The following is a 46974-nucleotide window of genomic DNA, read 5'->3' as shown; positions in this document are numbered from 1 at the left end:
ACCGAGCGCGGCGTGGCCGAGATCGCCCGCGGCGAGCTCCCCGGCGCGCTCTGGACCGCCTGAGACATTCGACGTCCTGCGCACACCCGCGCCCCCGCGTGAGCAGCCGGCACCGCCTCCGACTCACGCCGGGAGACACCCCGAAAAGCATGCCGGGAAACGAGAAGGCCGGGCCGGGCGACTCTCGTCGCCCGGCCCGGCCCCCGGTCCCGTCGGCTCAGTCGTGCCCGTCCGCGTGGCCGTTCGCCTCCGTGCGGCTGTTCGCCCCCGCGCGGTTGCTCCGCTCCGCGCGGCTGCGCGCCTCCGCGCGGTCGTACCTGTCCGTGCCGTGGCTCAGCCCGGGAGCATGTCCTCGGCCTCGAGTTCGTCCTCGTCCTCGTCGTCCTCTTCGTCGACTTCCTCGTCGATGACGTCGTCGCGGTAGAGGACGAGCTCGGCGTCCACGTCGGAGAAGGGGTCGTCGTGCCAGCCGACGACGCCTTCGGGGTCGGCGGCCACGACCCACATCGTGGAATCGCCGGGCTGCAGGCCGAGCTCCTCGGCGCGGTAGGCGATCTCGTCGGCGTCGTAGGAGTCGAAGATCTCGAGCAGCGCGCTGCGGGTGGTCGTGGTCTCCGGGTCCACGCCCTCGGCCGCGGTGCGGGCGGCGGCGGTGAGGGCGTCGGAGTCGGCCACGAGGTAGTCGCGGCGGATGAAGACGGACAGGGCCTCGATCTCGTCGGGTCCGGCGTAGTCGGGTTCCGGCTCGGTCATCACCTCGAACGGGGTGACCTCGTCGTGCACGGCGTAGAGCAGCTCGTCGTACTCCTCGGCCGCCGCCGCGAGGGCGTCGAAGGCCTCGAGCACGGCCGGGTCGAGCTCGTCCACCCGGGCCTCCACCGCCCGCAGGTGCGCGTCGATGGCGGACTTCAGGGCCTCCGCGGCCTGCCGGACCTCGGCGGGGGTGGCTGTTGCGGTGGCACCGGCGGGCACCGTCGGGATCGACGGCTGGGTGACGGACGACGACGTCTCAGGCATGGAACGACGGTATCCGAACGGCGTGCCTATTGGCACCTCGAATGGCGTGCGGGTATCGGGCGATGCCGGCGGGGACCGCGGGCGCGAGCGGGCGGGTGTGCCGGGTTCCGGACGCGGCGGGCCGCCGGGGCGCCTTACGACCTGCAACAGCCGGTGCCGGACGCCGGGGGCGGACCCCGGTCGCTCGGCCGTCGAAACGGCCGATTACCCTGCTGGTCGGAAAGAGTTTCAGTCGGCCCCGCCCCGAGGAAGTCCCCCATGACCGAGACGCCCGAGGTCCCGCACGTCGCCTTCGGCAGCCGTCCGCTGCTGCTCAAGGTGTACGTCGTGCTGGCCTGGATCACCGGAACCGCGATCACGATCCTGGAGCTCGTCGCCCTGCCGCTGAAGTGGTGGGCGAACTCGCCGGCGCTCGGCAACGGGCTCGGCGTGGTGCACGGCATGGGCCTGTACCCGCTGTACGTGGTCGTCTGCCTGGTCGTCGCGTTCGGCTACCGGGTCTCCATCCCACACATGGCCGTGATGGCGCTGGCCGGGCTACTGCCCTTCGCGTCGCCGCTGGTCGCGCACTGGACGCTCAAGCACATCGACGCGCGCGAGGCGGAGAAGGCGGCCAAGGCCGCCGCGAAGGCCGACCGGGCCGCCCGGAAGAAGGCCGCCCGGCAGCAGCAGCCGGCGGCCGCCGACTCCGAGGCGCTGCCCTCCGCGTGACCCCGGTGGGATAGGCATATCGGACAGGGCGGATACTGGCAGTCGTGTCGAGTTCCGAGGCAACAGCGGTCCAGCCGGCGGCGGACTCCGCGCAGGACGCGGGGGACGCGCCGGACGTGCTGCTCGCCCCCGCGCTGACGCCCGAGGACCTGCGCAGGCCGCGGTGGGTGGCGGCGCACGCCGGGATCCTCGTGCTGATGATCGCCTTCGCGCTGCTCGGCCGCTGGCAGTGGGATGTCGGCCACAAGGTCGCCCCGCTCACGGCCGCCGAGCTCAGGAGCTGGCACACGGCCGAGCCCGTCGACTCCGTCATCACCCCGGCTAGCGGTCTCAACGGCACGCAGGTCGGGCAGGAGGTCGAGGCCGCCGGGACCTACGACTCGGCCCGGCAGCTGCTCGTCCCCGGCCGGGTGCTGAACGGCCACACCGGCTACTACGTGATCGCGCCGCTGGTCACGGGCTCGGGTCAGGCGGTGCTCGTCAACCGAGGCTTCATCGCGGCGACGGGGTCGGCCGAGCCGGAGATCCCCGCGGCGCCGAGCGGCCGGGTCACGGTCACCGGGTGGGCCGCCGAGCCGGAGTCGACCACCGGAGAGGTCAACGACAACGGCATCTCCGAGTCGCAGACGACCGGGACGGCGACCGAGCCGAACGAGATCCAGTACATCTCGACCGCCGAGCTGGTGAACCAGTGGCCGTACCACCTCGACGAGGGCTACGTGACGGCGATGGACGCCGCCTCGCTCTCCGGCGGGCTGACGGCCGTCCCCCAGCCGCTGCCGCAGCACGGCACCACCTGGGACGCGCTGAACATCATGTACGCGTTCCAGTGGTGGCTGTTCATCGTCATCCTCGGCTCCTGGTACGTCATCCACCTGCGGCGGGAGCTGCGTCCCGTGCCGGTGGAGCCGGCGGACGACGACGAGGACGATTTCGACGACGAGGACTAGGCGGGGCTACGCGGTGAGCAGCCTGCCGAAGCGGCGGGCCGCGATCGCCAGCCCGGCCAGCGCCATCAGGGCCAGGTAGAGGGCGCGCAGCAGCAGGCTGGGTCCGACGGCCCCTAGCATCAGCCCTCGAACGATCTCGATGCCCTGGTAGAGCGGCGTGATCTCCACGAACAGCTGCAGCCCGCGCGGGTAGACGCCGAGCGGGAAGAACGTGGTGGAGAACAGGAACATCGGCATCATCAGCAGGTTGACGACCTCGAAGTCCTGCCAGGACTTCATGTACGTCGCGATCGCCATGCCGAGGCCGGCGAAGCCGAGGCCGATCAGCAGCGCGGCCGGGATCGCGAGCACCGCCCACGGGGACGCGAGCACGCCGAAGAACGAGGCCACGATCGTGAAGGCGACGGCGTAGAAGCCGCCGCGCATCAGGCACCAGGTCAGCTCGCCGAGCGCGATGTCCGGCGGGGTCAGCGGCGTGGCCAGCACGGCGTCGTAGACCTTGCCGTACTTGAGCCGGAAGAAGATGCCGAAGGTCGCGTCGTACATGGCGCCGTTCATCGCGGCGGTGGCCAGCAGGGCGGGGGCCACGAAGTGCACGTAGGTGACCGGGGCGCCGCCCGGGCCGGTGACGTTCGGGATCAGCTGCCCGAGACCGACGCCGAGCGAGAGCAGGTAGAAGACCGGCTCCAGGGCGCCGGTGAGGAACATCAGCCACATGCGGCGGTAGGAGACGATGTTGCGCTCCACCAGGCGCAGCGAGCGGCGGGTCCCGAAGGTTCCCGGCAGCCGGGGCGCCACCCGGGGCTGCAGCGCGTAGGAGGTCATGGGGTTCGGCTCCCGGGCTGGAGGTCGAAGGCGATGAGCGAGGTCATGGGTTCGGCACCGGTCCCTGTCAGCGGTGGAGGTAGAGGCGACGGCTGAAGTTGCGGCGGGCCAGCGCCACTCCCCCGGCCAGCGCGACGAGCAGGTAGCCGATGTGGATCGCCGCGGAGGTCGCGGTCACCGTGCCGAGGGTCAGCTCGCGGCAGAGCTCCACGCCGTGCCACAGCGGGGTGATGAAGGCGATCGGGTGCATCCACTCGGGCAGCTGCTGCCAGGGGAAGAACGTGCCGGAGAACAGGAACAGCGGCGTCATGACGAAGCGGAAGACGACCGTCAGCGGCTGGTCGCTGTCGAGCGTGATGGAGAAGGCCATCATCGGGAACAGGAACACCGCGCCGGTCAGCAGCGCCACCGGCAGCGCGAGCACGGACCAGGGCGAGTGCGTCGTGCCGAAGCCGACCATGGCGCAGAAGAAGACCGTGGACATGCCCGCGGTCCGCGCCAAACCCTGCATCGCCGTGCCGAACATGATGTCCTGCGGGCGCTGCGGGGTGTTGACGGCGGCCCAGTAGTTCCCGGCCCATTTCACGCTGCCGAGCACGGTGAAGGAGCCCTCGAATATGCCGTTCTGCATCGCCATCGCGGCCAGCACGCCCGGCGCGATGAAGGACAGGTAGGTGACGCCATCCGGCAGTCCGTGCGTGATCAGCGTGCCGATGCCGACGCCCATCGCGGTCAGGTACATGACCGGGCCGAGGATCGCGGACAGCACCGTGCCGCGCCAGGTGCGGTAGAAGAACGTGTACCAGTACAGGAACTGGCGCCAGCTCAGAACGAGCCCGCCGGGCACGCGGCGGGAGCGCTCCGTCGCCTCCGCCGACGCGGCGGCGCTGATGGTCTCGGTGCTCACGTCAGTCCACCAGCGTCCGGCCGGTCAGGTGCAGGAAGACGTCCTCCAGCGTGGAGCGGCGGACGAGCGCGGTGACCGGCTCCAGGCCGCGGCGGTGCGCCTCGGTCAGCGCCGCCTCGCCGTCGTCGGCGTAGACCAGGACCCGGTCCGGCAGCGGTTCGAGCCGCTCGCCGATGCCCGCGAGCTTCTCCGCGGCCTGCTCCTGCTCGCCGAGCGGGAAGCGCAGCTCCAGCACCTCCCGGGTGGCGTAGCGCTCGATCAGCTCGCGCGGCGCGCCCTCCGCGGCTATCCGGCCCTTGTCCATCACCACGAGGCGGTCGCACAGCTGCTCCGCCTCGTCCATGTAGTGGGTGGTCAGGATCAGCGTGGTGCCCTGCTGCTTGAGCCGGTAGAGCCGGTCCCAGACCACGTGCCTGGCCTGCGGGTCGAGGCCGGTGGTCGGCTCGTCGAGGATGAGGATCTCCGGGTCGTTGATCAGCGCGCGGGCGATGGTCAGCCGCCGCTTCATGCCGCCGGAGAGCGGCTCGACCTTGTCCTCGGCCCGGTCGGTGAGCTGGACGAAGTCCAGCAGCCGGGCGGCGCGCTCGCGGATCACGGCGCGCGGCAGGCCGAAGTAGCGGCCGTACACGTGCATGTTGTCGCGCACGCGCATCTCGACGTCGAGCGTGTCCTCCTGCGGGACGACGCCCAGGCGGGCCCTGATCCGCGGGCCCTGGGTGTTCGGATCGAGCCCGAACAGGCTCAGATGGCCGCCGCCGACCGGGGAGACGCACCCGATCATGCGCATGGTGGTGGACTTGCCGGCGCCGTTCGGGCCGAGGAAGCCGAACACCTCGCCGCGCCGGACCTCGAAATCGATGCCGGCGACCGCGGTGAAGGCTTCGCCATGCTTCTTGGGGAACGTCTTGACCAGGCCGTGGGCCCGGATGAGCACATCCGGTGCGGAGGGGGATGACGACACCCCTCCGAGGTTACCCGGCACGTGCGACACTCATCGACAGGTTATTCTTGAGCTGCGGTTTAGCCGGACTTCCTCAGATCGGCTTCGCCCGCCGCCGTTAGCTTGCCAGCTCATCGCAAGAGAGATGGACTAGAGGCTCATGCTCCTTACCGAGCGGATTCCCACCTCAGATCCCGTGCCCGCGACGGAGGACGTTCAACCTGTTGACCGGGTCGACGTGACCGTCGTTCTCCCCTGCTACAACGAGCAGGACCACGTCCTGCTGGAGATAGCGCGGATCAACGAGGCCCTCGACGCGAGTGAGTTCAGCTACGAGCTGCTCGTGATCGACGACGCGTCGACCGACAACACCCTCGAGGTGCTGCGGAAGGCGCAGGAGAGCTACCCCCGCATGCGGCTCGAGCCGTTCCAGCGCAACGGCGGCACCGGCACCGCGCGACGCATTGGCACGCAGATCGCGTCCGGCGACATCGTCGTGTGGACCGACGCCGACATGAGCTACCCGAACGAGCGCATCCCCGAGATGGTGCGGATCCTCAAGGAGAACCCGCGCGTCGACCAGGTCGTCGGCGCCCGGACCACCGAAGAGGGCACGCACAAGATCCTGCGGGTTCCGGCCAAGTGGGTCATCCGGAAGATCGCCGAGCGGCTGATCAACCAGAAGATCCCGGACCTGAACTCGGGCATGCGGGCGATGCGCCGCGAGGTCGCCAAGCCGTACCTGCGGCTGCTGCCTCCCGGTTTCTCGTGCGTCACCACGATCACCATGGCCTTCCTGGCGAACCAGCACGACATCTACTACATGCCCATCGACTACTCGAAGCGGGCCGGCAAGTCGAAGTTCAGGTTCGTCAAGGACGCCTACCGCTACATCCTCCAGGTGCTGCGGATGGTGATGTACTTCAACCCGATCAAGGTCCTGCTGCCCCCGGCGCTGTGGCTGATCGGGATCGGCGTGGTCAAGGGCATCTACGATCTGGCCGCCCACCCCTTCAAGATCGCCGAGAACACGATCCTGTTGTTCCTCAGCGGCCTGATCATCGCGTCACTGGCGCTGCTCGCGGACCTCATCGTCCGCTCGCGCGGCGACAACTGACGCTCGCGCACAGCGGCACCAAGGAAGCGGCCCCAGGGTTCTCCCCGGAGCCGCTTTCCTTCATCCGCCGCCTCACGCCTCCTGGCGCCGGCGCCTGCGCCGCGGCCACCACCACTCGCCGACGACCGCGCCGATCAGGATCACGGCCGTGGCGCCGCTGACGGCCAGCCCGAGGCGGGCGTGCGGCGGCGAGTAGGTCAGCGTCACGACGTGCTTGCCCGCCGGGACCTCCACGGCCACGACGCCCTGATCCGCGGCCCGCAGAGTGGCGCTCCGGCCATCCACGGTCACCTTCCAGCCGACCTGGTCAGCGTCCGCGACGACGAGGTAGCCGGAGCCCTTCGCGTCCACGGTTGTGCTGACCTGGTCGTTGCCGTCCTCGGTCACGTCCACGCTCGCCGAGGCGCCGCTCGCGGCCGGTCCGTCGGCTGAGAGGACGACCTCGTCGGCACCGACGCTGCCCGAGGAGAGCAGGCTGATGCGCTGCGCCTGGTCCTTGACGACCGTCGACGTCGAGGCCCAGCGAATTCGCGGCTGCGCGTTGAGCCGCTGGTAGATCGCCGAGTCGTCGACGCGCACGAGTTCGAGTCCGTCGTTCTGCCCGGCCACGGCGGTGAGCGCGGGCGAACCGGCGTCCGCCTGCACTTCGATCGGCTTGCTGCCGTGCCACGTCAGCGTCGCCGTGTACGTCGTGCCGGCCGCCTGCGTGTCGGCCGCGACCGGGACCGTGAACAGCGAGCCCGACGTCATCGTCGCCTGGAGGGTGTTCGCGAGGCGGCTGGTGTGCGCGACGGCGGCGCCGGAAGCATTGCGCACCACGACATCCAGCGAGTCGGCCTTCGTCGGCGAGACGGTGCCGACCGGCGTCACGCCGACCGCGCGCAGCCGGCCGGTGACCGGGACGCTGACCGTGACCGACTGGCCGGGCTTGAGCTCGTACGTGCTGCCGTCGGTCTTGGCGTCGACCTGCTTGCCCAGCACCGCGTCGCCGAGCGAGCTCACCCAGTACTTCGCGGCGAGCTGATCGAGGATCGGGCTCGTCGCCGTCTCCTCGCTCTGCGGGAAGTCGATGTACGTCTCGTACTGGATCTGGCCGCCGGGGACGGCGTCGATCATCGCGCCGAAGTTCTGGTTGATGAAGTTGTGGCCGTTGACCGCGCGCAGCGGATAGGCGCTGTTCGTCGCGAAGACCATGCCGGTCGACGTGGAAGCGTAGCGGTCCGCGCCGAGGTTGGCATCGAGGTACGCGTGCGTGTCCGTGACCGGGTAGAACGTACTGACTGACGAGCGCGGGAAGAACTCGGAGGCGAAGACAGCACTCTGCCAGGCCAGCAGCAGCGGCAGCGCCGCCGCGGCCGTGAACCGGAGGCCGCGGGTGAGCCCGCCGAGGTCGGGCGCCGCTCTCCGGTCGCGGCCCGCGTGCCAGAGCACGACGACGCACAGGATCGCCGCCACCGTGAACGCCGCGGCATAGCCGAGCTGGTGCTTGTAAAGGCTGAGCGCGGCGGACTTGCCGATCGCGTTCGCTCCCGCATGCTTCGCGTCGGAGTAGCCGGTGTAGAGCACGCCGACGAAGATGCCGACGGTGACCAGGCAGACGAGGCCGGGCCAGAGCATGCGGAAGCGGTGCACGCTCACGGGCTGCTCGGCGGCGTCCGCGGTCTCGCGCTGACGCGTCAGCACGTCGTATCCGATCGCGACGAGCACGGCGAGCAGGAAGCCGAGGATGCTGCGGGAGCGGCCGATGAAGTTCTGACCGAAGATCTCGCGGATGACCGGCGTCTTCTGCAGCAGAGCGAGCGGCGGGCCGCCGACGTAGATCAGGTAGAGCCAGACCGCGCTCGTGGCGGTGAAGAAGCTCCAGACCGAGCGCGGCAGCAGCCGCCGGGCACGCCAGGGAAGGGCCGTGGCGACGAGGATCAGGACCAGCGCCGCCGCGCCGATGTAGTCGATGCTCTCGATCGCGTTCGGCGACATGTAGAAGTAATCCGACTCCGTGTTGCCGGTGCCGAGGGCCCACGGCGCGATCAGAGTCAGCAGCGTCGTCGGATCGAGGTGCTGGTTGGAGGTCTGGCTGCGGCCGATGATGACCCAGGTCTTCATGAATCCGGCGAAGGGCAGCAGCTGGAACGCCACCAGGCCGACGCCGCCGACCAGGCCGCCGACGTAGCCGAGCGCGGTCAGCAGCAGCCGGCGCAGGTTCTCGCGGTGCATCACGATCAGCCGCACGAGCACGTAGACGCTCGCCGTGGCGCCCGCGTAGCCGGTGACCGCCGGGAATCCGCCGAGCAGCATCGAGGCGATCGGGATCGAGATCAGGACCGCGTCGCGCACCCGCCGCGTCTGCAGGAACCGTTCGACGGTCCAGAACAGCGCCGGGATGAACGCGGCGGTCCGGCTCTGCGGGAAGTCGACCCACATGACCATGAAGCCGCTGCCGACGAACGCGAGGCCGCCGATCATCCCGGCGACCTTGGACAGTCCCAGCCGTCTGAGGAACAGGAACGAGCCGGCCGCGCCGCAGATGACGATCAGCAGCTCGGTGTAGGCCGGACCCATCCATGTCGGCAGCACGTAGTACGGCAGCGTGAGCGGCGAGAGCAGCGCGTCGTTCGGCACCGAGCCGAGCGCGCCGCCGCCGTCGTTGTTCGGGTCCCAGCCCGCGAACTCGCCGTTCTCCAGCGCCTTCTTGAAGACGATCGTGCCCGGGATGGCCGAGGTGTAGGTGTCGTAGAGCAGCGCGTCGCTGCCGACGGTCTCGTTGTACCCGGCCTGCGGGTAGGGGCCGGACTGGACCATGTTGGCGGTCGCCGCGGTGGTCGCCTGGCCGATCAGCGGCGTGCCGATGCCCCAGGCCGCGAACAGCGCGATCGCGAAGGCCGCGAGCACGGTGGCCGGCCGCGGCCGCCGGAAGCGGCGCCGCCGCGTCTCCGGCGCGTTCAGCGGCGCCGCGCCCCCTGGATCGTCGGCCACTCCTATCCCCGTCCCGTTCGCGTCATGGTCTCGGGTCTCACTACTCAAGTCGTGTCCAAGGGGAGATCGCGGGTTGGAGGGCGGACATAGTAGCGCTCGCGGGTACAGCGCCGTTTCAGGATTCGAGCCGCCGCACCAGGGGTTCGACGACCGCGGAGCAGCCGAAGCGTTCGAGCACCGCGTCGTGCGCGCGCTTGCGGGCCGCGGCCAGCTCGGCACGGTCCTCGGCCAGCCGGGTGAGCGCGTCGGCGAGCGCGGTGGCGTCGCCGGGCGGGACGTAGACCGCGCCGTCGCCGAGCGCGCGGCGCTGCGGGGCGGTGTCCGAGGTGACGATCGCGCACCCGGCCGCCGCGCCCTGGAAGACCTTGTTCGGGACCACGCGCAGCGCCTTGGGGCCGGTGCCGAAGATGCCGAGGCACACGTCGTGGTCCGCGACCAGCGCGGGCAGCTCGGCCGAGTCGACCCACTCGATCCACGTGGTCGGGCAGCCGCCCTCGGCGGCCTCGCGGGTCGCCTCCAGCTCCTGGCCGTGGCCGACCATGGTGACCTCGACCGGAGCGCCCGCGAGCTTGCCCAGGGCCTCGCCGATCACCGGGGCGCCCTGCAGCGGCGTGTAGAGGCCGAAGAACGCGACGCGCAGCGGGGCGTCCTCGCCGCGGCCGGGCTTCTCCTGCGCCGGCGCGGCCGCGAACCAGTCCTCGGGCGCGCCGACCGGCACGACGACGCCGCGCGAGCGGTGCTGCTCGGGCAGGTTCGCCAGGTGCTCGTCGGTGTCCACCACGATGACGTCGGCCGACTTCAGCGCGCCGGCGTCGATCGCGGTCAGCAGCTTCGCCTTGAGGCCGCCACCCGAGAGGTTGCGGTCGCGCGCCGTGTCGCCGGCGCCGATCAGGTGGTCGAGCACGATCCTCGTGCGGCGGAAGAGCAGCCGGGCCAGCCGCACGTCGAAGTGCCCCATGTAGCCGACGACGATCGCGTCCGGGGCGGGTCCGCGGCGAGCGCCGACGGCCAGCCGGAACCAGCAGGAGGCGAGCCGCCAGCCGAGCTGCGGGAGCCGCCAGGGCTGGGCGAGGATCGCCACCCGGGACGCGGTGTCCAGGCCGAGCGGCGCGTTGCACTCGGCCACGTCGTGACCGTGCGCCCGCAGTCCCTCGGCCAGCACGCCCACGCGCGGGTGGGACTTCACGTCATAGGTGCCGAAGAACAGGATCCGCATGGCACCACACAGTAGGCCATCCTCCGCGCATCCCGGGAACAGGTCGGCGCGTTGTGGTTTTGGGGCTCGCTCAGTATTTCCGCGTATGCTCTCGCACATGCCAGAGCCTCGTATCACGGAGACGGTGGATTCGGACGCCGTCCCCGCGACCGCAGCGCGCGCCGAAGGGTCCGAGCAGGGCCGGGCCCCGGCGTGGCGCAGCCTGCTCGGGACCGTGCTGCGGGCGGTGGAGAGCCGCACGTTCAAGCTGCTGTTCGTGCTGGGCATGGTCGCGCTCGGCGTCTACTCCGTGACCAGCCAGTGGAGCGATTTCCGCAGCGGCATAGACCGGCTCGGCGTGGTCGCCGCGATCGAGGCGCTGGCCTGCGTGCTGCTCGGCCTGGCGCTCAACCTCGAGGTCTGGCGCGGGCTGCTGACCGCGGCGGGCTCGAAGCTGCCCGCCCGCGCCGCCGCGCGCATCTTCTTCATCGGGCAGCTCGGCAAGTACGTGCCCGGCTCGGTCTGGCCGGTGCTGGCGCAGATGGAGCTCGGCCGCACCTACCAGGTGCCGCGCCAGCGCTCGGCGACCACGGCGATGCTGGCGATGATGATCGGGCTCACGTCCGGGCTGCTGGCCACCCTCGTCGGCCTGCCGTTCATGGCGGGAGACTCGGCGGGACAGTACTGGTGGGTGTTCCTGTTCATCCCGCCGCTGCTCGCCTGCCTGCATCCGAAGGTGCTCAACCCGATCATCGCGCGCGGCCTGAAGGTGATGCGCAAGCCGGAGCCCGAGACGCCGCTGACCGGCCGGGTGATCTGCGTCGCGATAGCGATCAACCTGGCCGTGTGGGTCTGCAACGGCCTGCAGATCTGGGTGATGCTCGTGCGGCTCGGCGAGCACGGCCCCTCGGCGCTGCTCGCCGCGATCGGCGCGTTCGCCCTCGCCTGGTGCGCGGGCTTCCTGATCATCCTGGCCCCGGCCGGCGCCGGCGTCAGGGAGCTGATCCTGGTCGCGGAGCTCAGTCCGCTCGTCGGCGCCGGCCCCGCGCTGTCGGTGGCGCTGGTCTCCCGCGGCGTCACCATGCTCGCGGACCTGGCCGGCGCCGGGCTGGCCGCGCTGCTCGGCCGCCGCACGGCCGCCGCGGCTTCGGCCGGGGACGCCGGCTAGCGCAGGTCCGTCGTGGCGCCGTTGCCGCGGCTGCCGTTGACCAGGGCGTCGCGGATGTCGGTGAGCAGCTCGACCTCGGTCGGCGCCGCCGCGGGCTCGGCCGGCTTCGCGGGCAGGCCGCGGCGGATCCGGCCACGCTCGTTGAGCTTGTTGATCGGCAGCACGATGAAGAAGTAGACGCCGATCGCGATCAGCAGGAACGAGATCACGGCATTGATGAACGAGCCGTACATGATCTTCGAGTTGTTGACGGTCCAGACGAGCCTGCTGTAGTCCGGCTTGCCGAAGATCGCCGCGATCAGCGGCGTGATGATGTCGGTCACCAGCGCGGTGACGATCGCGCCGAACGCGGCGCCCATGACCACCGCGACCGCCAGCTCGACGACGTTACCTCGGGCGATGAACTCCTTGAAGCCCCTGAGCATGTGATTCCCCTTGTCAACCTTGGCGGATTCGATTCGCGCTGCCAACGACGGGGCCGCTGAAAGGTCACCTGGGCACACGATGTACGGTCGGAACCGTGCTTCGTTCGTACCGGTTCGCCCTCTCGGCCCGCTGGATGGCCTTCCACGCGCTGGTCTGGCTGCTGCTGATCCCGGCCTTCATCGCGCTGGGTTACTGGCAGCGGACGCTCTGGAAGGACCGGGCCGACTCCCAGGGACTGGTGTACGCGAAGCTGGACGCCAAGCCCGCGGGCATCGATGCGGTAGACCCTATCGGACATACGGTCGCGCAGAGCCAGCAATGGGTCGCGGTCACCGCGACGGGCCACTACGACACGGCGCACCAGTTCGCTGTGCGCAACCGCTCGCAGAACGAGAACGCCGGCTGGTACGTGGTCACGCCGCTGGTCCTGTCCGACGGCACCGCGATCCTGGTCAACCAGGGCTGGATCGCCGCGTCGAACAGCAACGTCTCGAGCACCGCGATGCCGACGCTGCCGCCGGTTCCCGGCGGAACGGTGACCGTGAAGGGCTACCTGCAGCCGGACGAGACGACCGCGCTGACCCGGATCACGGACGACACGAACAGCCTGCCGGCCGGTGAGATCGCGCTCATCACGACGAAGGATCTGCAGAGCCGCGTGGCGAATACGCTGCACGACGGCTCGATCCAGCTCGCGTCCTCGACCCCGGCGAACACCGCCTCGACCGCCGCGCAGGCGGTTCCCGGCCCCAGCTACGACAACACCATGTACATCGCGTACATGGTGCAGTGGTGGGTCTTCGCCGTCATCATGCCGATCACCTGGCTCAAGCTGCTGCACCGCGAGGCGCAGGAGCTGGAGCGCAAGGCCCGCGTCGGCGACGAGGACGACTGGGATGACGACGAGGATTGGGACGACGAGGAGGACGAGGACTGGGAGGAGCGCGCCGACGGGGACGACGCCGAGCCGTCCACGGCGGACGACGCCGAGCCCGTCCCCGCGGTCGCCGCTGCCGCCGCCGGAAGTGCCACCGCCGCCGCGTCCGCGGAGCCGTCCTCAGATCGCGGGCAGCCGGTCGAGTAAGTCCCCGAATTCGGGTGTCGGCAGGATGGTCAGCGTCTCCCCCGCGGCGTCCACCGGAAGCGCGCTGACCTGGTCGTCGCGCCACCAGTAGATCTGGTCGGTGAGCGCGCCCGGGGCCGTCTCGAACTGCCGGGTGGCCAGCCGCAGCAGCGCGCCGGCGGCGGTGACGGTCTCCTGCGTCTCGATCGCGTGGTACGCCACGAGATGCCGGTGCGGCAGCACGACGAGCGCGCCGTTTCCGTTGACCTCGGCCCCGTCCCGGCGCAGGTACTCGCCGAGCCAGAACACGTGCGTAGGGCAGTATGGGCCGGGACCGCTCAGCAGCGTCAGATTCGCGCCGTCGACCGCGCGCCGCTCCGTGGGCAGCACGCCCTGGTTGCGCACGTTCGCGCGGGCGGCGGCGAAGATCTCGGCGGTCGGCGCCGGCCAGTTCCCGGCCTGCTCCGCGGCCAGCAGCCGGCCGCCGCCGCGCGGACCGGTTTCGCAGAGCACGACTTCGGAAAGCCCGGGCAGCGCCGGCCGGGCGAGCGCTCCCGCCGTGGCCGCGGCGAGCTGGGTCGGCAGCAGCCGGGAGCGCAGCGGCGCGGCCCATGCGGGGACGGGCGGCGTCGCCGGAACCGAACCGTGGGCGGCCGAGCCGTTCGCGCAGAGGCCGTCCGCGGAGAAGCCGTTCGCGGGAAACCCGTTCGCGGACGCGCCCCCCGCCGCGGTCGGCGCGGCGAGCCAGCCGGCCACCGCCTGCTCCACCAGGTCGGGCCAGTCCGCCTTCGCCTCGCGCGCCATCCGCTCGCGCAGCGCGGCCACGTCGATGGTCCGTTCGGGTCTCGCCGCGCCGCTGCGGAAGACCTCCAGCCGTTCCGGCGCGACCACCCGCCAGTGCAGGCCGTGGCCGCGCAACTCGACCTCGAGCAGGCCGAGCAGCGCGGTGGCGACCGGATCGCCGAAAGGCCACGGCGAAGCGGGGGTCCCGGGGGTGGTGAACGACATGTGGCGCAGTGTAACCGTTCGGAGCGTGACCGGAACGGCGCATGGAGCGTTGTAGAGGCGTGGCAGAGTCGATCCGAATCCCGTCAGCGGCCGCGTCCCTCGCGATGCCGCCGCGTCCCCGGGCCCCGCGCGGCCCGGCCGGCCTGGCCCCCGGCTCCCCGAGCGGGATCGGCGCGCCCGCGCTCGGCGCCGGGCTGCCGAAGGTGCCCAGGCCGCGGCGCAGCCAGCCGCTGGGCGATCCGGAGATCGACGACGAGCTGTGGGCGCGGATCGAGCCGCTCATCCCGGTCAAGGTGCGCAGGCGGCGGTATCCCGGGCGGATGCCGCTGGACGACCGCGCGGTGCTGACCGGCATCCTCGTCGTGCTCGCGCGCGGCATCGGCTTCGAGCGCCTGCCGAAGGAGCTCGGCTACGGCTCCGGCATGACCTGCTGGCGCCGGCTGCGGGACTGGCAGCAGGCGGGCGTGTGGCCCGCGATCGCCCAGCTGCTGGCGAACGAGCTGCCGGACGGCCGCCGGCTCGACTTCCGCCGCGTCGCCGCGCCCACCGGGCCGACCGGCCCCGACACCCCCGTCACCCGCCGCCCGACCCCGCCGCGCGCCAAGCAGCCGTCGGCCGTCGCCGCCGAGTTCGGGATGACTCTGCTGCGATAGCGCGGCGGGGCGACTGGTTGAATGTGCGGGTGACGGATGAGATATCGGGGCCCGTGCGCACGTTCGTGGCCGTCGGGGACTCGTTCACCGAGGGCCTGGCGGACGACCCGGGCGACGGCGTGTACCGCGGCTGGGCCGACCTGGTGGCACGGCGCCTCGCGGCGATCGAGCCGGAGCTGGCGTACGCGAACCTGGCCGTGCGCGGCAAGCTGATGGGGCAGATCGCCGCCGACCAGCTCGACATCGCCGCGAACATGCGGCCCGACCTGGCCACCCTCGCGGGCGGCCTCAACGACGCGATGCGCCCCAGCTGCGACGTGGACGCCGTGTGCGCACAGCTCGAACACTGCGTGCAGGTGCTGTCGGAGGCGAGCCGCACACTGGTGATGTTCCGCGCCATCGACTTCACGAAGCGGATGCCGTCCGCCAAGCGCTTCCAGACCAAGGCCAACCAGATCAACGCGTTCATCGATCAGATGGCTGAGAAGTACGGCGCGGTCGTCGTCGACCTGCATTCGCTGCGCGCCCTCGACGACCCCCGCATGTGGGCCTCGGACCGCATCCACATGACCCACGAGGGCCACCGCCGCGTAGCCGAAGCAGTCCTGGAAGCCCTCGGCCACCAGCCCACCTTCGACTGGCGCGCGCCGCTCCCGCCCGCCCCCAAGCCGCTCCCCGGCGCGAAGACCCTCTCCGACCTGCGCTGGCTGGTCGCCTTCCTGCTCCCCTGGATCAAGCGCCGGCTGACCGGCAAGTCCTCCGGCGACGGGGCCCTGCCCAAGCGCCCCGAACTCACCCGGGTCGTCTGAGCCCGGCCCCGGACCGCCCGCTTCACCATCATCAGCGTGAAGCGGCGGTCCCTGGCCTGGCCTGGAGCAGCCGGCTGTGATCGCCTCCGCCGCTCTCCAAACGAGCATCGGCCCCGGCGATCGTCGGAAGACCCGGCCTAGCGGCCCGCGAGGGCGCGGATGCGGCGGACCTGGGCGGCTCGCTCGGCGGCGCGCTGGTCGTCGTAGTCGCGGCGGGCGGCGCCCTGGACCAGGGCCTTGGTCTCGATGAGGGCGTCGCGGTCGGCGGCGAGCAGTTCGCGGACGAAGACCTCGGCGTCCATGGCCAGGTCGTCGTTCGGGATCACCTTGTTGGCGAGGCCGACGGACTGCGCCTCGGTGGCGTCGATCCAGCGTCCGGTGGCGCAGATCTCCAGGGCGCGGGCCGGGCCGACGAGGTCGACGAGCGGCTTGGTGCCGCCGAGGTCGGGGACGAGGCCGAGGGTGATCTCGCGCATCGCGAAGCGGGCGTCCTCGGAGACTAGACGCATGTCACACGCGAGGGCGAGCTGGAAGCCGGCGCCCACCGCGTGGCCCTGCACGGCGGCGACGGTGATGAGGTCGGGCCGGCGCCACCAGGTGAAGGCCTCCTGGAAGGCCTCGATCGTCATCTCGGCGTCGGTCTGCCCGGCGGAGGCGAGGTCGAGCAGCGTCTTGGCGCCGTTCTCGCCGCCGATCAGCACCGAGCGGTCCAGGCCCGCGCAGAACGAGGGACCCTCGGCGCGCAGCAGCACGGCGCGCACGGTGCCGGGCAGGGCGCGGCCGATCTCGGCCAGGTGCCACCAGGTGCTCGGCGTCATCGCGTTGCGCCGCTCGGGCTTGTCCAGCACCACGGTCGCCAGTTCGCCGTCCAGCCGCAGCCGGACCCCTGCGCGCGCGGCCGCCGCCGCCTTGGCCTCGGGCCACGCCTCGTCTGTTGTCGCAGTGTTCGAGCCGGTCACGGCCTCGGTACCGTCCGTCCTTCAATGTCGCTCGGCCGACAAGGGCCTTGCATGCCTCGATGATCCCGCTCAGGACGATACCCCAACACCGCCGCACGCCTCACCGCGCCCGCGCCTTGCCGCTCCACCCCGCGGCGGGGCCGTGGCCGGCCGGCCGCGACCCGGAAACGAACGAGCCACCCGGCGCCGTCCTCGCGCCGGGTGGCTCCTACCGACCGTGCCGGTACCGGGGCCCGATCGCCCCGGGTGCGACCACCGGTGATACCGTGACAGGGCAGGGGTTCAGGCGGTACGCGCCTTGCCGCGCGTGGCGCCGCCACGTCCGCGCAGCGTGACGCCGGACTCGCTGAGCATCCGGTGTACGAACCCGTACGAGCGTCCGGTCTCCTGGGCCAGGGCGCGGATCGACTCTCCGGCCTCGTACTTGCTCTTCAGATCGGTCGCGAGCTGCTCTCTCGCGGTGCCGGTGACCCGGCTGCCCTTCTTCAGGGTCTCGGCCACTTGCGCCTCCTAGAGGGGGTGTGGGGTACGTCCCACCTTGCACAGGGAATGTGCGCTCTGGCCTCCCATGATCACCCCTCTCGGCCGAGTTGACCACTGGTTCGCACGGAAAACTCCAATGGTATTCCCGACGTACCCGCCGGTTTCCTGCGGGAATAGCGCGGAATATGGGGACAAAACGCCCACCCCGTTATGAGACTGTTACGGAGGGCAATCGACGTTCTGTCGGATACCGGGAACCGGCGTCCGCTCAGCGGCACACGGCGGACACGCACAGCTCCCACCGGCCACGCTAGGCGAGCGCCACCAGGTCCCGGTACCCCTCGTTCCACAGGTCCTCGACGCCGTCGGGGAGCAGGATCAGCCGCTCCGGGCCCAGCGCGTCCACCGCGCCCTCGTCGTGGGTGACGAGCACCACCGCCCCCTCGTACGTGCTGAGCGCGCCGAGGATCTCGGCGCGGCTGGCCGGGTCGAGGTTGTTCGTCGGCTCGTCCAGCAGCAGCACGTTCGCGCTGGAGACGACGAGCGTGGCCAGCGCGAGGCGGGTCTTCTCCCCGCCGGAGAGCACCGCGACCGGCTTGTCCACGTCGTCCCCGCTGAACAGGAAAGAGCCGAGGGTCTTGCGCACGTCGACCAGGTCCAGGTCCGGCGCCGCGCTGCGCATGTTCTCCAGCACGGTGCGGGTCGGGTCCAGCGTCTCGTGCTCCTGGGCGTAGTAGCCCAGCTTGAGCCCGTGGCCCGGTTCGACGTTCCCGGTGTCGGGGTCCTCGACCCCGCCGAGCAGCCGCAGCAGCGTGGTCTTGCCCGCGCCGTTCAGTCCCAGGATCACGACCTTGGAGCCGCGGTCCACGGCCAGGTCGACGTCGGTGAAGATCTCCAGCGAGCCGTACGACTTGGACAGGCCGGTGGCCATCAGCGGCGTCTTGCCGCAGGGCGCCGGCTTGGGGAAGCGCAGCTTGGCCACCTTGTCCGAGGCCCGCTCCGCCTCCAGGCCGCTGAGCAGCCGCTCGGCCCGCCGCGCCATGTTCTGCGCGGCCACGGTCTTGGTCGCCTTCGCCCGCATCTTGTCCGCCTGCGCGAACAGCGCGTCGGCCTTCTTCTCCGCGTTGGCCCGCTCCCGCTTGCGCCGGCGCTCGTCCGCCTCGCGCTGCTCCAGGTAGGCCTTCCAGCCGACGTTGTAGATGTCGATGACGCTGCGGTTGGCGTCCAGGTGGAACACCTTGTTCACGCAGGCCTCGACCAGCTTCACGTCGTGCGAGATGACGATGAAGCCGCCCTTGTAGGTCTTCAGGTAGTCGCGCAGCCAGACGATCGAGTCCGCGTCCAGGTGGTTGGTCGGCTCGTCGAGCAGCAGCACCTCGTTGTCGCCGAACAGGATCCTGGCCAGCTCGATCCGGCGGCGCTGGCCCCCGGAGAGCGTGCCCAGCGGCTGCTCGAGCACCCGGTCGGGCAGGCCGAGGCTGGAGGCGATGACGGCGGCCTCGGACTCGGCGGCGTACCCGCCGGCGGCCAGGAAGGCGGTCTCGGCGTTCGCGTAGCGGCGCATGGCCCGGTCGTGCTCCGCGGCGTTCGCGCTGCCCATGGCCTTCTCGGCGGCGCGCATCCGGTTCACGGCCTCGTCGAGGCCGCGCGCGGACAGGATCCGGTCGCGCGCGATGACCTCGAGATCGCCGGTGCGCGGGTCCTGCGGCAGGTAGCCGACCTGGCCTGACCTGGTGATGGAGCCCGCGGCGGGCTGGCCCTCGCCGGCCAGCATCTTCGTCAGCGTGGTCTTGCCCGCGCCGTTGCGCCCGACCAGGCCGATCCTGTCGCCGGGGCCGACGCGGAACGAGGCGTCCTCGAGCAGGACTCGGGCGCCGACGCGCACTTCGACGTGGGAGGCAGTGATCACCGCACCATCCTACGTGACGGGCGCGCGCGCTCGCCTACGGGTATCCGTCCACCGGCGCGGGACATGTGCATGTGCATCCACGTTTACTAGAATATTGATTCACCCTGCACAGGGAGGAGGGCACTCATGCCCGTGGTTGTGCCGAGGTTGGCCGTCCCCTTCGGGACGGATCTGCACCCGGCGACCGATACGGCGAGGGTGGAGACCGAGCGGTGGGCTCGCGACTGCGGACTGACGGTCCGTCCGGAGTTGCACGCCCGCCTGCTCGCGACCGCACCCGCGCGCCTGGCCGGGCGGGTGGCGCCGCACGCGACCCTCGACGGCCTGCTCCTGAGCGCCGCCTGGGCGGCCTGGCTGTTCCTGTTCGACGACGAGTACTGCGACGAATCGGAGATAGGCTCCGATCCCGCGGCGATAACCGAGGTCACGGTGTGGCTGCTGAGCGCGCTGGAGACCGGGGAGGCCGGCCCGGGCGACGTGTTCGGCGCGGCCCTGGCCGACCTGAGCGGGCGGCTGCGCGGGCTGACCGGGCCGGTGCAGTGGGCCAGGTTCACCCAGGCCGTCACGACCTACTTCTACGCGCTGGTCTGGGAGGCGACCTGCCGGCAGCACGGCACGCTCGCCCCCCTCGACGAATACATCCGGATGCGCCGGCACAGCGGCGCGGTGGCCACCTGCCTTGCGTTGATCGAGACCGTCAACGGCTTCGAGCTGGACGACCGCGCGTGGTACGACCCCTCGGTGCGGGCCGCGTCCGACGCCGTGGCCGACATAATCTGCTGGTCGAACGACATCGTCTCCTACCGCAAGGAGGAGCATCAGGCGGCGGACGTGCTGAGCCTGCCGACGGTGCTCGCCCACCAGCACAATATGTCCGAGCAGCAGGCGCTGGACCGCTGCGCGGTGATGCTGGAGCGGCGGATCGGCGATTACTACGCGGCGGAGCGGCCGCTGCTCGCCTCGGGCAATCCGGGGCTCATCCGGTTCGCCTCCGACCTGCGGCACTGGATCGCCGGAAACCTCGAGTGGTCCTACGAGACCCGCCGCTACCGGGTGTCGGCCCCGTAGCCGCCGTCCCGCTCAGCCGAGCGCGGTCAGCCGCAGCGGCACGGTGTCCGGGTGCAGCGTCGTGCGGGCGACGGCGCGCACCCGGGTGCCGGGCTCGGACTCGAGGCGGTAGCGGGAGAGCACCTCGCAGAGCACGCTGTAGATCTCGGTCCACGCGTAGCCCTCGCCGAGGCAGCCGCGCGGGCCCATGCCGAAGGGCAGGTAGGAGGCCGCGAGGAGTTCCGGGTCGGCGTCGATCCAGCGGTCCGGGTCGAAGCGGTCCGGGTCGGGGAACGCGATGGGATCCCGGTGCAGGCCGTAGAAATTCAGCAGGACCTGGCTGCGCGCGGGCACGAGCGTGTCGTACAACCGTACGTCGTGCAGCGGCCGGCGGCCGAGAATCCAACCCGGCGGATAGAGGCGCAGGATCTCCTTCGCGAAACGCTCGGTAAGGTCGAGCCTTCGCATGTCGGCGACGCTTGCCGCGCGGCCCTCGGTGACTTCGAGCACTTCGTCGCGGATCCGCTGTTGCAGCGCGGGATCCTCGGCGAGCAGGTGCAGCGCCCAGGCCAGGACGCCGGCGACGGTCTCGGTGCCGGCCAGCAGCAGGGTCATGATCTCGTCGTGCGCCTCGATGTCCGTGAGGCCGGCGCCCTCCTCGTCCACGGCCGCGAGCAGGATGGACAGCAGCGTCGGCCGATGCTCCGCTCCCCCGGCGGCGGCGGCGCGCTCGCGATGCCGGGCGACCATACCGTCGGCCACCGCGTGCACCGCGGCGAGCGACTGCTCGAAGCGGCGGTTCCCCGGCGTGGGCAGCTTCTCCAGGGTCCTGATCGGAAGCAGGGCCCTGCGGCCGGCGCCGGAGAGCAACTCGGGGAGCGAGGACATGACCTCGTCCGCGTCCACCCCGGAACCGGACATCGAGTGCGTGACCAGGCGCATCGCCAGCATCCGCATCTCGGCCGCCGCGTCCAGGACCGATCCCGCGGACGCGGCCGGATTCCAGCGCGCCTCCAGGTAGGCGGCGGTCTGCACGGCCATCTCGGCCGCGTACCGCTCCACGGCCGCGTGGTCGAACGCGGAGCGCAGCAGCCTCTTGTTCCTCCGGTGCGCGGCCCCGCTCGAGGTTCCCACTCCGTCGCCGATCAGGGACCTGAGGGTGTCGAACTGGAAGCCCTTGTCGTAGTCCGCCGCGTCCCGCACCAGGATCTCGCGGATCAGGCCGGGGTCGGTCACCAGGTACGCGCGCACCGGGCCGAGCCGGGCGATCGTCACCGGCCCGAGCCGGCCCGCCGAGGCGAGCAGCGACAGGGGATCGCGCAGCAGCGCCGGCGCGTGTCCGAGCACCGGCCAGGCGCCGGGCAGCGGCGTCGCGGAGGCGTCGGCCGACCCCGGCGCGGCGAAGGGGGCGGCGCCGGGCGCCGGAATCTGACGGCTCATGAGAAATTCCACGCTAGCGCGTTCGACCCGGCGCCGGTAGCAGCGCTCGGAGCGTGTCCGGGGGCGCCGTACGGCGCCCGATTTTCCACTCCCGAGACCTGTTTCTTCCCGAAAAACGACGCCGGAGGGCGACGATGCGGCTACCGTATGGCTGTCAGCGGAAAACGAGGAGGCGGTCGATGACGCCATCCGCGAGCGAACCCCGCGCGGCCGAAGGCCCGGGCGGGGTGGCCACGCTGCCCCCGAACGGCGGCGCCCGACCGGTCGGCGCTCAGCGCGAACCAGGGCACGGCAGACGGGAACGGCCCGGCGCTTCGCTAGCCCGGCCGGGCGGCAACGGAGGTTGGGACGAGCTGGGCTTCACCCCGAGCGGCTTCGACGCCGCCGCGGGCTTCTACAACTGGGTGCTGGGCAGCGGCGAGGTGATCTGCGACGAGCAGACCTACCAGCTGCACGGCCTCGAACCCGATCCCGGGCTGCGCTTCGAGGCCTTTCTCGGCCAGGTCCCCCCGGAGGACGTCGAGGACCTGCTTGCGCTGCTCGACCCGCTGCTCGCGCGGGTGGGCGACTACGTCTTCGAGTACCGCGTGCAGCTGCCGGACGAGCGCATACGCACCCTGGAGACGCGCGGCCGGATCATCGCCGACCCGGCGACCGGGGCGCCGAGCCGGATGATGGGGATCATCATCGACGTCACCGAGCGGCGCGCCGCCGAGCTCGAGGCGCTGCGCCGGGCCGCGGTCGCGGCCCGCATGCAGGAGGTGACGGCCGGGCTGGCCAGCGCGGGCTCGCTCGCCGAGCTGCGCACCGCGGTCACCTCCGCGCTGCCCGCGCTCGGCGCGGCCGGGCTGCTGGTGACGGACGCGGGCCAGCCCGCCGAGGTGATCCTGGAGGCCGGCGACCTGGGGATGGCCGCCGGCCGGGTGCGGATCGGCCCTGACGGGCCGGTGCGCACGGCCGCGGCGACCGGCGACCCGCTGTTCTTCACGGAGGCGGCGGAGCTGCGGCGCCGCTTCCCGCAGTCGGTGGAGGCGATGCGCGCGACGGGCGCGGTCTCCTCGGCGGTGATCCCGATAGGGGGAGTGCCGCGGATGCGCGGTGTCTGCATGATCGGCTTCGACGGCCCGCGCAGCTTCGACGCGTCGGAGCGGGCCTTCCTGGTGCTCGCGGCCAGCGCGATCGGCCAGGCCGTGCACCGGGCCAGGATCCACGACATCGAGCTCGCGCTGGCGATGGCGCTGCAGGGCGGCATGCTGCCGCGCGCGCTGCGGCCCGGGCCGGGCGTGGAGCTCGCGCACCGGTACGAGGCGGCGACCACCGGTATCCAGGTCGGCGGCGACTGGTTCGACTCCGTGCACTGCGTGGACGGCACGACGCTGCTGATCATCGGCGACGTCGAGGGGCACAACGTGCAGGCCGCGGGCATGATGTACCGGCTGCGCACCACACTGCTGGCCTACGCCGGGCAGAGCTCCGACGTCAGCGTGCTGATGCAGCGGGCGAACGCCTTCGTCTGCGAGGTGAACGAGGACGCGGAGAACCCGCTGTTCGCCACCTGCCTGCTCGCGCTGATCGACCCGGAGCGGCGCACGATCGCGGTCAGCCGGGCCGGGCACATCCCGCCGGTGCTCGCGATCGTGCCGGACAAGTGCGCGGTGCACCACAACGAGCCGGGCGTGCCGCTGGGCGTGCTGGAGGAGTACGACTTCCCGGTCTGGACTGTGCCCTATACGCCGGGCTCGGTGCTGATGCTGTGCACCGACGGCCTGCTGGAGAGCCTGGACAACAACCTGGACAAGGGACTCGACCGGTGCCGCGCGGTGCTCGACGGGCAGCGTGAGGAGAAGCTGGACACGGTCGCGGACGAACTGCTCGCCGCGAACCGGCCGGACGGTCCCTGGAAGGACGACGTGGCCCTGCTCGTCGCCCGGCTCGGCTGAGCGGACCTGATCGATAGCGCGTCATATCCCCGGCCCGGGCGCGACCTGCTCGGTAGGATCCGAAGTGCCGAGTCGGATCCTACCGAGGGGACATGCGATGACTGACAAGCTTTCCGGCTGCGCGGCGCTGGTGACGGGGGCGTCCAGCGGAATCGGCCAGGCCACGGCGGCCGAACTGGCCTCGCTGGGCGCGCACGTCGTGGCCGTCGCGCGGCGCAAGGACCGGCTCGACGAACTGGTGGCCGGGATCGAGGCGGCCGGCGGTTCGGCGAGCGCGATCGTCGCGGACATCACCGAGGAGTCCGCCGCGCAGGACGTCGTGGCGCAGACCGTGCAACGGCACGGCCGGCTGGACATCCTGGTCAACAACGCGGGCGTGATGCTGCTCGGCCCGAGCGCCGAGGCCAGCCTCGAGGACTGGAAGCGGATGGTCGACCTCAACGTCCTCGGCCTGCTCTACTGCACGCACGCCGCGCTGCCGCACCTGATCGAGGCCGCCGGGAACGGACCGCGCCGGGTCTCCGACCTGGTGAACGTGAGCTCGATCGGCGGCCGCTCGGTGCGGCCGGGCAGCCAGGTCTACAACCTCACGAAGTGGGGCGTCGGCGCGCTCAGCGAATCGATGCGGCAGGAGCTCGCCGCCAAGCACGTGCGCGTCTCGGTGATCGAGCCCGGCGCGACGCGCACCGAACTGCAGGAGGCGAACCGCCCGGAGATCCTGGCCCAGATCCGCGGCCGCCAGGACGGCTTCGAACTGCTCGACGCGCAGGACCTCGCGGACGCCATCGGCTACATGGTCACCCGGCCGCGCCACGTGAACGTGAACGAGATCATGGTCCGCCCCACCGAGATCGCCTGAAGGGGGAACGAGCGATGGCCACGTACTACGAGGAGATCACTCCGAAGCTGCTGAAGTTCATCGAGCGGCAGAACATGTTCTTCGTCGCGACCGCTCCGGCCGGCGACGGCCGTGTGAACGTCTCGCCGAAGGGATACGTCGACACGTTCAAGGCGCTCGACGCGCATACGTTCGCGTATCTGGAGCTGTTCGGCAGCGGCATCGAGACGAAGGCGCATCTGCGGGAGAACCCGCGGATCACGATCATGTTCTGCTCGTTCGACCGCGAGTCCAACATCGTCCGGCTGTACGGCACCGGACGCTACGTGCGCCCGGACGACCCGGAGTTCCGCGATTTCGCGCCGCACTTCAACCTGGAGCACCCGGGACTGCGCGGCTTGGTCGTGGTGGACGTCGAGAGCACCCAGTCGTCGTGCGGCTATGCGGTCCCGTACATGGAGCTCAAGGGCGAGCGGCCGGTGCTGGACACGATGCACGGCCGCAGGGCCCCGGAGGAGTGGGCGCAGCGGGTGGCCGAGGTCAACGACAAGAGCATCGACGGCCTGCCCGGCCTCGAACCCGACCACCCGCTGCCCACGGAGGTGCCGCGCACGTACGCGTAGCGCCGCCGCGGTTCAGCAGCCGCACTCCCCCTTCTCGAAGTCGTTGCCCTCGCGGACCCAGTACTCGAAGCCGCCGATCATCTCGCGGACCGGATAGCCGAGCCTGGCGAACTCGAGCGCGGCCTTCGTCGCGCCGTTGCAGCCGGGCCCCCAGCAGTAGGTGACGACGGCTGTGCCCGGCGGGATCAACTCGGCCGCGCGCCGCGCCACCTCGCGCGTGGGCAGGTGGATCGCGCCGGGGACGTGCCCCTGGTCCCAGGCCTCGCGCGAGCGCGAGTCGACGAGGACGAAGCCGGGCTCGCCGGTCTCCATGGCGACGTGCACGTCGGCGACGTCGGTCTCGTAGGCGAGCTTGGCTTCGAAGTGTTCGATGGCTGTCGTCTGCATGCGTCCAGGATCGCGAATCCGCACTGCCGCCAGAAGTGGCGGAAACGCCAGGGTTCGCTAAGATCTCGCCATGTCCACACCGCTCGACGCACCTCGCCTGGTCGCGCACCGGCCGACCGTCGCCGCGTACCTGTTCGACGGGATGTCGGCGTTCGAACTCGGGTGCGTGACCGAGGTCTTCGCGCTCCCGAGGCCCGAGCTGGACGTGCCGTGGTACGAGTTCAAGGCGTGCGCGCAGACGCAGCGACCGCTGCGTGCGCTGGGCGGATTCAGCGTGGCTGCCGAGCACGGGATGGACGAGTTCGCGGCTTCCGAGACGGTCATCGTGACCGCTGTGCCCGACGTGCGCGGCGAGATTCCGTCGGGGCTGATCACGGCCCTGCGCGCAGCGTACGAGCGCGGCGCGCGGATCGTGTCGATCTGCTCGGGTGCCTTCGCGCTGGCCGAGGCCGGGCTACTGGACGGGCTCGGCGCGACGACCCACTGGCGGTACGCGGACGTGTTCCGCCGGCGCTTCCCGAAGGTGCGGCTGGATCCGGATGTCCTTTACGTGGACGAAGGACAGGTGCTGACCGGCGCGGGCAGCGCGGCCGGGCTCGACCTGTGCCTGCACCTGATTCGCCTGGACCACGGCGCGGCGGTGGCGAACGCGGTGGCCAGGCGGCTCGTGCTGCCCCCGCACCGGGACGGCGGCCAGGCGCAGTTCATCGAGCCGGTGGTGCGCACGCGCGCCGGGGGCGACGGCATTGCCCGGTCGCTCGACTGGGCGCTGGACAATCTCGCCAGGCCGATCACGGTGGCCGAGCTCGCGCGGGTCGCGAACCTCTCCGACCGCAGCTACCTGCGGCACTTCGCCAGGGCGACCGGCACGTCCCCGCTGCGCTGGCTCGTGCATCAGCGGCTGGCGGCCGCGCGTGAGCTGCTGGAGACGGGCGACACGTCGATCGAGCAGGTCGGCGCGGCCGTCGGGTTCGCCGACCCGGCGACGTTCCGGCACCACTTCACGCGCGCCGTCGGAACCTCGCCCTCGGCCTACCGCAGGACCTTCCGCGGCTGACGGGCCGTTGCCAGGGCTCAGCTGCAGCTCGGCTCCCCGAACTCGACGCCGGCCTCCTCACCGGCCCACGACGCGACCGTGCGCAGCCGGGCCCGGCAGGAAAGGTGCTGGTTGATCGCCTCCTCGACCATCGCGGCGACCGGCACGCGCTCGTCCCGCGCGGCCAGTTCGACACGGTTCCACAGCTGACGGGGGATGCCGACGGAGACCTCGGGCTTCGTTTCCATGCCGTCCATCGTCCGCGGCGGCGCGCCGCGGCCGGGGAGACATTCCGCGCGAGCACCCGAAGGAGTGATGGCCCGGCGGGGCCCGTGCCTATTCGAGCGCTGAGAGCAGGGCCCGGAGATGGTCGGCGAGCACCGAGCGGTCGGCCGCCGGCAGGTGGCCGAGCGCCTCGCTCTGCACCTCGAGGCCGGCCGCGACCGCCTCGTCCACCACGGCCCGGCCCTTGTCGGTCAGGCACGCCTTGAGCGCGCGGCGGTCGTTCGGGTCGGGGCAGCGCGCGACCAGGCCGGCCTTCTGCAGCTTGTCCAGCCGGCCGGTCATCCCGCCGGTGGTCAGCATCAGCGACTCGGCGAGCGAGGTCGGCGAGAGCGAGAAGGGCTCGCCGGAGCGGCGCAGCGCGGCGAGCACGTCGAACTCGCCGCGGCCGATCCCGAAGCGGGCGTAGGTCTGCTCGACCCGCTCGCCCATCGCGCGGGAGAGCCGGTAGATCCGGCCGAACACGGCCATCGGCTCGGTATCCAGGTCGGGGCGCTCCTGGTGCCATTGCGCGGTGATCCGGTCGACGGCGTCGGCCGGCACGGCGCGCAGTGCGGAGTCTTCGGGGGCCATGGATCCATTATGCCAGGCAATCTCAGCGCTAAGTAGTTGCCAGCTAAGTTGCTTAGCACTAAGCTACTTGCATGCAAGCTTACCGGACGCGCATCACCGCCGCCACCGCGATCGCCCCGCTGACCTGGGGCAGTACGTATGCGGTGACCACCCAGTGGCTGCCCGCGGGCGAGCCGCTGCTCACGGCCACGGTGCGCGCTCTGCCCGCCGGGCTCCTGCTGCTCGCCGCGACGCGCAGGCTGCCGAGCGGCGGGTGGTGGTGGCGCGCGGCCGTGCTCGGAACGCTGAACATCGGCGCGTTCTTCGCGCTGCTCTTCGTCGCCGCGTACCGGCTGCCGGGCGGCATGGCGGCGGTGCTCGGCGCGATTCAGCCGCTGATCGTCGCCGGGCTGTCTGTGCCGGTCCTGCGGCAGCGGCCGAGCCGGCTGACCTTGCTGGCCGGAGCGGTGGGCGTCGGCGGCGTCGCGCTCGTCGTACTCCAGGCGGTCGTGCGGCCGGATCCGCTCGGCGTGGCCGCCGGGCTCGGCGGCGCCGCCGCGATGGCCACCGGAATAGTGCTCGGCAAGCGCTGGGGGCGCCCAGCCGGCGTGAGCGTTCTCGCGTTCACCGGCTGGCAGCTGGCCTTCGGCGGGCTGCTCCTGGCCCCGGCGGCCCTGCTGTCCGAGGGGCTGCCGAGCCACCTGACGGCGGTCAACCTCGGCGGCTACCTCTACCTGGCCGGGATCAACACCCTGCTGGCCTACTGGCTCTGGTTCCGCGGCACGGCGGCGCTCGCGCCGACCGCGCTGTCCTTCCTCAGCCTGCTGAGCCCGGTCTGCGCCGCCGTGATCGGCTGGCTGGCGCTCGGCCAGCATCTCAGCCCCCTGCAGATCCTCGGCCTGCTCCTCGCCCTCGGCGGCACCGTCCTGGGCCAGCTTCGTCCCACCACACGAAGGAAGGCGGAACCATGTCCGGAATCCTCGAAGAGGCCTATCAGCGCTTCCACGCGACCGGTCCCGAGTTCGACGGCGCCCTGAGCAACCACGGGCCCATGGCCGTCGAGGCGATGGTCCGGCACGGCCACGAGCGCGAGGTGCACGCGTGGATCGACTGGTACGGCGCGCGCCTGGACGAGCCGCCGCGCGGCCTGAACCCGGTGACCGGCGAGAACTGGCGCGAGGCGCTGGGCGATCGGAAGCGCGCGATGGACTGGATCGCCTATATGCAGCGCGAAGTGCGGCTGCGTCCGTGGCGTGACCTGCTCGCCGAGTGGTGGCCTCGGCTGCTGCCGGGCATCGTCGGCGGCGCGACGCACGGCGTGATCCGGGTCGGGCACTGCGTCCGCGCGCTCCTGGCCGAGGAGCCGTCGCAGGAGATCAGCGCAGGTCCACGGCTCGAGGAGTTCGCCCACGCGCTCGGCTACTGGGCCGCGCTGGCCAAGCCGCTGGAGGTCGCCACTCCCCCGCGCTCGGGCGACGCGGCGGCCGCGTCGGCACTGGCGGCGGTGCCGAGCGTGGCGAACCAGTCGATCAGCATCGGCTACCGGATGAGCCAGCTCGGCGAGACGCCCGGCTGGTCCGCCGCGTTCGAGGCCCTGCGCACTCCCGGGACGCCCGAGCAGGCGGCCGACCTGCTCGCGGCTGTCGCGGACGCCGCCGTGCGCGACTATCTGCGGCGCGGACAGGGCAACCCGGTCATGCTCGTGCACGCCTCGACCGCCCCGAACGCCGTGCTCCGCACCCTCCCCGCGCTGCCGAAGCGGCTGTGGATCCCCTCGCTCGACGCCGCCTGGCTGGCGACCGCCGCCGTGACCGCCGCATACCGCAACACCGAGGCGCCGGCCGCAGACGTGGCCGCCGCGATCGCGCAGACCGGGAACGCGCAGGAGACCTTCGACCGCGCCGTCCGCCACCGCGACGAGCACGCGGTGAAGTTCGCCGACGCGGCCCTCGACTCCTTCGAGCGCACCGCGGACAAGGAAGCACTCGCCGCCGCCACCCGAGCAACGCTGATGATCCAGGCAGCAGCCTAAGGATGCAACCATTCGACGAGCAGGTCCACGCCCCGGACGTGCTTGCACCTCCACCCGACGAGCGGCTCACGTCCCGACGCGGTTGCACCTCCGTTGCACGCAGGCGATCCAGTCCATTGCGCGCATCTGATCCGCCGGCACGTCAAGCAATGAGCCCCCGGCGCGGCGGGGCGGGTTCTAGCGATCCCCGCAACACCCTGGAGTTCAGGGAGTTGCGGGGATCGTGGTTTCTCAGGAGTTGAGGGCTCGGTTCTTCCAGGCGCTGGATCGTGAAGGCGGCAGCGTGTCGGCGGCGGCACGTGCGGTCGGGGTGAATCGGAACACGGCCTACGGGTGGGCTCGGAAGGCGGGTGTGCGCGGGCGTGGCAAACCCGGCGGGGATGGGCATCCGGGGCGTGCGGAGTACGACCGGCTGCGTGCCTCGGGGGTGCGGCGGCGCGATGCCGCGGTACGGGTCGGTGTCAATGAGCGCACGGCCCGGGACTGGGACAAGGGCATCCGTAAGATCGGCGACTCGCGCCTGCACCCCGACGGGCGCCGGGTGGACTACAAAACGGGTGTGACCACCCATGTTGACGGGCGGCGGGAGCCGTCGATGGCCGTGTTGGAGGCGCAGCTGCATCCGCGGTTCCTCACGCTGGCCGAGCGGGAGACCATCGCAGACCTGCACGGTCGGAACGTGTCGTTGCGGGAGATCGGCCGGCAGCTGGGCCGGCCGGCCTCGACGATCAAGCGTGAGCTGGACAAGCGGTCGGCGGACGGCGTCTACCGCCCGTATGCGGCGCAGCGGTCGTGGGCCACCGGCCGCGCCCGGCCCAAGGACGCCAAGCTCGCCGTCGACGGCCGGCTGCGCCGGTTCGTCACCGAGAAGCTCGCCGTGTGCTGGTCGCCGGAGCAGATCTGCCACGCTTTGGTGAAGGAGTTTCCCGACGACGAGGGTATGCGGGTGAGCCCTGAGACGATCTACCAGGCGATCTACGTCCAGGCCCGCGGCGGTCTGCGGCGCGAGGTCGTCGCGGCGCTGCGCACCGGCCGTACCCGCCGCAAGCCGCGCCAGCGGCCCGACCAGCGCACGCCGCGGTTCACCGACCCGATGGTGATGATCTCCGAGCGGCCCGCGCAGGTCGAGGACCGGGCCGTGCCCGGCCACTGGGAAGGCGACCTGGTCGTCGGCACCCGCAGCGAGTCGGCGATCGTGACCCTGGTCGAGCGCACCACGCGGTACGTGCTGCTCGGACACCTGCCCGGCGGCCATACCGCCGAGGAGGTCCGCGATGTGCTCGTGTCGCTGATTGGGACCCTCCCGGCGCACCTGCGCGGCTCGCTGACCTGGGACCAGGGCTGTGAGATGGCCGCCCACAAGCAGTTCTCGGTCGCCACCGACGTGCCGGTGTACTTCTGCGACCCGCACAGCCCCTGGCAGCGCGGCTCGAACGAGAACACCAACGGGCTGCTGCGCCAGTACTTCCCCAAGGGCACCGACCTGTCCGTCCACGGTCCCGAAGACCTCGAACACGTCGCCCAGGAACTCAACGGCAGACCACGCAAAACGCTCGGCTGGGATACCCCAGCCGAGCGCCTGCGTGATCTACTGAAGGCCACATAGACCATCAGGTGTTGCGAGGACCCCTGGATTCCGCCCGGCGCCGGGGGCTCATTTCGTGAGTATCGATCAAGGCAGCCCGGAGAACCCGCTCACCCACCGAGGCGGCACGGGTAGCTCTTTTTGTCAGCCTCCGGCGCATCAGCGGCCGGGGCTCATTTCGTTAGCTTCTCAGACGTTGAAGCCGAGGGCTCGTAACTGATCGCGGCCGTCGTCGGTGATCTTGTCCGGCCCCCACGGCGGCATCCAGACCCAGTTCACCCGGAAGTCGCTGACCAGGCTCGAGGTCGCGGTGCGGATCTGGTCCTCGATCACGTCCTGCAGCGGGCACGCGGCCGAGGTCAGCGTCATGTCGATGATCGCCACGTTCGACTCGTCCACGGTCAGGCCGTAGATCAGGCCGAGGTCGACCACGTTGATGCCGAGCTCGGGGTCCACGACGTCGCGCAGCGCCTCCTCGACATCGTCCAGCGCGGCCACGCCGCCGGTTGTCTGCTCGCTCACTGTTCCGTCTCCTTCGTCGTGGTCGCGAGCGCCTGGGCCGCGGCGTCCTTGAACGCCATCCAGGACAGCAGCGCGCACTTCACCCGCGCCGGGAACTTCGAGACGCCGGCGAACGCCACGGCGTCCTCCAGCACGTCCTCGTCGCCCTCGGCCTCGCCCTTGGACTGCATCAGCTCCAGGAAGGCGTCGCCCACCTTCAGCGCCTCGGCGACGCTCTTGCCGATCACCAGGTCGGACATCACCGAGGCCGAGGCCTGGGAGATCGAGCAGCCGGCCGACTCGTAGGACACATCCCGGACCAGGGCGTCCTCGCCGCGCTGCGGGTCGGTCAGGTGCACCCGCAGGGTGACCTCGTCGCCGCAGGTCGGATTGATGTGGTGCACCTCGGCGCCGTAGGCGTCGCGCAGACCCTTGTGGTGCGGGTTGCGGTAGTGGTCCAGGATGATCTCCTGGTACATGGAGTCCAACTTCATGGTCGATCTCCCCTCTCGCTCGTCCCTCAGGCCCCGAAGAAGCGCTTGACATACTCGAGGCCCTCGACGAGTGCGTCGATCTCCGCCTTCGTCGTGTACACCGAGAAAGACGCTCGCGTCGTCGCCGGAATTCCGTAGCGCACGCAGACCGGCCGGGCGCAGTGCTGGCCGACGCGCACGGCGATGCCCTGCTCGTCGAGCACCTGGCCCACGTCGTGCGGGTGGATCTCGCCGAGACCGGCCACTTCCAGCGTGAAGGAGATGGCGGCGCCGTGCGCCTCAGGTGTCTGCGGGCCGATGATGCGCAGGCCCTCGACCGACTGAAGGCGCTCCAGCGCGTAGCTCACGATCTCGTGCTCGTGCTCGGCGACGTTCGCCATGCCGAGCGCGGTCAGGTAGTCCACGGCCGCGCCGAGGCCCACGGCCTCGGCGATCGGCATCGTGCCGGCCTCGTACTTGTGCGGGATCGGCGCGTAGGTCGAGCCCTCCATGTCGACCGTGCCGACCATCTCGCCGCCGCCGAGGAAGGGCGGCAGCTCGTTGAGCAGCTCCGCGCGCCCCCAGAGCACGCCGATGCCGGTCGGGCCGAGCATCTTGTGGCCGGTGAAGGCGACGAAGTCGGCGCCGAGCGCCTGCACGTCCAGCGGGATGTGCGGGGCGGACTGCGAGGCGTCCACGACGACGATCGCGCCGACGTCGTGCGCCCGGCGGACGATGACGTCCAGCGGGTTGAGCGTGCCGAGGATGTTCGACACGTGCACGACCGCGACGACCTTGGTGTTCTCGTTGATCAGCTCGTCGAGGTCGGACAGGTCGAGCCGTCCGTCGTCGGTGAGCTTGAGCCAGGCCAGCTCGGCGCCGGAGCGCTGCGTGGTGAGCTGCCAGGGCACGATGTTGGAGTGGTGCTCCATCTGCGTGATCACGACGCGGTCGCCCGGGCCGAGGCCGTAGGGCTCGCCGGCCCAGCCGAGCACGCTGGCGACCAGGTTGAGCGCCTCCGAGGAGTTCTTGGTGAAGATCACCTCGTTGCGGTCCGGCGCGTTGATGAAGGCGGCGACCTTGTCCCGCGCGCCCTCGTAGAGCGCGGTGGCCTCCTCGGCCAGCGCGTGCACGCCGCGGTGCACGTTCGAGTGGTGCAGCGCGTAGTAGTCGCTCATCGCGTCGATGACCTGGCGCGGCTTCTGCGAGGAGGCGGCCGAGTCCAGGTAGACCAGCGCCTTGCCGTCGCCGACCTTGCGCTCGAGGATCGGGAAGTCCTTGCGGATCAGCTCCACATCCAACGACATGTCAGGCTACTTCCTTGATTCCGGTGTACTTCTCGTAGCCCTCGTCCTCCAGCACCTGCGCGAGCTCGGCGCCGCCCGACTCGACGATCCGCCCGGCGGCGAACACGTGCACGAAGTCCGGCTGGATGTACTTCAGAATCCGGGTGTAGTGGGTGATCAGCAGGGTGCCGACCTCGCCGGTCGCGCGGACCCGGTTGACGCCCTCGGACACGACGCGCAGCGCGTCCACGTCGAGGCCGGAGTCGGTCTCGTCGAGCAGCGCGATCTTCGGCTTGAGCAGTTCGAGCTGCAGGATCTCGTGGCGCTTCTTCTCACCGCCGGAGAAGCCCTCGTTGACCGAGCGCTCGGCGAAGGCCGGGTCCATCTGCAGCTGCGTCATGGCGGCGTTGACCTCCTTGACCCAGGTGCGCAGCTTCGGGGCCTCGCCGCGGATCGCGGTGGCGCTGGTGCGCAGGAAGTTGGCCACGGACACGCCGGGCACCTCGACCGGGTACTGCATCGCCAGGAACAGGCCGGCCCGGGCGCGCTCGTCGACGGTCATCGAGAGCACGTCCTCGCCGTCCAGCAGCACCTGGCCGCTGGTCACCGTGTACTTCGGGTGGCCGGCGATCGAGTAGGCGAGGGTGGACTTGCCGGAGCCGTTCGGGCCCATGATGGCGTGCGTCTCACCCTGCCGGACCGTCAGGTCGACGCCCTTGAGGATCTCCTTCTGGGCGCCCTCGGCGTCCACGGAGACGTGCAGGTCGCGGATTTCCAGAGTTGCCATCACAGCTCCACATTCGTGGCGACGTAGATGACATCGCCTTCGATCTTGGTCGGGTATACGGGGACGGGGTCGACGGCCGGCAGGCAGGACGGCTTTCCGGTGGTCAGGTTGAAGGTCGAGCCGTGCAGCCAGCACTCGATCTCGCCGTCGACGATCTCTCCCTCGGAGAGCGGGACCTCGGCGTGCGAGCAGGTGTCGAACAGCGCGTGGACCCTGTCGTCGGAGGTGCGCACGACCATGACCGCGACGTCGCCCACCTCGCAGCGCTCCGGCCGGTCCGGCTCGAAGTCCGCGACGCTGCCGACGGCCTCCCACTCGGGCTCGACGTGACGGCTCATCGGTCCAGCTCCTGCGCAAGCTCCTGCTCGACCTTCGCCATCAGCTGCTCTTCGAGCTCCGGGATGCCGATCTGCCGCACCACGTCGGCGAAGAAGCCGCGCACGACCAGGCGGCGCGCCTCGGCCTCCGGGATGCCGCGGGCCTGGAGGTAGAACAGCTGCTCGTCGTCGAAGCGGCCGGTCGCCGAGGCGTGCCCGGCGCCGACGATCTCGCCCGTCTCGATCTCCAGGTTCGGCACCGAGTCGGCGCGGGCGCCGTCGGTCAGCAGCAGGTTGCGGTTGAGCTCGTAGGTGTCGGTGGCCTCGGCGGCCGCGCGGATCAGCACGTCGCCGACCCAGACGGTGTGCGCGTCGGCGCCCTGCAGCGCGCCCTTGTAGGTCACGTGCGAACGGCAGTTGGTCACCGAGTGGTCCACGAACAGCCGGTGCTCGAGGTGCTGGCCGTCGTCCGCGAAGTAGAGGCCGAGCAGCTCGGCGTCGCCGCCGGGCGCGGTGTAGCGCACGTTCGGGGTGATCCGGACCAGGTCGCCGCCGAAGGTGACGTTCACCGACTTCACGGTGGCGTCCCGGCCGACGAGGATGTTCTGCTGCGCCAGGTGCACCGCGTCGCGGTCCCAGTCCTGCACGGAGACGAACGTGACCTTCGCGCTGTCGCCGACGATCAGGTCCACGTTCGCCGAGCGCGCGCCGGTGCCCTTGTGGTCGAGCACGATGACGGCCTCGGCGAACGGCTTCACGTCGAACACGACGTGCGCGTACGCGGTGCCGCCCTCGGCGTTGACCTCGAGGCGCACCGGCTCGGTGAGCACGGCCTCCTTCGTCACGGTGACGACGGTGACGTCCTTGACGGCGGCGAAGGCCAGCGCCGCGGTGCGGTCGATGGGGGCGCCCGCCTTGCGCACCCGGGGATCGTCCTGGCCGACCAGCACGGCCGTGGCGCCCTCGGGCAGGTGCAGCGCGATCTTGTCGCTGCCGTCCGCCGGCGCGCCGCCGTCCCCGTCGGCCTCATGCAGCTTCGCCAGCCGCTTGAGCGGGGTGAAGCGCCAGTCCTCCTCGCGCCCGGTGAGCGGCGCGAAGTCGGCCGGGTCGTAGGAGGTGGGCCGCTCGCCGCGGGAGGCGAGCACCTCGGAGTGGGTGCGCCCGGTGCCGGGACCGGCCAGCGGCGCTCCGCTGCCCGGCTGCGCGACGGACACGGCCGCCGCGGTGCTCGAGCCCTTGGTCTGCTCAGGCTGTGACGACATCAGTGATCTTTCTGACGGGAGGACGGGTGAGGGGGCGTGCGGCGGGTCAGCCGACCGCGCCCTCCATCTGCAGCTCGATCAGCCGGTTGAGTTCGAGCGCGTACTCCATCGGCAGCTCCTTGGCGATCGGCTCGACGAAGCCGCGCACGATCATCGCCATGGCCTCGTCCTCGGTGAGCCCGCGGCTCATCAGGTAGAACAGCTGGTCCTCGGAGACCTTGGAGACGGTGGCCTCGTGGCCCATGGTCACGTCGTCCTCGCGCACGTCCACGTACGGGTAGGTGTCCGACCGGGAGATCGTGTCCACCAGCAGCGCGTCGCACTTCACGTTCGACTTCGACTTGTGCGCGCCGTCCTGGATCTGCACCAGGCCGCGGTAGGAGGTGCGGCCGCCGCCGCGCGCCACCGACTTGGAGATGATCGTCGAGGAGGTGTTCGGCGCGGCGTGCACCATCTTGGAGCCCGCGTCCTGGTGCTGGCCGGGGCCGGCGAACGCGATCGAGAGCGTCTCGCCCTTGGCGTGCTCGCCGAGCAGCCAGACCGCCGGGTACTTCATGGTGACCTTGGAGCCGAGGTTGCCGTCGATCCACTCCATGGTCGCGCCCTCGTGCGCCGCGGCGCGCTTGGTGACCAGGTTGTAGACGTTGTTCGACCAGTTCTGGATCGTGGTGTAGCGGGCGCGGGCGCCCTTCTTCACGATGATCTCGACGACGGCCGAGTGCAGCGAGTCCGAGCTGTAGATCGGCGCGGTGCAGCCCTCGAGGTAGTGCACGTACGAGCCCTCGTCCGCGATGATCAGCGTCCGCTCGAACTGGCCCATGTTCTCGGTGTTGATCCGGAAGTAGGCCTGCAGCGGGATCTCCACGTGCACGCCCTTCGGCACGTAGATGAACGAGCCGCCGGACCACACCGCCGAGTTGAGCGCGGCGAACTTGTTGTCGCCGGACGGGATGACGCTGGCGAAGTGCTCGCGGAACAGGTCCTCGTGCTCCTTCAGCGCGGTGTCGGTGTCCAGGAAGATCACGCCCTGGCGCTCGAGGTCCTCGTTGATGGAGTGGTAGACGGTCTCCGACTCGTACTGGGCCGCGACGCCGGCCAGCAGCCGCTGCTTCTCGGCCTCCGGGATGCCCAGCTTGTCGTAGGTGTTCTTGATGTCGACGGGCAGGTCGTCCCAGGAGGTGACCTGCTTGTCGGTGGCGCGCACGAAGTACTTGATGTTGTCGAAGTCGATGCCCGACAGGTCCGCGCCCCAGTTCGGCATGGGCTTGCGCTCGAACAGCCGCAGCGCCTTGAGCCGGAAGTCGAGCATCCACTGCGGCTCGTTCTTGAGCGCGGAGATCTCCCGGACCACGTCCTCGTTCAGGCCGCGCTTCGCGGTGGCTCCGGCGACGTCCGGGTCGGCCCAGCCGAACTCGTAGTTGCCGAGGCCGGCGAGCTCGTCGTGAGTGGTGGTCATGCTGAAGCATCTCCTTCTGACTGGATCGGCTCCGGGCTTTGCGCACGCTGGCGCGCGACGGCGGCCGTCGGGATGAACGTGGTGCAGACGCCGTCGCCGTGCGCGATCGTGGCCAGGCGTTGGACATGGGTGCCGAGCAGCTCGGCGAAGACCTGCGTCTCCACCTCGCACAGCTGCGGGAACTGCTCGGCGACGTGCTGGACGGGGCAGTGGTGCTGGCACAGCTGCTCGCCGGGGAGGTTCTCGGCCTCCCGGGTGGAGGCGGCATAGCCGTCGGCGGTCAGCGCCTCGGCCAGCAGCCGGGGGCGCTGGTCGGGGTCGGCCTCGGCGAGCACGCCCTGGTAGCGAGCGGCGAGGTCGGCGAAGCGGCGCCGGGCGAAGGCCGCGACCGCCTGCTCGCCGCCCGTCTCGGCGATGAACCGCAGCGCGTCGACGGCCAGCACGTCGTAGTCGTGGTGGAAGACGGCGCGGCCCTGGTCGGTGAGCGCGAAGACCTTGGCGGGGCGGCCGCGGTGGCGCTGGCCGTACACCCGCTGCTCGCGGGCCTCCACGAGTCCCTCGGCGAGGAGAGCGTCGAGGTGCCTGCGGACACCCGCCGCGGTCAGGCCTAGACTGATGCCCAGCTCCGCCGCGGTGCGCGGTCCTTCGGACAGGATGGAACGGGCCACCCGGTTACGGGTCGCCTGCCTCTCCTCCTGCTCCTCGAGCGCCGCCACGTTTTTCACAACACCAGTGTGCGCTTATTCATTTCCGGGCTGCAACTAAGGGTGGCCTAAGTGCTGCCCCGGGTGCCGGGCCGCACGGATTCCCCACGTAAACTCGGCGCCATGCAGCAGACCGAAGCCGCCGTGGAGATCTCCGGCCTGGTCAAGCGGTACGGAGACAAGACCGCGGTCCAGGGCCTGGACCTCGTGGTCGAACGCGGCGGGCTCACCGCGGTGCTCGGGCCCAACGGCGCGGGCAAGACCTCCACGATCGAGGTGTGTGAGGGATATCGCAGGCCGGACGGCGGCCGGGTGCGCGTGCTGGGCCTGGACCCGATCGCCGACGCGCCGAAGCTGCGCCCCCGGATCGGCGTGATGCTCCAGTCGGGCGGCGTCTACCAGGCCGTTCGAGCGATGGAGATGCTCCGGCACGTCGCGAGCCTCTACGCGAACCCGCTGAACGCGGACGAGCTGGCCGAACGGCTCGGGCTCGACTCCTGCGGCCGGACCCCGTACCGGCGGCTGTCCGGCGGCCAGCAGCAGCGGCTCTCGCTCGCTCTCGCCGTGGTCGGACGCCCCGAGCTGGTGTTCCTGGACGAGCCGACCGCCGGTCTCGACGTGCAGGCCAGGCACGCGACCTGGGAGCTGATCGAGCAGCTGCGCGGCGACGGGGTGACCATCGTGCTCACCACGCACCTGCTTGACGAGGCGGAGCGGCTGGCCGACAAGGTCGCGATCATCGACAGCGGCCGGGTCATCGCGTGTGATTCGCCACAGCGGCTGGCCGACACGACGCGCGAGCAGGACTCGATCCGCTTCGAGGCGCCGGCCGGCCTGGACCTGACGGCGCTGGCGATCGCGGTGGCGCCCGCGCAGGCGGCCGAGCCGTTCCCGGGCGGCTACCGCGTGACCGGCGAGATCACCCCGGATACCCTGGCGGCGACGACGGCGTGGTGCGCGAGCCTCGGCATCATGCCGCGCAACCTGCAGATCGAGCAGCGCAGCCTCGAGGACGTCTTCCTGGACCTGACCGGACGGGAGCTGCGCTGAGATGAGTGCCGAAACCTTGACCAAGCAGATCGAGGCCGCGGACGAGCGGCCGCTCGGCGCGCCCGGCTCCTTCCGGCCGGACCCGCGCCCCGCCCCCGTGCCGCGGATGGTGCTGGCGCAGGCGCGCTTCGAGACGAAGCTGCTGCTGCGCAACGGCGAGCAGCTGCTGCTCGCGATCATCATCCCGGCTCTGATGCTGATCGCGTTCGCCGCCGAGCCGCTCGGCACGATCACCGGCGGCGGCAGCCGGATCGACTACTACGCCCCCGGCATCATCGGCATGGCGGTGCTCTCCACGGCGTTCACCAGCCAGGCGATCGCGACCGGCTTCGAGCGCCGGTACAGCGTCCTCAAGCGCCTCGGCGCCACGCCGCTGCCGCGCTGGGGCCTGCTGGCCGGCAAGGCGCTCAGCATCCTGATGGTCGAGTGCGTGCAGCTGGTGCTGCTCATCGGGATCGCGCTGGCCATGGGCTGGTCGCCGCACGGCGATCCGCTGGCCGTGCTGGTGCTGCTCGCGCTGGGCACGACCGCGTTCAGCGGCCTCGCGCTGTGGCTCGCCGGCTCGGTGCGCGCCGAGGCGACGCTGGCCGTGGCCAACTTCATGTTCCTGGTCTTCATCGGCCTCGGCGGCGTCGTCGTGCCGCTGAGCAAGTTCGGCCACGGCGCGCAGTCCGTGCTGCAGTTCCTGCCGATCAGCGCGCTGACCGACGGACTGCGCGAGGTGCTGCAGAGCGGTTCGGCGATGCCCTGGGGCCCGGTGGGCATCCTGGCCGTCTGGACGGTCGTGGCGGTCGCGGGCGCGGCCCGGTTCTTCAAGTGGGAGTAGGCGGGTCGTGACCCAGCAGGAGACGAGAATCCCGGCAGCGCGCGAGTCCGGGGAGCAGGTCGGGCGCCGCTTCATTCGCTGGAGCCCGACGCCGAAGCAGGTCGAGTGGGCGTGCTTCGCCGCGCTGCTGGCCAACACGCTGATCGTGATCACCGGCGGCGCGGTGCGGCTGACGAACTCGGGCCTGGGCTGCCCGACGTGGCCGGAGTGCACCGGCGGCTCGGTCGTGCCGGTCTCGACGCTCGGCTACCACGGCGTCATCGAGTTCTCGAACCGCATGCTGACCTACGCGGTCTCGGCGGCCGTCGGCGCGGCGATCCTGGCCGCGATGTTCCAGAGGCCGCGCCGGCCGGTCCTGGTGAAACTGTCCTGGATGCTGTTCCTCGGCGTGGTGCTCCAGGCGGTCGTCGGCGGCATCACCGTGCTGACGAAGCTGGCTCCGGAATGGGTCGCCGCGCACATGTGCATCTCGATGGGCATGATCGCCGTCTCGTACGTGCTGTGGATCCGCTCCCGCGAGGGCGACGGCCCCCTCGAACTGCTCACCCGCCGCGAGATCCTCTGGCTCGGCCGCGTACTCGTCACCGCGACCGGCGCCGTCGTCGCCATCGGCACCCTCGTCACCGGCACCGACCCGCACGCTGGCGCTAGTGACGCCAGCAAGCGCCTGCCGTTCAAGGCCCTCGACATCACCCAGGCGCACGCCGACCTGGTCTTCATCGTCGTCGGCCTGACGGTGGCGCTCTGGTTCGCCCTGAAGGCGGCCGACGCCCGGCCGGAGAGCGTGCGCGCCGTGCGGGACATGTTCGCGGTCCTGATCATCCAGGGCGTCATCGGCTACACGCAGTACTTCGCCGGGCTGCCCGCCTGGATGGTCCTGCTGCACATGACCGGCGCCTGCCTGACCTGGATCGCGGCCTGGCGCGTGCTGATGTCGCTGCGCGTGCGGAACTGATCTGACGCCATATCAGCAGTTTGCTCTCCCCTGGGCGCCTCAGTAGGATCGGGCGACCATCAGGGCGCAGAGCGTGGCGGAGGGGTCGGCTTATGCCCATATTCGGGCTGGGCAAGAAGAAGAGCGCTTCGGCCGCGGCGGGCCGGCCGACGGTCTCGGCGCCCCCTGCTCCATCGGCCGCGAAGGCGCTCCCCGGCCTGCCCGAGGCGCGCACCCTGCGCGGCGGCGGGGACGCCGATCTCGTCGCGCTGCTCAAGCTGGCCGAGGCGCGCGACTGGACCGCGCTGCGGGCCGGCTTCGCCGGTTTCGCCGGCTACGACCAGGGGGCGCTCATCTCCGGTGTGTGCGCGGATGCCGGCCTGCTCGGCGACTGGCTGCCCGAGACGCTCAAGGATGCCGGTGACGATCCGATCGCACAGGCCGCGCTCGGCATGCACCTGATCAACGCCGGCTGGGCGGTGCGGACCGCCAAGCGCGCCCAGCACGTTTCCCAGGACCAGTTCCGGCGCTTCCACGAGATCCTGCGCGCCGCCGAGGAGCACCTTTACGCGTCGATCGAACTCGACCCGGACAGTTCGATCGGCTGGTTCGGCCTGCTCCAGTCGGGCATCGGGCTGCAGGTCGGACGCGAGGCCCAGCAGCAGCGCTTCGAGTCCACGATCAACCGCGTGCCCGGACACGCCGGCGCGTACCGCCGGATGCACACCTACCTGCACAAGAAATGGTTCGGCTCGCACGAGTCGATGCACGAGTTCGCGACCGAGGCAATGCGCGGTCCGTACGGCGACGTCCTCGGCGAGCTCGTGGCCGTCTCGTACGTCGAGCACTACCTCGACCTGCCCAAGGACACCGGGGAGCGCGACTTCGTCAAGTCGGCCGAATCGCGTGCCGAACTGCTCGAGGCCGCCGAGCGGAGCGTCTTCCGAGCCGACTACTCGTGTCCGCGCAATCCCTATTTCGGGCCGAACATGTTCGCGCTGGCCTTCTACTACGCCGAGATGTGGCCGCAGGCCAAGGCGGCGTTCGAGATCACCGAGGGCGTGGCCACCGGGTGGAACTACTACTCCGGGGATCCGATCGACCTCTACACCCGGTTCCGCAACACCGCGTACAAGCGCGCCGGCGCCTGACCGGCAGCCGTCCCACCGCCCGAAGAAGGTCTCGTCGTGCCCGAACCCGAACCCGCGCATACCTTCCAGGTCGACCTGCGCGGCATGGTCGACCTGCTCTCGCACCACCTCTACTCCAGTCCCCGCGTCTACATCCGGGAGCTGATGCAGAACGCGGTGGACGCGATCACGGCGCGGCGGCTGCTGGACCCGGCGGCGCCCGCCGCCGTGGAGATCCGGGTCGGCGACCGGCTCACCGTCACGGACTCGGGTGTCGGGTTGACCGAGGACGAGGTGCACCGGTTCCTCGCCACCATCGGCCGCAGCTCCAAGCGGGACGCCGACGGGCTGATCGAGGCGCGCTCGGAATTCGTCGGGCAGTTCGGCATCGGCCTGCTGGCCTGCTTCGTCGTCGCCGACGAGATCACAGTGGTCACCCGCTCGGCGCGCGATCCGGAGGCGCCCGCGGTGCAGTGGCACGGGTACGCGGACGGCCGCTACGCCATCCGGACGCTGCCGGCCGGGGCCGGGATCGAGCCGGGCACGACGGTCACCCTCGTGCCGCGGCCGGGCGCCGAGGAGTGGTTCGGTGCGGCCCGGCTGGCCGAGCTCGCCCGGCATTACGGCAGGCTGCTGCGCTACCCCGTCACGCTCACCGGCTCGGACGGAATCCCGGTCCCGATCAGCGACACCCCGGCGGTCTGGGACCGGCCGCAGGCCTCGCCGCGCGCCCGGCGCGAGGCGCTCGACGCGCACTGCCGCGAACTGTTCGAGTTCGAGCCGCTGGACGTGATCGACCTCGACATCCCGCTCGTCGGACTGCGCGGCGTCGCCTACGTGCTGCCGACCTCGGCTCCGCCGAGCCGCAAGGCGGGCCACCGCGTGCACCTCAAGGGCATGCTGGTCTCCGACCAGGCGGCCGAACTGCTGCCGGACTGGGCCTTCTTCGTGCGCTGCGTCGTGGACTCGGACGGGCTGCGCCCGACGGCCTCGCGCGAGGCACTGTACGAGGACGAATCCCTGGCCGCGGTCCGGGAGGCGCTCGGCACCCGCCTGCGGGACTGGCTGGCCGGGCTCGCCGCGAGCGATCCGGCCCTGCTCGGCCGCTTCCTGTCCGCGCACCACCTCGCGGTCAAGGCCCTGGCCCGCTACGACGACGAACTGCTGCGCGCCCTGCTGCCGTGGCTGCCGTTCGAGACCACGGACGGCTCCGTCACGCTCGACGAGTTCAGCCGCAGCCACCCGACGATCCTGGTCACCCAGACCGTGGAGGAGTTCCGGCAGGTCTCCTCGATCGCCGCGGCGGCCGGGCTCGGCGTGGTCAACGGCGGCTACGCCTACGATCGCGACCTGGTGCGCCGGCTGCCCGACCTGCGCCCGGGCACCTCGGTGCTGGACCTCGACCCGGACACGGTCACCGCGCACCTGGACAGCGTGGATCCGGCCGTCGAACTGGCCGCGGCCCGGTTCCTCGCGCTGGCCAGGAAGGTCGTGGACGGCTACGGCTGCGACGTGGCGCTGCGCAGCTTCCACCCGGTGACGGTGCCGGCGCTGCTGATCGACAACCGCGAAGCCAGGCACGAGCGGCGCCGCGCGGAGCAGGAGGCCGCTTCGGACGGGCTCTGGGCCGACATCCTCGGCGCCCTGCGCTCGGCCGCACCGCGGGCCCAGCTCGTGCTGAACCACCAGTGCCCGCTGGTGCGCCGCGTCGCCGCGATCGCCGACACGCATCTGGCCGAGACGGCCGTCGAAGGGCTGTACGGCCAGGCGCTGCTGCTGAGCCGGCGCCCGCTGCGTCCCTCGGAGCACGCGCAGCTCAACCGCGCGTTCCTCGGGCTGCTGGAGCACGCGACCCACGATTCGGGACAGGGCACGGAGGACGAGCGGTGAGCGGCGAACAGAACGCGATGCCGGAGCAGCAGATATTCGACGCGCTGCAACAGATGCGCGAAGAGCCGTACGGCACGGCGAGGACCGCGCGGACGGAAGAGCTCGTCGACGCCGCGGAACGGCTCGGCCACGACGAGGCGTACGCCTACGCGATGCTCGAACTGCTGGGCGCCTACGAGTACGGCGGCGAGATCCCGAAGGCGCCGGTCCTGTTCAGCAGGATCCTGAAGCTGCGCGAGGAGAAGCCCGAGGCGTTCGACGAGTGGGCCACGCACCGGATGTTCTGGTGCTTCAAGTGGATCACCACGTCGCTGCTGGCCCTCCCGGAGATGCCGCTGGCCACGATCGAGGGCTGGATCGCGCACATGAGGACGTACTACTCGGCGGCGGACAAGCCGCTGAGCGCGGTGTACACCTCGCGCATGCATCTGGCGACCCACACCGGCGTCGACCTCGACTTCGCGTACGAGCTGTGGGCGTCCAGGCCGCGCGACGAGTTCAGCGACTGCGAAGCCTGCGAAGCGCGCAACCGGGGGATCTACTGGGCGCAGCGCGGCGACGACGAGCGGGCCCTGCGCGCCTGGCAGCCGGTGCTGGACGGCAAGCTCGGCTGCGCGGAGGAGCCCGCCGCCACGGTCTCCCACGCGCTGTTCTCGCTGGTCCGGACGGGTCGGCTGGAGGAGGCCGCCGCGGCGCACCGGACGGGCTACCGGCAGACGCGCGGCAAGGTCTCGATGAACAGCGAGGTCGGCCGGCATCTGGAGTTCCTCGCGCGCACCGGCAACGCGGCGCGCGGCCTGGAACTGCTCGCGGAGAACCGCGGCCGGTTCGACGCGCCGATGAGCCCGGCAGACCGGCTCTCGTTCCTCCAGGGAATCCGCGTCCTGCTGGCGGAGCTGGCGGCGGACGGCCACGCCGACGTGCCGGTGCCCGGCCCCGGCGGCGGGACGCACACCGCGGGTTCGCTGCTCGCCGAGCTGATCGCGGAGTCGGACGAGCTGGCGCGCCGCTTCGACGAACGCAACGGGACCACGCACGTCGGCGACACGCACCGCGCCCGGTGCGCGGGGACGGCGTTGACGAGCGAGCCCCTGCCGCTCGGCGTGCGGGTCACGCCGCTGACGGCCGCGCCGGCCGCCGCGGCCACGACGGCCTCCCCGGCCACGGCGCCGGCCGGGCACGAAGTACCGGAGGACTTCGGAGAGCTGCTGGCCGAGGCGCGGGAGGCAGCCAAGACCGGTAAGCCGACGTCCGGCGACCTGTGGGACGCCGTCGCCGAGCGTGCGCAGAAGGAGGCGGATCTCGACGGCGTGCTCCGGGCGGAACTCGCCGAGCACGCCGCCGCACCGCTCATCCGCGAGAGCGCCTGGGCCGAGGCGGCGGCGCAGGTGCGCGCGGCGGCGGACCTCTACGAGGAGGCCGGCGAACCGGGCCGGGCCGTGGCACGGCGGGCCCGCGCCGCATGGCTCGCGTCCCGCGCCGCGCAGGACGGCGGGGAGGCGCTGTGGACGGAGCTGGACGGCCTGCTCGCCACGGCCGAGGAGTACCAGGCCTCGGAATCCATCTCCGCGACCGAGTACCTGACGGTCCGCCGGAACCGGGCCGCCGCGGCCCTGGACGACCTGCACGCCGCCGTCCTGGGCCGGGAGGACCGGTCCGCCGGCGGCTCGGCGGCCCTGGCCGTGTTCGAGCGGGAGGTGGAGGCCTACCGCGCGGACGCGATCCGGCTCGGCGTACCGGTCAGCGTCGCCACCGCGGCGGTGACGGCGGCCGAGGCGATGGCCGGCACCGGGCGGCTCGAACCGGCGCTCGGACAGCTCGAGATCGCGATCCCGCTGCTCGAAGCGGCGAATCGGCCCTGGGCCCTGGCTCCCGTGCTGCTGCAGCAGGGCCGGCTGCTGACCGCCCTCGGTCGGCTCGACGAAGGCCTCGCGGCACTGCACCGCGCGCTCGCCGAGTGGCCCCCCGAGGCGGCGGCCGAGGCCGTCATCCTGCAGAGCCTGGCACACAACCGCATGCGGGCAGGGGACAGAGCCGCCGGGATCGCCCATCTGACCACGGCGGCCGCCCGGTACGACCGGGCCGGCGACGAGCTCGGCGCGGTGCGTACCCGCGCGGAGCTCGGCCAGGCGCTGCTGGCCGCGGACCGGCGGGTGGACGCGGTGGCCGTGCTCGAGTCCGTGCTCGACGAACCGGCCGAGGAGCGCATGGAGCGGGAGGAGCGCTGGCAGCTCCGGCTCGACCTCGGCATGGCGCTGAAGGAGGAGGGCGAGCCCCAGGCGGCGGCCGAGGTGCTCGCCCGGCTCGCCGAGTACATGGCGGACTCGAGCCCGAGCCCCGCGCGCACGCTGGTCGTGTGCGAGCTGGCCGGGGCGCTGTTCCAGGCCGGGATGCCGGACGAGGCGTCGAAGGCCGTGGACCGCGCCGTCGCCGCGAACGCCGAGGGGCCCAACCCGGCGGCCCTCGAAGTCGCGCTGCGCGAGGGCGCCACGGCCGCGCTCAACCGCGGTGCCGAGGGGTTCGCGCAGGCTCTCGCGTACCTGGACCGTGCCGACGAGGTCAACGAGGCCGCCGAGGAGGTCGACGAACCTGGCCACCGCTACCGGCGATGGCCGGAGACCGGCTACAACGCCGAGTTGCGGGGCCGGGTGCTGCGCGCCGCGGGCCGCCACGAGGAGGCCCTCGCCGCCGCCGAGGCGGCGATCGCCGCGTGGCGCGTCGGCGGCGATCAGACCTTCGGGAAGTACGCCGAGTCCGCGCGGATCGCGGCGACGCTGGAGGGGCGTCTCGGCCGGCGCAAGCAGGCCGTGGCCAGGCTCGCACCGGTGATCAGCCGCGCCCGGGAGGTGGGCCACCGGCAGGCGGTCGAGATCCTGACGAAGCTCGCGGAGGATCTCAGCGGCTGACGCATTGCTAGAGTCCGGCCATGAGCATGATCGAGGATCTCTTCTCGCTCGACGGCCGCACCGCGCTGGTGACGGGAGGCAGTTCGGGCATCGGCTATGCGATGGCCGAGGCGATCGCGTGCGCCGGGGCGCGGACGGTGCTGCTCGCGCGGCGCGAGGGGCCGCTGAAGGAGGCTGTCGGGCGGATCGCGGCCCAGGGCGGCGAGGCGCACGCCGTCACGGCGGACATCACCGACCGCGCGGCGCTGGCCCGCGCGGCGGAGGAGGCCGTCGAGCTCGTCGGCGAGATCGACATCCTGGTGAACTGCGCGGCGAACATGTACCGCCCGCCGCTCGGCGAGCTCACGACGGAGCTGTGGGACGTCCAGTTCGCCGCCTGCGTGGACGCGCCGTTCCTGCTCGGCCAGCGCTTCGGCCCGCGCATGGCCGAGCGCGGCTGGGGCCGGATCATCAACGTCGGCTCGCAGCAGTCGATCTCCGCCTTCGGCAACAGCGGCGGCTACGGCGCCGCCAAGGCCGCCCTCGCCGGCCTCACCCGCTCGCAGGCCGAAGCCTGGTCGCCGCGCGGCGTCTCGGT

Annotated in this window: 45 protein-coding genes (1 of these 45 cut by a window edge); 22 read left to right on the top strand and 23 right to left on the bottom strand. The window is 71.4% G+C overall.

Translation table 11 applies throughout. The features are described from left to right. Positions 1 to 333: 333 nt before the first annotated feature. The gene (locus KDK95_RS03165; protein ID WP_212516441.1) at positions 334 to 1017 is read right to left on the bottom strand and encodes a hypothetical protein; all 684 of its coding nucleotides are present in this window, start codon (positions 1015 to 1017) and stop codon (positions 334 to 336) included. A gap of 258 nt (positions 1018 to 1275) precedes the next feature. Between KDK95_RS03165 and KDK95_RS03160 the strand changes: the two genes are divergently transcribed. Together KDK95_RS03160 and KDK95_RS03155 are read left to right on the top strand one after the other, a co-directional pair. After that, complete coding sequence (locus KDK95_RS03160; RefSeq protein WP_212516440.1) at positions 1276 to 1728, top strand: DUF3817 domain-containing protein; 453 nt, start codon at positions 1276 to 1278, stop codon at positions 1726 to 1728. Between the two features lie 44 nt (positions 1729 to 1772). Further along, complete coding sequence (locus KDK95_RS03155; RefSeq protein WP_212516439.1) at positions 1773 to 2678, top strand: SURF1 family protein; 906 nt, start codon at positions 1773 to 1775, stop codon at positions 2676 to 2678. Positions 2679 to 2684: 6 nt separating this feature from the next. On the opposite strand, the gene KDK95_RS03150 is transcribed toward KDK95_RS03155, so the two are convergent. From KDK95_RS03150 to KDK95_RS03140, 3 genes are all read right to left on the bottom strand, one after another. Further along, positions 2685 to 3503, bottom strand: coding sequence for an ABC transporter permease (locus tag KDK95_RS03150; protein WP_212516438.1), 819 nt, complete (start codon positions 3501 to 3503; stop codon positions 2685 to 2687). A 67-nt stretch (positions 3504 to 3570) separates the two neighbouring features. Next, positions 3571 to 4410 carry an ABC transporter permease gene (locus KDK95_RS03145; RefSeq protein WP_212516437.1) on the bottom strand — a complete coding sequence of 280 codons (840 nt, stop codon included), beginning with the start codon at positions 4408 to 4410 and terminating at the stop codon, positions 3571 to 3573. Between the two features lies 1 nt (position 4411). Then, positions 4412 to 5371, bottom strand: a complete 960-nt coding sequence (locus KDK95_RS03140; protein WP_307844116.1) for an ABC transporter ATP-binding protein — start codon at positions 5369 to 5371, stop codon at positions 4412 to 4414. A 139-nt stretch (positions 5372 to 5510) separates the two neighbouring features. On the opposite strand from KDK95_RS03140, the gene KDK95_RS03135 reads away from it, so the two are divergent. Next, on the top strand, positions 5511 to 6467 hold the full coding sequence (locus KDK95_RS03135) for a glycosyltransferase family 2 protein (protein WP_212516435.1): 957 nt from the start codon (positions 5511 to 5513) through the stop codon (positions 6465 to 6467). Between the two features lie 72 nt (positions 6468 to 6539). Here KDK95_RS03135 and KDK95_RS37600 read toward each other — a convergent pair whose 3' ends face one another. Together KDK95_RS37600 and KDK95_RS03125 are read right to left on the bottom strand one after the other, a co-directional pair. Beyond that, positions 6540 to 9440 (bottom strand): YfhO family protein, encoded by a 2901-nt coding sequence (locus KDK95_RS37600; RefSeq protein WP_212516434.1) that lies wholly within the window; start codon positions 9438 to 9440, stop codon positions 6540 to 6542. A gap of 115 nt (positions 9441 to 9555) precedes the next feature. Then, positions 9556 to 10656: a glycosyltransferase gene (locus tag KDK95_RS03125; RefSeq protein WP_249160099.1), complete on the bottom strand. Its 1101-nt coding sequence runs from the start codon at positions 10654 to 10656 to the stop codon at positions 9556 to 9558. A gap of 97 nt (positions 10657 to 10753) precedes the next feature. On the opposite strand from KDK95_RS03125, the gene KDK95_RS03120 reads away from it, so the two are divergent. Further along, the gene (locus KDK95_RS03120; protein WP_212516433.1) at positions 10754 to 11803 is read left to right on the top strand and encodes a lysylphosphatidylglycerol synthase transmembrane domain-containing protein; all 1050 of its coding nucleotides are present in this window, start codon (positions 10754 to 10756) and stop codon (positions 11801 to 11803) included. Here KDK95_RS03120 and mscL read toward each other — a convergent pair. Next, positions 11800 to 12228, bottom strand: a complete 429-nt coding sequence (gene mscL, locus KDK95_RS03115; RefSeq protein WP_212516432.1) for a large conductance mechanosensitive channel protein MscL — start codon at positions 12226 to 12228, stop codon at positions 11800 to 11802. The two genes, KDK95_RS03120 and mscL, sit on opposite strands and share 4 nt — an antisense overlap. Before the next feature lie 95 nt (positions 12229 to 12323). On the opposite strand from mscL, the gene KDK95_RS03110 reads away from it, so the two are divergent. Next, positions 12324 to 13313 (top strand): SURF1 family cytochrome oxidase biogenesis protein, encoded by a 990-nt coding sequence (locus KDK95_RS03110; protein ID WP_212516431.1) that lies wholly within the window; start codon positions 12324 to 12326, stop codon positions 13311 to 13313. Here the strand turns inward: KDK95_RS03110 and KDK95_RS03105 are convergent. Next, positions 13287 to 14300, bottom strand: a complete 1014-nt coding sequence (locus KDK95_RS03105; protein ID WP_212516430.1) for a hypothetical protein — start codon at positions 14298 to 14300, stop codon at positions 13287 to 13289. The genes KDK95_RS03110 and KDK95_RS03105 overlap by 27 nt on opposite strands. A 59-nt stretch (positions 14301 to 14359) precedes the next feature. Here KDK95_RS03105 and KDK95_RS03100 point away from each other — a divergent pair, with 59 nt between their 5' ends. Then, entirely contained in the window at positions 14360 to 14953 is a 594-nt protein-coding gene (locus KDK95_RS03100; protein ID WP_212516429.1) for a transposase, read from the top strand. A gap of 29 nt (positions 14954 to 14982) precedes the next feature. Further along, entirely contained in the window at positions 14983 to 15762 is a 780-nt protein-coding gene (locus KDK95_RS03095; protein ID WP_307844113.1) for an SGNH/GDSL hydrolase family protein, read from the top strand. 137 nt (positions 15763 to 15899) lie between these two features. On the opposite strand, the gene KDK95_RS03090 is transcribed toward KDK95_RS03095, so the two are convergent. From KDK95_RS03090 to KDK95_RS03080, 3 genes are all read right to left on the bottom strand, one after another. Further along, complete coding sequence (locus KDK95_RS03090) at positions 15900 to 16640, bottom strand: enoyl-CoA hydratase/isomerase family protein (protein WP_372463254.1); 741 nt, start codon at positions 16638 to 16640, stop codon at positions 15900 to 15902. 363 nt (positions 16641 to 17003) lie between these two features. Continuing rightward, positions 17004 to 17222, bottom strand: a complete 219-nt coding sequence (locus KDK95_RS03085) for a helix-turn-helix domain-containing protein (RefSeq protein ID WP_212516427.1) — start codon at positions 17220 to 17222, stop codon at positions 17004 to 17006. Positions 17223 to 17514: 292 nt separating this feature from the next. Next, positions 17515 to 19113 (bottom strand): ABC-F family ATP-binding cassette domain-containing protein, encoded by a 1599-nt coding sequence (locus KDK95_RS03080; RefSeq protein WP_212516426.1) that lies wholly within the window; start codon positions 19111 to 19113, stop codon positions 17515 to 17517. Between the two features lie 126 nt (positions 19114 to 19239). Between KDK95_RS03080 and KDK95_RS03075 the strand changes: the two genes are divergently transcribed. Further along, on the top strand, positions 19240 to 20181 hold the full coding sequence (locus KDK95_RS03075; protein ID WP_212516425.1) for a terpene synthase family protein: 942 nt from the start codon (positions 19240 to 19242) through the stop codon (positions 20179 to 20181). 12 nt (positions 20182 to 20193) lie between these two features. On the opposite strand, the gene KDK95_RS03070 is transcribed toward KDK95_RS03075, so the two are convergent. After that, on the bottom strand, positions 20194 to 21600 hold the full coding sequence (locus tag KDK95_RS03070; protein ID WP_212516424.1) for a cytochrome P450: 1407 nt from the start codon (positions 21598 to 21600) through the stop codon (positions 20194 to 20196). 179 nt (positions 21601 to 21779) lie between these two features. Between KDK95_RS03070 and KDK95_RS03065 the strand changes: the two genes are divergently transcribed. The 3 genes from KDK95_RS03065 to KDK95_RS03055 all read left to right on the top strand — a co-directional run bounded on the left by KDK95_RS03065 (position 21780) and on the right by KDK95_RS03055 (position 25001). Next, positions 21780 to 23540 (top strand): SpoIIE family protein phosphatase, encoded by a 1761-nt coding sequence (locus KDK95_RS03065; protein WP_212516423.1) that lies wholly within the window; start codon positions 21780 to 21782, stop codon positions 23538 to 23540. Positions 23541 to 23637: 97 nt separating this feature from the next. Continuing rightward, the gene (locus tag KDK95_RS03060; protein ID WP_212516422.1) at positions 23638 to 24399 is read left to right on the top strand and encodes an SDR family oxidoreductase; all 762 of its coding nucleotides are present in this window, start codon (positions 23638 to 23640) and stop codon (positions 24397 to 24399) included. Between the two features lie 14 nt (positions 24400 to 24413). Further along, positions 24414 to 25001 carry a pyridoxamine 5'-phosphate oxidase family protein gene (locus tag KDK95_RS03055; protein WP_212516421.1) on the top strand — a complete coding sequence of 196 codons (588 nt, stop codon included), beginning with the start codon at positions 24414 to 24416 and terminating at the stop codon, positions 24999 to 25001. A gap of 12 nt (positions 25002 to 25013) precedes the next feature. On the opposite strand, the gene KDK95_RS03050 is transcribed toward KDK95_RS03055, so the two are convergent. Further along, on the bottom strand, positions 25014 to 25388 hold the full coding sequence (locus KDK95_RS03050) for a rhodanese-like domain-containing protein (RefSeq protein WP_212516420.1): 375 nt from the start codon (positions 25386 to 25388) through the stop codon (positions 25014 to 25016). Between the two features lie 70 nt (positions 25389 to 25458). On the opposite strand from KDK95_RS03050, the gene KDK95_RS03045 reads away from it, so the two are divergent. Further along, positions 25459 to 26445 (top strand): helix-turn-helix domain-containing protein, encoded by a 987-nt coding sequence (locus tag KDK95_RS03045; protein WP_212516419.1) that lies wholly within the window; start codon positions 25459 to 25461, stop codon positions 26443 to 26445. 17 nt (positions 26446 to 26462) lie between these two features. Here the strand turns inward: KDK95_RS03045 and KDK95_RS03040 are convergent, their stop codons facing one another. Both KDK95_RS03040 and KDK95_RS03035 read right to left on the bottom strand, forming a co-directional pair. Next, complete coding sequence (locus KDK95_RS03040) at positions 26463 to 26672, bottom strand: hypothetical protein (protein ID WP_212516418.1); 210 nt, start codon at positions 26670 to 26672, stop codon at positions 26463 to 26465. 88 nt (positions 26673 to 26760) lie between these two features. Beyond that, positions 26761 to 27279, bottom strand: coding sequence for a MarR family winged helix-turn-helix transcriptional regulator (locus KDK95_RS03035; protein WP_212516417.1), 519 nt, complete (start codon positions 27277 to 27279; stop codon positions 26761 to 26763). Between the two features lie 71 nt (positions 27280 to 27350). Here KDK95_RS03035 and KDK95_RS03030 point away from each other — a divergent pair, with 71 nt between their 5' ends. The 3 genes from KDK95_RS03030 to KDK95_RS03020 all read left to right on the top strand — a co-directional run bounded on the left by KDK95_RS03030 (position 27351) and on the right by KDK95_RS03020 (position 30896). Beyond that, positions 27351 to 28295 (top strand): EamA family transporter, encoded by a 945-nt coding sequence (locus tag KDK95_RS03030; protein ID WP_212516416.1) that lies wholly within the window; start codon positions 27351 to 27353, stop codon positions 28293 to 28295. Beyond that, positions 28226 to 29290: a questin oxidase family protein gene (locus KDK95_RS03025; protein WP_212516415.1), complete on the top strand. Its 1065-nt coding sequence runs from the start codon at positions 28226 to 28228 to the stop codon at positions 29288 to 29290. Before KDK95_RS03030 ends, KDK95_RS03025 begins: the two co-directional genes overlap by 70 nt. A gap of 427 nt (positions 29291 to 29717) precedes the next feature. Next, the gene (locus KDK95_RS03020) at positions 29718 to 30896 is read left to right on the top strand and encodes an IS30 family transposase (protein ID WP_212516453.1); all 1179 of its coding nucleotides are present in this window, start codon (positions 29718 to 29720) and stop codon (positions 30894 to 30896) included. 168 nt (positions 30897 to 31064) lie between these two features. Here the strand turns inward: KDK95_RS03020 and KDK95_RS03015 are convergent, their stop codons facing one another. From KDK95_RS03015 to KDK95_RS02980, 8 genes are read right to left on the bottom strand one after another with little or no spacing between them, the layout of a single operon-like run. Next, positions 31065 to 31397: a metal-sulfur cluster assembly factor gene (locus KDK95_RS03015; protein ID WP_212516414.1), complete on the bottom strand. Its 333-nt coding sequence runs from the start codon at positions 31395 to 31397 to the stop codon at positions 31065 to 31067. After that, the gene (sufU, locus tag KDK95_RS03010; protein ID WP_212516413.1) at positions 31394 to 31870 is read right to left on the bottom strand and encodes a Fe-S cluster assembly sulfur transfer protein SufU; all 477 of its coding nucleotides are present in this window, start codon (positions 31868 to 31870) and stop codon (positions 31394 to 31396) included. The genes KDK95_RS03015 and sufU overlap by 4 nt, the downstream gene beginning before the upstream one ends. Positions 31871 to 31896: 26 nt before the next feature. Beyond that, positions 31897 to 33156: a cysteine desulfurase gene (locus KDK95_RS03005; protein ID WP_282971202.1), complete on the bottom strand. Its 1260-nt coding sequence runs from the start codon at positions 33154 to 33156 to the stop codon at positions 31897 to 31899. 1 nt (position 33157) lies between these two features. Further along, entirely contained in the window at positions 33158 to 33922 is a 765-nt protein-coding gene (gene sufC / locus KDK95_RS03000) for a Fe-S cluster assembly ATPase SufC (protein ID WP_212516412.1), read from the bottom strand. Beyond that, positions 33922 to 34260: a non-heme iron oxygenase ferredoxin subunit gene (locus KDK95_RS02995; RefSeq protein WP_212516411.1), complete on the bottom strand. Its 339-nt coding sequence runs from the start codon at positions 34258 to 34260 to the stop codon at positions 33922 to 33924. The genes sufC and KDK95_RS02995 overlap by 1 nt, the downstream gene beginning before the upstream one ends. Continuing rightward, complete coding sequence (gene sufD, locus KDK95_RS02990; protein WP_212516410.1) at positions 34257 to 35501, bottom strand: Fe-S cluster assembly protein SufD; 1245 nt, start codon at positions 35499 to 35501, stop codon at positions 34257 to 34259. Before sufD ends, KDK95_RS02995 begins: the two co-directional genes overlap by 4 nt. Before the next feature lie 46 nt (positions 35502 to 35547). After that, positions 35548 to 36957: a Fe-S cluster assembly protein SufB gene (gene sufB, locus KDK95_RS02985; RefSeq protein WP_212516409.1), complete on the bottom strand. Its 1410-nt coding sequence runs from the start codon at positions 36955 to 36957 to the stop codon at positions 35548 to 35550. After that, positions 36954 to 37682: a helix-turn-helix transcriptional regulator gene (locus KDK95_RS02980; protein ID WP_212516408.1), complete on the bottom strand. Its 729-nt coding sequence runs from the start codon at positions 37680 to 37682 to the stop codon at positions 36954 to 36956. The genes sufB and KDK95_RS02980 overlap by 4 nt, the downstream gene beginning before the upstream one ends. A 102-nt stretch (positions 37683 to 37784) precedes the next feature. Between KDK95_RS02980 and KDK95_RS02975 the strand changes: the two genes are divergently transcribed. The 7 genes from KDK95_RS02975 to KDK95_RS02945 all read left to right on the top strand — a co-directional run. After that, the gene (locus KDK95_RS02975) at positions 37785 to 38711 is read left to right on the top strand and encodes an ABC transporter ATP-binding protein (RefSeq protein ID WP_212516407.1); all 927 of its coding nucleotides are present in this window, start codon (positions 37785 to 37787) and stop codon (positions 38709 to 38711) included. 1 nt (position 38712) lies between these two features. Next, positions 38713 to 39537: an ABC transporter permease gene (locus KDK95_RS02970; RefSeq protein WP_212516406.1), complete on the top strand. Its 825-nt coding sequence runs from the start codon at positions 38713 to 38715 to the stop codon at positions 39535 to 39537. Between the two features lie 7 nt (positions 39538 to 39544). Next, positions 39545 to 40492 (top strand): COX15/CtaA family protein, encoded by a 948-nt coding sequence (locus tag KDK95_RS02965; RefSeq protein WP_212516405.1) that lies wholly within the window; start codon positions 39545 to 39547, stop codon positions 40490 to 40492. Between the two features lie 92 nt (positions 40493 to 40584). Continuing rightward, positions 40585 to 41622 carry a hypothetical protein gene (locus KDK95_RS02960; protein ID WP_212516404.1) on the top strand — a complete coding sequence of 346 codons (1038 nt, stop codon included), beginning with the start codon at positions 40585 to 40587 and terminating at the stop codon, positions 41620 to 41622. Between the two features lie 36 nt (positions 41623 to 41658). Next, a complete protein-coding gene (locus tag KDK95_RS02955; RefSeq protein ID WP_307844108.1) occupies positions 41659 to 43491 on the top strand; it encodes an HSP90 family protein in 1833 nt (610 codons plus the stop codon). Then, positions 43488 to 46397, top strand: a complete 2910-nt coding sequence (locus KDK95_RS02950; protein ID WP_212516403.1) for a tetratricopeptide repeat protein — start codon at positions 43488 to 43490, stop codon at positions 46395 to 46397. Before KDK95_RS02955 ends, KDK95_RS02950 begins: the two co-directional genes overlap by 4 nt. Positions 46398 to 46417: 20 nt before the next feature. Then, positions 46418 to 46974: the 5' portion of an SDR family NAD(P)-dependent oxidoreductase gene (locus KDK95_RS02945; RefSeq protein ID WP_212516402.1), read on the top strand. Its footprint extends 214 nt past the window's final position; 557 of the gene's 771 nt are visible here — the first part of the coding sequence; its start codon is at positions 46418 to 46420; its stop codon lies beyond the right edge, outside the window.

Origin of the sequence: Actinospica acidithermotolerans, assembly GCF_018139625.1 — a bacterium.
Lineage (GTDB): Bacteria > Actinomycetota > Actinomycetes > Streptomycetales > Catenulisporaceae > Actinospica > Actinospica acidithermotolerans.
The sequence above is the reverse complement of the archived record's forward strand: the minus strand, read 5'-3'. Positions and strand labels throughout refer to the sequence as shown.

What these genes read in the sequence shown, in the direction of transcription:
- KDK95_RS03165 (WP_212516441.1), bottom strand. Translation starts at nt 1,017, where the DNA reads ATGCCTGAGACGTCGTCGTCCGTCACCCAGCCGTCGATCCCGACGGTG.
- KDK95_RS03160 (WP_212516440.1), top strand. Translation starts at nt 1,276, where the DNA reads ATGACCGAGACGCCCGAGGTCCCGCACGTCGCCTTCGGCAGCCGTCCG.
- KDK95_RS03150 (WP_212516438.1), bottom strand. Translation starts at nt 3,503, where the DNA reads ATGACCTCCTACGCGCTGCAGCCCCGGGTGGCGCCCCGGCTGCCGGGA.
- KDK95_RS03135 (WP_212516435.1), top strand. Translation starts at nt 5,511, where the DNA reads ATGCTCCTTACCGAGCGGATTCCCACCTCAGATCCCGTGCCCGCGACG.
- KDK95_RS03125 (WP_249160099.1), bottom strand. Translation starts at nt 10,656, where the DNA reads ATGCGGATCCTGTTCTTCGGCACCTATGACGTGAAGTCCCACCCGCGC.
- KDK95_RS03120 (WP_212516433.1), top strand. Translation starts at nt 10,754, where the DNA reads ATGCCAGAGCCTCGTATCACGGAGACGGTGGATTCGGACGCCGTCCCC.
- mscL (WP_212516432.1), bottom strand. Translation starts at nt 12,228, where the DNA reads ATGCTCAGGGGCTTCAAGGAGTTCATCGCCCGAGGTAACGTCGTCGAG.
- KDK95_RS03105 (WP_212516430.1), bottom strand. Translation starts at nt 14,300, where the DNA reads ATGTCGTTCACCACCCCCGGGACCCCCGCTTCGCCGTGGCCTTTCGGC.
- KDK95_RS03075 (WP_212516425.1), top strand. Translation starts at nt 19,240, where the DNA reads ATGCCCGTGGTTGTGCCGAGGTTGGCCGTCCCCTTCGGGACGGATCTG.
- KDK95_RS03070 (WP_212516424.1), bottom strand. Translation starts at nt 21,600, where the DNA reads ATGAGCCGTCAGATTCCGGCGCCCGGCGCCGCCCCCTTCGCCGCGCCG.
- KDK95_RS03065 (WP_212516423.1), top strand. Translation starts at nt 21,780, where the DNA reads ATGACGCCATCCGCGAGCGAACCCCGCGCGGCCGAAGGCCCGGGCGGG.
- KDK95_RS03060 (WP_212516422.1), top strand. Translation starts at nt 23,638, where the DNA reads ATGACTGACAAGCTTTCCGGCTGCGCGGCGCTGGTGACGGGGGCGTCC.
- KDK95_RS03055 (WP_212516421.1), top strand. Translation starts at nt 24,414, where the DNA reads ATGGCCACGTACTACGAGGAGATCACTCCGAAGCTGCTGAAGTTCATC.
- KDK95_RS03050 (WP_212516420.1), bottom strand. Translation starts at nt 25,388, where the DNA reads ATGCAGACGACAGCCATCGAACACTTCGAAGCCAAGCTCGCCTACGAG.
- KDK95_RS03045 (WP_212516419.1), top strand. Translation starts at nt 25,459, where the DNA reads ATGTCCACACCGCTCGACGCACCTCGCCTGGTCGCGCACCGGCCGACC.
- KDK95_RS03040 (WP_212516418.1), bottom strand. Translation starts at nt 26,672, where the DNA reads ATGGAAACGAAGCCCGAGGTCTCCGTCGGCATCCCCCGTCAGCTGTGG.
- KDK95_RS03035 (WP_212516417.1), bottom strand. Translation starts at nt 27,279, where the DNA reads ATGGCCCCCGAAGACTCCGCACTGCGCGCCGTGCCGGCCGACGCCGTC.
- KDK95_RS03030 (WP_212516416.1), top strand. Translation starts at nt 27,351, where the DNA reads ATGCAAGCTTACCGGACGCGCATCACCGCCGCCACCGCGATCGCCCCG.
- KDK95_RS03025 (WP_212516415.1), top strand. Translation starts at nt 28,226, where the DNA reads ATGTCCGGAATCCTCGAAGAGGCCTATCAGCGCTTCCACGCGACCGGT.
- sufU (WP_212516413.1), bottom strand. Translation starts at nt 31,870, where the DNA reads ATGAAGTTGGACTCCATGTACCAGGAGATCATCCTGGACCACTACCGC.
- KDK95_RS03005 (WP_282971202.1), bottom strand. Translation starts at nt 33,156, where the DNA reads ATGTCGTTGGATGTGGAGCTGATCCGCAAGGACTTCCCGATCCTCGAG.
- sufC (WP_212516412.1), bottom strand. Translation starts at nt 33,922, where the DNA reads ATGGCAACTCTGGAAATCCGCGACCTGCACGTCTCCGTGGACGCCGAG.
- KDK95_RS02995 (WP_212516411.1), bottom strand. Translation starts at nt 34,260, where the DNA reads ATGAGCCGTCACGTCGAGCCCGAGTGGGAGGCCGTCGGCAGCGTCGCG.
- sufD (WP_212516410.1), bottom strand. Translation starts at nt 35,501, where the DNA reads ATGTCGTCACAGCCTGAGCAGACCAAGGGCTCGAGCACCGCGGCGGCC.
- sufB (WP_212516409.1), bottom strand. Translation starts at nt 36,957, where the DNA reads ATGACCACCACTCACGACGAGCTCGCCGGCCTCGGCAACTACGAGTTC.
- KDK95_RS02975 (WP_212516407.1), top strand. Translation starts at nt 37,785, where the DNA reads ATGCAGCAGACCGAAGCCGCCGTGGAGATCTCCGGCCTGGTCAAGCGG.
- KDK95_RS02970 (WP_212516406.1), top strand. Translation starts at nt 38,713, where the DNA reads ATGAGTGCCGAAACCTTGACCAAGCAGATCGAGGCCGCGGACGAGCGG.
- KDK95_RS02960 (WP_212516404.1), top strand. Translation starts at nt 40,585, where the DNA reads ATGCCCATATTCGGGCTGGGCAAGAAGAAGAGCGCTTCGGCCGCGGCG.